Origin of the sequence: Variovorax sp. RO1 (assembly GCF_002849325.1) — a bacterium.
In the GTDB taxonomy this organism is placed as follows: Bacteria; Pseudomonadota; Gammaproteobacteria; order Burkholderiales; family Burkholderiaceae_C; genus Variovorax.
Genome location: NZ_PKMT01000009.1, coordinates 55,528 through 111,774 on the forward strand (window position 1 = coordinate 55,528; position 56,247 = coordinate 111,774).

53 protein-coding genes (2 of these 53 cut by a window edge) are annotated in these 56,247 nt (G+C 68.5%); 18 read left to right on the forward strand and 35 right to left on the reverse strand.

Annotated features, from left to right (window positions below):
* Positions 1-194: the 3' portion of a PAQR family membrane homeostasis protein TrhA gene (trhA, locus tag CY658_RS29910; RefSeq protein ID WP_099796540.1), read on the forward strand. Its footprint begins 430 nt before the window's first position; only the last 194 of its 624 coding nucleotides appear in the window; the start codon falls outside the window, past its left edge; its stop codon occupies positions 192-194.
* Positions 195-198: 4 nt separating this feature from the next.
* Here trhA and CY658_RS29915 read toward each other — a convergent pair whose 3' ends face one another.
* The 5 genes from CY658_RS29915 to bla form a co-directional block, all read right to left on the reverse strand.
* Positions 199-1,197, reverse strand: a complete 999-nt coding sequence (locus tag CY658_RS29915) for a tripartite tricarboxylate transporter substrate binding protein (protein WP_101493627.1) — start codon at positions 1,195-1,197, stop codon at positions 199-201.
* Positions 1,198-1,231: 34 nt separating this feature from the next.
* On the reverse strand, positions 1,232-2,470 hold the full coding sequence (locus CY658_RS29920) for an acyl-CoA dehydrogenase family protein (protein ID WP_101493628.1): 1,239 nt from the start codon (positions 2,468-2,470) through the stop codon (positions 1,232-1,234).
* An 11-nt stretch (positions 2,471-2,481) separates the two neighbouring features.
* The gene (locus CY658_RS29925) at positions 2,482-4,053 is read right to left on the reverse strand and encodes an AMP-binding protein (protein WP_101493629.1); all 1,572 of its coding nucleotides are present in this window, start codon (positions 4,051-4,053) and stop codon (positions 2,482-2,484) included.
* A gap of 135 nt (positions 4,054-4,188) precedes the next feature.
* Positions 4,189-5,184, reverse strand: coding sequence for a LysR family transcriptional regulator (locus CY658_RS29930; RefSeq protein ID WP_101493630.1), 996 nt, complete (start codon positions 5,182-5,184; stop codon positions 4,189-4,191).
* A gap of 39 nt (positions 5,185-5,223) precedes the next feature.
* Entirely contained in the window at positions 5,224-6,105 is an 882-nt protein-coding gene (gene bla, locus CY658_RS29935; protein ID WP_101493631.1) for a class A beta-lactamase, read from the reverse strand.
* Between the two features lie 174 nt (positions 6,106-6,279).
* On the opposite strand from bla, the gene CY658_RS29940 reads away from it, so the two are divergent.
* Together CY658_RS29940 and CY658_RS29945 are read left to right on the forward strand one after the other, a co-directional pair.
* Positions 6,280-6,639, forward strand: a complete 360-nt coding sequence (locus CY658_RS29940) for an ArsR/SmtB family transcription factor (RefSeq protein ID WP_101493632.1) — start codon at positions 6,280-6,282, stop codon at positions 6,637-6,639.
* A gap of 41 nt (positions 6,640-6,680) precedes the next feature.
* Positions 6,681-7,226 carry an SRPBCC family protein gene (locus tag CY658_RS29945; RefSeq protein WP_257885025.1) on the forward strand — a complete coding sequence of 182 codons (546 nt, stop codon included), beginning with the start codon at positions 6,681-6,683 and terminating at the stop codon, positions 7,224-7,226.
* 6 nt (positions 7,227-7,232) lie between these two features.
* Here the strand turns inward: CY658_RS29945 and CY658_RS29950 are convergent, their stop codons facing one another.
* From CY658_RS29950 to CY658_RS29960, 3 genes are all read right to left on the reverse strand, one after another.
* Entirely contained in the window at positions 7,233-9,428 is a 2,196-nt protein-coding gene (locus tag CY658_RS29950) for an Ig-like domain-containing protein (protein WP_101493633.1), read from the reverse strand.
* Between the two features lie 267 nt (positions 9,429-9,695).
* Positions 9,696-10,664: a Bug family tripartite tricarboxylate transporter substrate binding protein gene (locus CY658_RS29955; RefSeq protein ID WP_101493634.1), complete on the reverse strand. Its 969-nt coding sequence runs from the start codon at positions 10,662-10,664 to the stop codon at positions 9,696-9,698.
* A gap of 53 nt (positions 10,665-10,717) precedes the next feature.
* A complete protein-coding gene (locus CY658_RS29960; protein ID WP_101493635.1) occupies positions 10,718-11,872 on the reverse strand; it encodes a CaiB/BaiF CoA transferase family protein in 1,155 nt (384 codons plus the stop codon).
* 143 nt (positions 11,873-12,015) lie between these two features.
* On the opposite strand from CY658_RS29960, the gene CY658_RS29965 reads away from it, so the two are divergent.
* The 8 genes from CY658_RS29965 (at position 12,016) to CY658_RS30000 (ending at position 19,573) form a co-directional block, all read left to right on the forward strand.
* Complete coding sequence (locus tag CY658_RS29965; RefSeq protein ID WP_101493636.1) at positions 12,016-12,918, forward strand: LysR family transcriptional regulator; 903 nt, start codon at positions 12,016-12,018, stop codon at positions 12,916-12,918.
* 33 nt (positions 12,919-12,951) lie between these two features.
* Positions 12,952-13,707 (forward strand): glutamine amidotransferase, encoded by a 756-nt coding sequence (locus tag CY658_RS29970; protein WP_101493637.1) that lies wholly within the window; start codon positions 12,952-12,954, stop codon positions 13,705-13,707.
* 88 nt (positions 13,708-13,795) lie between these two features.
* Complete coding sequence (locus tag CY658_RS29975; RefSeq protein WP_101493638.1) at positions 13,796-14,434, forward strand: CDP-alcohol phosphatidyltransferase family protein; 639 nt, start codon at positions 13,796-13,798, stop codon at positions 14,432-14,434.
* Between the two features lie 36 nt (positions 14,435-14,470).
* A complete protein-coding gene (locus tag CY658_RS29980) occupies positions 14,471-15,052 on the forward strand; it encodes a glutathione S-transferase family protein (protein ID WP_101493639.1) in 582 nt (193 codons plus the stop codon).
* 106 nt (positions 15,053-15,158) lie between these two features.
* Positions 15,159-17,555 (forward strand): penicillin acylase family protein, encoded by a 2,397-nt coding sequence (locus CY658_RS29985; protein ID WP_101493640.1) that lies wholly within the window; start codon positions 15,159-15,161, stop codon positions 17,553-17,555.
* A gap of 20 nt (positions 17,556-17,575) precedes the next feature.
* A complete protein-coding gene (locus CY658_RS29990; RefSeq protein WP_101493641.1) occupies positions 17,576-18,232 on the forward strand; it encodes a histidine phosphatase family protein in 657 nt (218 codons plus the stop codon).
* 52 nt (positions 18,233-18,284) lie between these two features.
* On the forward strand, positions 18,285-19,247 hold the full coding sequence (locus tag CY658_RS29995; RefSeq protein ID WP_101493642.1) for a DnaJ C-terminal domain-containing protein: 963 nt from the start codon (positions 18,285-18,287) through the stop codon (positions 19,245-19,247).
* Between the two features lie 2 nt (positions 19,248-19,249).
* Positions 19,250-19,573, forward strand: a complete 324-nt coding sequence (locus CY658_RS30000; protein ID WP_101493643.1) for a chaperone modulator CbpM — start codon at positions 19,250-19,252, stop codon at positions 19,571-19,573.
* Positions 19,574-19,589: 16 nt separating this feature from the next.
* Here CY658_RS30000 and CY658_RS30005 read toward each other — a convergent pair whose 3' ends face one another.
* Positions 19,590-21,329: a dipeptidase gene (locus CY658_RS30005; protein WP_101493644.1), complete on the reverse strand. Its 1,740-nt coding sequence runs from the start codon at positions 21,327-21,329 to the stop codon at positions 19,590-19,592.
* Between the two features lie 48 nt (positions 21,330-21,377).
* On the opposite strand from CY658_RS30005, the gene CY658_RS30010 reads away from it, so the two are divergent.
* Positions 21,378-21,962, forward strand: a complete 585-nt coding sequence (locus CY658_RS30010) for a DNA-3-methyladenine glycosylase I (RefSeq protein ID WP_101493645.1) — start codon at positions 21,378-21,380, stop codon at positions 21,960-21,962.
* A gap of 98 nt (positions 21,963-22,060) precedes the next feature.
* Here CY658_RS30010 and CY658_RS30015 read toward each other — a convergent pair whose 3' ends face one another.
* The 3 genes from CY658_RS30015 to metE form a co-directional block, all read right to left on the reverse strand.
* Positions 22,061-22,405 (reverse strand): hypothetical protein, encoded by a 345-nt coding sequence (locus CY658_RS30015; RefSeq protein ID WP_056573774.1) that lies wholly within the window; start codon positions 22,403-22,405, stop codon positions 22,061-22,063.
* A 201-nt stretch (positions 22,406-22,606) separates the two neighbouring features.
* Positions 22,607-23,362: a hypothetical protein gene (locus CY658_RS30020; RefSeq protein WP_257885026.1), complete on the reverse strand. Its 756-nt coding sequence runs from the start codon at positions 23,360-23,362 to the stop codon at positions 22,607-22,609.
* Positions 23,363-23,496: 134 nt separating this feature from the next.
* Complete coding sequence (gene metE, locus CY658_RS30025; protein WP_101493647.1) at positions 23,497-25,833, reverse strand: 5-methyltetrahydropteroyltriglutamate--homocysteine S-methyltransferase; 2,337 nt, start codon at positions 25,831-25,833, stop codon at positions 23,497-23,499.
* 99 nt (positions 25,834-25,932) lie between these two features.
* On the opposite strand from metE, the gene CY658_RS30030 reads away from it, so the two are divergent.
* On the forward strand, positions 25,933-26,859 hold the full coding sequence (locus CY658_RS30030) for a LysR family transcriptional regulator (RefSeq protein WP_101493648.1): 927 nt from the start codon (positions 25,933-25,935) through the stop codon (positions 26,857-26,859).
* A gap of 95 nt (positions 26,860-26,954) precedes the next feature.
* Positions 26,955-28,220, forward strand: coding sequence for an MFS transporter (locus tag CY658_RS30035; protein WP_101493649.1), 1,266 nt, complete (start codon positions 26,955-26,957; stop codon positions 28,218-28,220).
* Here the strand turns inward: CY658_RS30035 and mmsB are convergent.
* Genes mmsB through CY658_RS30060 form a run of 5 tightly spaced genes read right to left on the reverse strand, consistent with a single transcriptional unit; the run spans position 28,205 to position 33,366 of the window.
* The gene (gene mmsB, locus CY658_RS30040) at positions 28,205-29,101 is read right to left on the reverse strand and encodes a 3-hydroxyisobutyrate dehydrogenase (RefSeq protein ID WP_101493650.1); all 897 of its coding nucleotides are present in this window, start codon (positions 29,099-29,101) and stop codon (positions 28,205-28,207) included. The two genes, CY658_RS30035 and mmsB, sit on opposite strands and share 16 nt — an antisense overlap.
* A 40-nt stretch (positions 29,102-29,141) precedes the next feature.
* Positions 29,142-30,260 carry an enoyl-CoA hydratase/isomerase family protein gene (locus CY658_RS30045; protein ID WP_101493651.1) on the reverse strand — a complete coding sequence of 373 codons (1,119 nt, stop codon included), beginning with the start codon at positions 30,258-30,260 and terminating at the stop codon, positions 29,142-29,144.
* Positions 30,261-30,296: 36 nt separating this feature from the next.
* Positions 30,297-31,451 carry an acyl-CoA dehydrogenase family protein gene (locus tag CY658_RS30050; RefSeq protein WP_099796512.1) on the reverse strand — a complete coding sequence of 385 codons (1,155 nt, stop codon included), beginning with the start codon at positions 31,449-31,451 and terminating at the stop codon, positions 30,297-30,299.
* A complete protein-coding gene (locus tag CY658_RS30055) occupies positions 31,448-31,837 on the reverse strand; it encodes a lysozyme inhibitor LprI family protein (RefSeq protein WP_101493773.1) in 390 nt (129 codons plus the stop codon). The genes CY658_RS30050 and CY658_RS30055 overlap by 4 nt, the downstream gene beginning before the upstream one ends.
* Positions 31,838-31,842: 5 nt before the next feature.
* Positions 31,843-33,366, reverse strand: coding sequence for a CoA-acylating methylmalonate-semialdehyde dehydrogenase (locus CY658_RS30060; RefSeq protein WP_101493652.1), 1,524 nt, complete (start codon positions 33,364-33,366; stop codon positions 31,843-31,845).
* Positions 33,367-33,527: 161 nt separating this feature from the next.
* On the opposite strand from CY658_RS30060, the gene CY658_RS30065 reads away from it, so the two are divergent.
* Complete coding sequence (locus CY658_RS30065) at positions 33,528-34,436, forward strand: LysR family transcriptional regulator (RefSeq protein ID WP_101493653.1); 909 nt, start codon at positions 33,528-33,530, stop codon at positions 34,434-34,436.
* Positions 34,437-34,511: 75 nt separating this feature from the next.
* Positions 34,512-35,522, forward strand: a complete 1,011-nt coding sequence (locus CY658_RS30070) for a virulence RhuM family protein (RefSeq protein ID WP_101493654.1) — start codon at positions 34,512-34,514, stop codon at positions 35,520-35,522.
* Positions 35,523-35,577: 55 nt separating this feature from the next.
* Here CY658_RS30070 and CY658_RS30075 read toward each other — a convergent pair whose 3' ends face one another.
* From CY658_RS30075 to CY658_RS30090, 4 genes are all read right to left on the reverse strand, one after another.
* Complete coding sequence (locus CY658_RS30075; RefSeq protein ID WP_101493655.1) at positions 35,578-36,639, reverse strand: DUF4241 domain-containing protein; 1,062 nt, start codon at positions 36,637-36,639, stop codon at positions 35,578-35,580.
* Positions 36,640-36,651: 12 nt separating this feature from the next.
* On the reverse strand, positions 36,652-38,049 hold the full coding sequence (locus CY658_RS30080; RefSeq protein ID WP_101493656.1) for a CoA transferase: 1,398 nt from the start codon (positions 38,047-38,049) through the stop codon (positions 36,652-36,654).
* Between the two features lie 98 nt (positions 38,050-38,147).
* On the reverse strand, positions 38,148-38,786 hold the full coding sequence (locus CY658_RS30085) for a 3-oxoacid CoA-transferase subunit B (RefSeq protein ID WP_095744909.1): 639 nt from the start codon (positions 38,784-38,786) through the stop codon (positions 38,148-38,150).
* 1 nt (position 38,787) lies between these two features.
* Entirely contained in the window at positions 38,788-39,591 is an 804-nt protein-coding gene (locus CY658_RS30090) for a CoA transferase subunit A (RefSeq protein WP_101493657.1), read from the reverse strand.
* 93 nt (positions 39,592-39,684) lie between these two features.
* Between CY658_RS30090 and CY658_RS30095 the strand changes: the two genes are divergently transcribed.
* Entirely contained in the window at positions 39,685-40,251 is a 567-nt protein-coding gene (locus CY658_RS30095) for a LuxR C-terminal-related transcriptional regulator (protein WP_062476432.1), read from the forward strand.
* 136 nt (positions 40,252-40,387) lie between these two features.
* On the opposite strand, the gene CY658_RS30100 is transcribed toward CY658_RS30095, so the two are convergent.
* Positions 40,388-40,849 (reverse strand): GNAT family N-acetyltransferase, encoded by a 462-nt coding sequence (locus tag CY658_RS30100; protein WP_180839084.1) that lies wholly within the window; start codon positions 40,847-40,849, stop codon positions 40,388-40,390.
* 204 nt (positions 40,850-41,053) lie between these two features.
* On the opposite strand from CY658_RS30100, the gene CY658_RS32855 reads away from it, so the two are divergent.
* A complete protein-coding gene (locus tag CY658_RS32855; protein ID WP_172438277.1) occupies positions 41,054-41,200 on the forward strand; it encodes a hypothetical protein in 147 nt (48 codons plus the stop codon).
* Between the two features lie 25 nt (positions 41,201-41,225).
* Here CY658_RS32855 and CY658_RS30105 read toward each other — a convergent pair whose 3' ends face one another.
* From CY658_RS30105 to CY658_RS30165, 13 genes are all read right to left on the reverse strand, one after another.
* Positions 41,226-42,191 (reverse strand): Bug family tripartite tricarboxylate transporter substrate binding protein, encoded by a 966-nt coding sequence (locus tag CY658_RS30105; protein ID WP_101493659.1) that lies wholly within the window; start codon positions 42,189-42,191, stop codon positions 41,226-41,228.
* Between the two features lie 47 nt (positions 42,192-42,238).
* Positions 42,239-42,619, reverse strand: coding sequence for a VOC family protein (locus CY658_RS30110; RefSeq protein ID WP_101493660.1), 381 nt, complete (start codon positions 42,617-42,619; stop codon positions 42,239-42,241).
* Complete coding sequence (locus CY658_RS30115) at positions 42,616-43,599, reverse strand: hydroxymethylglutaryl-CoA lyase (protein WP_101493661.1); 984 nt, start codon at positions 43,597-43,599, stop codon at positions 42,616-42,618. Before CY658_RS30115 ends, CY658_RS30110 begins: the two co-directional genes overlap by 4 nt.
* A complete protein-coding gene (locus CY658_RS30120; protein WP_101493662.1) occupies positions 43,596-44,768 on the reverse strand; it encodes a CaiB/BaiF CoA transferase family protein in 1,173 nt (390 codons plus the stop codon). Before CY658_RS30120 ends, CY658_RS30115 begins: the two co-directional genes overlap by 4 nt.
* Before the next feature lie 119 nt (positions 44,769-44,887).
* Positions 44,888-45,661, reverse strand: a complete 774-nt coding sequence (locus CY658_RS30125; protein ID WP_101493663.1) for a hypothetical protein — start codon at positions 45,659-45,661, stop codon at positions 44,888-44,890.
* A complete protein-coding gene (locus CY658_RS30130; protein WP_101493664.1) occupies positions 45,661-46,359 on the reverse strand; it encodes a phospholipase D-like domain-containing protein in 699 nt (232 codons plus the stop codon). The genes CY658_RS30125 and CY658_RS30130 overlap by 1 nt, the downstream gene beginning before the upstream one ends.
* The gene (locus tag CY658_RS30135) at positions 46,359-51,626 is read right to left on the reverse strand and encodes a DNA repair ATPase (RefSeq protein ID WP_101493665.1); all 5,268 of its coding nucleotides are present in this window, start codon (positions 51,624-51,626) and stop codon (positions 46,359-46,361) included. Before CY658_RS30135 ends, CY658_RS30130 begins: the two co-directional genes overlap by 1 nt.
* Before the next feature lie 12 nt (positions 51,627-51,638).
* The gene (locus CY658_RS30140; RefSeq protein WP_101493666.1) at positions 51,639-52,184 is read right to left on the reverse strand and encodes a zf-TFIIB domain-containing protein; all 546 of its coding nucleotides are present in this window, start codon (positions 52,182-52,184) and stop codon (positions 51,639-51,641) included.
* Positions 52,181-54,367 (reverse strand): hypothetical protein, encoded by a 2,187-nt coding sequence (locus CY658_RS30145; RefSeq protein ID WP_101493667.1) that lies wholly within the window; start codon positions 54,365-54,367, stop codon positions 52,181-52,183. Before CY658_RS30145 ends, CY658_RS30140 begins: the two co-directional genes overlap by 4 nt.
* Before the next feature lie 59 nt (positions 54,368-54,426).
* Positions 54,427-55,071 carry an OB-fold-containig protein gene (locus CY658_RS30150; protein WP_070059349.1) on the reverse strand — a complete coding sequence of 215 codons (645 nt, stop codon included), beginning with the start codon at positions 55,069-55,071 and terminating at the stop codon, positions 54,427-54,429.
* Between the two features lie 42 nt (positions 55,072-55,113).
* Entirely contained in the window at positions 55,114-55,473 is a 360-nt protein-coding gene (locus CY658_RS30155; protein WP_180839085.1) for a hypothetical protein, read from the reverse strand.
* A gap of 2 nt (positions 55,474-55,475) precedes the next feature.
* Complete coding sequence (locus CY658_RS30160) at positions 55,476-56,198, reverse strand: PspA/IM30 family protein (RefSeq protein WP_101493668.1); 723 nt, start codon at positions 56,196-56,198, stop codon at positions 55,476-55,478.
* A 12-nt stretch (positions 56,199-56,210) separates the two neighbouring features.
* A protein-coding gene (locus tag CY658_RS30165; RefSeq protein ID WP_101493669.1) for a YjfI family protein crosses the window boundary here: on the reverse strand, positions 56,211-56,247 show its 3' portion. Its footprint extends 380 nt past the window's final position; only the last 37 of its 417 coding nucleotides appear in the window; the start codon falls outside the window, past its right edge — the gene reads right to left on this strand; its stop codon occupies positions 56,211-56,213.

The window sequence follows — 56,247 nt, forward strand, 5'->3', positions numbered from 1 at the left end:
CCGCCGCGCCGCTGGCGGCCAAGCTGCACGCCACGGGCCTGGCCTGGCTGGTCGCGGGCGGCGTGCTCTACACGGTGGGCACGGTGTTCTATCGCAACCGGCTGGGGCTGCGCCACGCGCACGGCGCCTGGCACCTGTTCGTGCTGGCGGGCACCGCGAGCCACTACGTGGCCGTGGGCTGGTTCGTTCTTTGACGCCTTACATCGGCTGCAGCTTCGCCGTCTTCATCATCCGCTCGGTCAGCTCCATCTCGCTCGCGAAGCCCTGCACGTAGGCCTCGGTCGTCGACGGACTCACCTCGCTGCCCAGCTCCGTCAGCGCAGTGATCACCGACGGCTGCTTCAGCGCCTGGTTGAACACCTCGTAGATGCGCGCAGCGATGGCGTCGGGCGTGCCCGCCGGCACCGACACGCCGCCCCACGACGTGAGTTCGACACCGCGCAAGCCCAGCTCGGCCAGCGTCTGCACCTGCGGCAAGGCCGCGTTGCGCTTGGTGCCGGCCACGCCGAGCGCGCGCAACTTGCCGCCCTGCACGTGCGGCAGCGCCACCGAGAAGATCGGCATGCCGAAGTTCACCTGGTTGCCCAGCACTGCGTTGACGATTTCCGACGCGCCCTTGTACGGCACGTGCGTGGCCTGCACGCCCGCCGCCTGCAAGAACAGCTCCACGCCCAGGTGCGAGGGCGTGCCGACGCCGCCCGAGGCGTAGTCGAGCTTGCCGGGGTTGGCCCGCGCGCGCGCCACCAGCTCCTGCAGCGTCTGGATACCCGAGCCCGCGTTCACCACCAGCAGCACGTCAGAAGTGGTGAGCCGCATGATGTGGCGGAAGTCCTTCACGGCGTCGTAGCCCGGGTTCTGCTGCATGCGCATGTTGGCGGCCATGGGCGCGCTGGAGTAGATCCAGGTGTAGCCGTCGGGCGCGGCGCGCGCGACCTGGCGCGCGCCGATGTTGCCGGCCGCGCCGCCCCGGTTCTCGATGACGACCGGCTGCCCCAGCAAGGGGCCGAGCGCTTCCGCGAGGATGCGCGCGCCGTTGTCCGGACCGGTGCCGGCGAGATATGGCACGACCCACTTGACGGGGCGGGTCGGCCGCCAGGCGGCGGCGGTTGCACCGGCTGCGCGAGCAACGGCCGGCAGCAGCGCCGAGGCAGCGATCGCGCCGCACAGCGCGCGGCGATGGGCATTGATGAGCGTCATGGCTTGTCTTGTCTCCTATTTTTCTGGTGCGGTCTCAGGCCGCGTCGCCGATCAGTTCGCGCGCGATGATGTTCTTCTGGATCTCGCTGGTGCCCGTGAGCACGCGGTACATGCGCAGCATGCGGAACAGGAACTCCACGCGCCGCCCCTGCACGATGCCTTCGCCGCCGTGGATCTGCACCGCCGCGTCGGCCACGCGGAACGCGGCCTCCGAGCAGAACAGCTTGGCCATCGAGGCCTCGGCGCGCGGGTCGCCGCCGGCATCGATCTGCCGCGCGGTCGACAGCATCAGCGCGCGCGCCGCGCACAGCTGGGTCGCCATGTCGGCCAGCGAATGCTGGATCGCCTGGAACTGCGCGATGGCGCGGCCGAACTGGCGGCGGGTGCGCGCGTAGTCGCGCGCGTCCTTCAGCGCCACCGTCGCCAGCCCCACCATGCCCGGGCAATGCAGCAGCCGGTTGACCGTGATGCGCCCCAGCGCCAGCGCCAGCCCCTTGCCGGGTTCGCCGATGAGGTTCGCGGCCGGCACGCGGCAGCCGGTGAGCACGATGTCGCCCGTGGTCGACTGGCCCGCCATGGTCTTGTAGCCAGCCTGCACCTCGACACCCGGTTGCGTCAGGTCGACGAAGAAGGCCGTCACCTCGCGGCGCGCGGGGTCGTCCGAGGTGGACGCCATGAGCACCGCGAAGTCGGCGAACGGCGAGCCCGAGATGAAGCGCTTGCGCCCGTCGAGCACGTACACATCGCCCTCGCGCCGCGCCGTCGTCTGCACCGCGCCGGCATCGGAGCCGGCCTCGGCTTCGGTGAGCGCGAAGCAGATCGCCTTCTCAGCCTGCGCGACGGGCCGGATGAAGTTCGCCATCTGCTCCGGCGTCGCAAACTTGGCGAGAGCACCCACGCGCGGCGGACCGCTGAGTTCGCCGAACACATGCGGCGCGAGCGGCGAGCCGCTCGAATAGATCGACTCCTTCACCAGCACATGGTCGAGCAGCGACAGGCCCAGCCCGCCCATGGCCTGGGGCAGCGTCATGCCGTAGAAGCCCATCGCATGCGAGCGGCGCCAGACGTGGCGCAGCGTGTCCCGGTCGGGGCCGTGCTCGTGGTCGATGCCCTTCTCGCGCACCAGGTCGGCCAGCTCGCCGTTCAGGAAATCGCCGATGCGGGCGATCAGCTCGGCCGCGCGCGGCGAGCCCTCGAAGGGGCCGTCGAACAATGGCGCGCGAATGGCCGAGGCCTCGGTGGGGGCGGCGGAAGGTGTCAGCGTGGTGTCCATGTCGTTCTCTTTCAGTTGACGCGGCGCGCGTGGCCGGCCCAGTACGGCGTCTGGATCGCCTTGCGTGCGACCTTGCCGTTGGCGTTCTTCAGCAGCGAATCGACGAACTCGATGCGCCGCGGCCGCTTGAAGCCCGCGAGCCGTGCGGCGCAGAAGTCGTCGAGCCCGGCCGTGTCGGGCGAGGCGCCCGGCCTCAGCACGATGTGCGCGGCCACCGCCTCGCCCCACTTGTCGTCGGGCACGCTGAACACGCAGGCTTCGGCCACCGCCGCGTGCTGGTACAGCACGGCCTCGACCTCCGAGGGGTACACGTTGAAGCCGCCGCTGATGACCATGTCCTTCTTGCGATCGACGATGTAGATGTAGCCCTCGTCGTCGGCGCGCGCGAGGTCGCCCGTGTGATAACGCCCGTCTTTCAGCACCTCGGCCGTGAGCTCGGGCGCGCGCCAGTAGCCGGCGAAGATGTCCTCGCCGCCCACCACGATCTCACCCACCTCGCCGGGGGCGACCAGTTGGCCTTCGTCGTCGACGATCTCCACCACCGATTCGAGAAACGGCCGACCACACGAAGCCAGCCGGTCGGGCATGGCGGCGCGTGCGAACAGATGGTCTTCCACCGAGAGGCCGCACACGCCCGAGGTCGTCTCGCCCGCGCCGTAGCCTTGCGACAGCACGGGGCCGAACACGTCCATCGCCTGCATGATCCGCGCGGGCGCCATCGGCGCGGCGCCGTAGCCCAGGCGCTGCAGGTCGGGCAGCGGCCGGTAGCGGCCCTGCAGCTCGGCCAGCAGCATGTTGATCATGGTGGGCACCATGAAGGTGTGGGTCACGCGCTCTGTCTTCATGTCGCTCAGGAAGCGCGCGGGCTCGAAGCCGGTGAACAGGCGGATGGTCGCGCCGCTGCACAGCGCCGGCACGATCTGCATGCCCGAGGCGTGCGTGATCGGCCCCACCAGCCCCAGCAGGTCGCCGGGGCGCAGGCCTTCGCTGCGCGACAGGAACTTGCGCAGCTGGGCCAGCCGGTTGCCGAAGGTCTGCATCGCGGCCTTGAGCACACCGCTGGAGCCCGAGGTGTAGTGCAGCACGGCCAGCTCGTCGGCACGCACGCGCTCCGTGCTGAAGGCGTCGCTTGCGAGCGCCAATTGGCCTTCGTACGAAGCGGGCGTGCCTTCGGCCGCATCGAGCAGCAGCAGCTTCGGGGCCGCGCCTTTCAGCAGCGGCAAAAAGGTCTCGGCGCGCGCGGCGGTGGTGACGATCAGCGTGGCGTCGCTGTTCACGATGACCTCGGCCACTTCGATCGGCGCGAGCCGCGCGTTCATCGGTGCCTTCACCAGCGCGGCCTTGTAGCAGGCCAGCTCCAGCTCGACGATCTCTATGCAGTTGGGCAGGTACACGCCCACGCGGTCGCCGCGTTGCAGGCCGAGCCCGCGCAGGGCATTGGCCAGGCGGTTCGCGCGCCGGTCGAGCTGTTCGTAGGTGCAGGCGCGCTGCGGCGTGGTCACGGCGATCTGCCGGGCATGCAGGCGGGCGGCGCGGGATGCGAGTTCGCCGACGTTGGCGATCTCGGGCGAGAGTGAGGGCAAGTTGTCTCCTTGGGGCCGGTGCCTGTGCACCGTGGGGAGAACTTTCGCAGGCAACGGCGCGGGACAACAAATACCGATTGCTGATGCGCGGCCATCACAAAAGATGATGGCCCCGCCGCGCGATCCTTCTGCCCGCTATGGCTTGCCGTCGCCCAGGAACTGCGCGTCCCAGCGGCCCGAGGCGATCATCGATCGCGCCTCGTCGGCCAGCACCTGCATCACGACCTGCGTGGCCGCATCGGGCGCCTTGCCGGCCGGCGTGGCCAGGTGGTACGTGCGCAGCAACTCGGGCTCGACGATGCGCGCCACCAGCCAGTTCGGCTGTTCGCCCGGCCCGTCCGCGAGCGCGCAGGCAGGCGAGACCGTGAAGCCCGCGCCCGCCAGGTAGAGCGAGCGCAGCACGCGCGCCGAATCGTGCTCGTGCACGACGTTGAGTTCCACACCCACGGCCTCGGCCGCCGCCTCGACGCGCTGGCGGATGCTGAAGCGGCGCGACTGCAGCACCAGCGGCAGGCCCGCGGCGCGCGCGAAAGGCACCGTGGGGCGCACCGGCGCGCCCTTCTTCGCGCGCCCACCCTTCGCACTTTTTCCGAGCAACGCCGTCACCTCGCCGTTCGCATCGAAGCCGCAGAGGAACATGCCTTCGCGCACGAAGGGACGCACATCGAGCCCTTCAACGCTCGCGGTGTCGACCAGCAGGCCGATGTCGGCGCGGCGATCGACCATGGCCTTGCGCACCATCAGGCTCAGGTCGTCGATCACGAACACGCGGATGCGCGGATGCGATTGCTTCAGCCGCGCCAGCACCGGCCCGAGCAGCAGCGACGCCAGCAGGAACGGCACCGCCACCGTGACCGAGCCCTCGGGCCCGTCGGGCGTGCGCTGCAGCCGCTCGCGCATGGCCGCGGCATCCGACAGCAGGCGCCGCGCGTCCTGGTACAGCTGCAGCCCGGCGGCCGTCGGCGTGACGCCCACATGCGAGCGGTCGAACAGCTGCGTGCCGAGTTCGGCCTCGAGCTTCTTGATCTGCGCCGTCAGCGCGGGCTGCGCCACGTACAGCGAAGCCGCAGCGCGCGAGAGGCTGCCGGCTTCGAGCACCGCGATGAAATAGCGAAGAGACCTCAGGTCCATGGGGCGGCAGGGGAAAGATGGGGGCCGCCCATTGTGGCCTCAGCTTGCCAGGGCCTTCACCGCGATGCGCGTGGCCGAGGCGACCACATCGTTGCGGCCCTTCGCGTCCTTGTCGGGGAAGGTCAGGTAGACCGAGAGCACCAGCGGCGCACCCGACGGCGGCCACAGCACGCCGACGTCGTTGGTGGTGCCGTACGAGCCCGCGCCGGTCTTGTCGCCCACGCGCCAGCCGGCGGGCACGCCGGCCAGGAAGCGCTCGGTGCTGGTCGTGTTGCCGAGCAGCCATTCGCGCATCTGCTCACGCTGCGGGGCACCGAGCGCATCGCCCAGCGCCAGCCGCTGCACGGTGTCGCTCATGGCCGCGGGCGTGGTCGTGTCGCGCGGGTCGCCGGGGATGGCGGTGTTCAGCTCGGGCTCGGTGCGGTCGAGGCGGAAGGTGGTGTCGCCGATGCGCCGCGCGAACGCGGTGACGGCCGTCGGCCCACCCAACACCTTCAGCAGCAGGTTGGCGGCGGCGTTGTCGCTGTACTGCATGGTGGCGGCGCACATCTCGTTCACCGTCATGCCGGTGGCGAGGTGCTTCTCGGCGACCGGCGAGTGCGACACCAGGTCGCCCTTGCCGACGCTGACGCGGCGCCCGAGCAGGCTGGCGTCGGTCGTGCTGCGTTCGAGCACCGCGGCAGCGAGCATCAGCTTGAAGGTGCTGCACAGCGGAAAGCGCTCGTGCGCGCGGTGCTGCAGACGTGCGCCGCTGCCGGTGTGAAAGCCCGCCACGCCGAGGCGGCCACCGCAGGCGCGCTCGAGTTCGGCTAGCTGTGCTTCGGCCTGTGCGCCTTTCTGCGGCCAGGCACTGCAGGCGCCCGCGAGCGGGGTCGCGGCGACGGCGAGCAACAGGGTGCGGCGCTGGATCAGGGTGTTCATTGGTTGGTGTCTTTCGTTCGCGAGTGAATGGAATGAAAGGCATCGTAGGAGCGCAGCCGCCAAGCTTCCAGCGCCCGGTGCGCGCAGGGCGTCCCGGGTGTATCAGGTGTAACGCCGGGAAATCATTCAACCTTCGGGTTGAATTTTGTTTGGCATCGGCCTATATTCAACTTCATGGTTGAACTTGAAATCGAAGACGAACGGCTCGACGCCGTGTTCCACGCCCTGGCCGACAGCACGCGGCGCACCATGCTGCAGCTGCTCGCGCAGGGCGAATGCAGCGTGGGCGAACTGGGCGCGCCGTTTCGCATGTCGTTCGCGGGCGCCTCCAAGCACGTGAAGACGCTGGAGCGCGCGGGGCTGGTGTCGCGCACCGTGCAGGGCCGCGCGCACGTGTGCCGGCTCGAACCGGCGGCGCTCGCCACGGCCGATGCGTGGCTGCGCGCCTACGAAGTCTTCTGGAACCACCGCCTGGACGCATTGGCGCAAGCGCTGCAGCGCGAGGCCGGCGACAACGGCCGCGGCCGCGCGTGACCCCCTTCTCTCCTCTTCATCCACCCAAGGAGCACCGACCCATGACCATGACCCTGAAACACAGCCTGGGCACGCAGACCGAGCCCGGCACCCTGCGCATCGAGCGCACCCTGCCCGCGCCCGTCGAACGCGTGTGGACCTACCTCGTCGATCCCGAGAAGCGCCGCACCTGGCTGGCCGGCGGCACGATGGCGCAGGCAGCCGGCACAGTGTTCGAACTGCGCTTCCAGCACACCGAGCTGTCGGGCGAAGTCGCACCCGAGCGCTTCGCGGCCTACCGCAAGACCCACGTGCAGAACTCGCGCGTGCTGCGCATCGAAGCACCGACCCTGCTCGTCATCAGCTGGGGCAGCGAACACGAAGACGCGTCCGAGGTCACCTTCGAACTGTCGCCGCAGGGCGCGCACGCCACGCACCTGGTGCTCACGCACCGCCGGCTGCCCGATCGCAAGGAAACGCTGAGCGTGGCCAGCGGCTGGCACGCGCACCTCGGCGTGCTCGACGAGGTGCTGCACGGGCGCCAGCCACAAGGCTTCTGGACGCTGCTGGACGCCGCCGAGGCGGCCTACGCAACGCACATCCGCTGAACGTGGTCAGGCCCGGCGGGCCTGCTCCGAAGGTTCGCGGCAGGGCTGCACGCGCACTGCGCGGCTGGGCGCGCTGGTCTGGCCCACGGTGTTGGTGGCGGTCGCGGTGATGTCGTGCCGGCCGTCGGCCAGCGCGGTCTCGGGCGTGAGGCTCCACTTGCCCGTGGCGTCGGCCACGACCTGGCCCAGCAGCGCCGTGCCGTCGTACACCTTCACGGTGGCGCCGGCCTGCGCGGTGCCGATGATGGTCGGCTGGGCGTCGTCGGTGAGTTCACCCTTTTGCAGCATGCCCGTGCGCGGGCCCACGTCGTCCTGCACGTTCTGGATCACGGGCGCCGGCGGCGTCGCCAGGTCGACCGTCACGTCGTAGGGCGCGCTCGGCTCGGTCTTGTTGCCGGCCGGGTCCATTTCGACGGCGGTGAATTCGTTGGGGCCCGACAGCAGCGCCTTGTCGACCTGCAGCGACCAGTTGCCTTCTGCGTCGACGGTGGCGCGACCGATTTCGCGCTCGCCGGTGATGTCCTTGACGCTCACGATGATGGTGTCGCCGGCCGTGCCGGTGCCGCTGACCACGGGGTGGCTGTCGTCGGTGGTTCCGCCCGAGGCGATGTGCCCCTTGATGGCACCCACGTCATCGGCCACGCCGGTGATGGCCAGTTTGCTGGCGTCGGGCGGCGTGATGTCGACCACGAAGTCGAAGGGGTCGGAGGGCTTGCTCTCGTTGCCGGCCGGGTCGCGCTCGACGATGACGATGGAGTGTTCGCCTTCGTCCAGCGCTTCGGGCGGAATGAAGCTCCAGTTGCCGTCTTCGTCCACATCGACCGTGCCGATTTCGGTGCCGTTGTCTTCGATGACGATGGTGCCGCCAGGTTCGCCCTTGCCATGCAGTTCAGGCTGGCGGTCGTCGGTGACGCCGCCCGGGAGAATCTCGCCGGTGATCTCGCCGACGTTGTCGATGGCGCCGCCCACTTCGGGCCGCGTCGGCGCGCTCAGGTCCACGTCGAACTCGAACGGCTTCGACGGCTGGCTCTCGTTGCCCGCCGTGTCGGTCTCGGTGATGGTGATCGAGTGATCGCCTTCCTTCATGTCGGTCGGCGGCGTGAAGGTCCACGTGCCGTCTTCGCCCACCTGGACGCTGCCCAGCAGCGTCTCGTCGTCATAGACGTTGATGGTGTGGCCGGGGGTGCCTTCACCCTTGAACTCGGGACGCTGGTCGTCGGTGGCGCCGCCCGGAGGCACGCTGCCGGTGACGGAGCCGACGTTGTCGATCACGTCGCCGATGCCCTGGCCGTTCCAGCCCGGCGCGGGCGGAGCCTTGGTGTCGACTTCGAACACGAGCGGGTCGGAGGGCAGGCCTTCGCGGCCGCCGGCGTCGCTTTCGGTGATGGTGATCGAATGCTTGCCTTCACCCAGGTCCTTCGAGGGCGTGAGCGACCAATTGCCATTGCCGTCCACGACGACCTTGCCGATTTCCTTGCCGCCGTCGTAGATCGTGATGGTGTTGCCGGGCGTCGCGCCGGTGCCCGAGAAATCGGGACGCTTGTCGTCGGTCTTGCCGTTGTGCGGGATCGGGCCCTGCACCTTGCCGACGTCGTCGTAGGCGCTCAGGCTGTCGAAGCCGGGCTTGCCGGGAGGCTGCGGTTCGGGGGCTACGGGCCCGACGAATCCGGGATCGCCGTCGCTGCCGCTGCTGGCGGCGATCAGGCCCATGCCCAGCGCGGCCAGGCCGCCGGTGATCAGCAGCGGGAACAAGCCACCGAGGAAGTCGTTGCCGGCGCCGGCTTCGGCACCCGCCATGTACGGCACGCCGGAGCCGAGCGAATCGCCGCCCAGCGCCACGGCCGTCGACTGGCCTTCGGCCAGCGAGAAGACCTCGCTCGTGGCGTCGGTGCCGGTGTACGCATACAGCTGGCCGTCCTCGGCCACGCCGTACAGGCCCACGGGCTCGGACTGCGCGTAGTAGCCCTCGAGCACCAGGCTCGGGCTCGTCTCGCCTTCGAGCGTGACATGCAGGTCCTCACCCACGCGGGTGAGGGTCACGTTTTCCGGAGCAAAACCGTCTTCACCCTTGAGCAGGTACTTGGCACCCTTGCCGACCTTGATCTTGAGCGGTGCCTTGCCGCTCTCCGCCGCGTCCACCGTGTGATCGATGTTCCTGCCGTTGCTGTTGACTACGACCTTCGTCTTCTTCTTCGTTGCCATGGGTTTCCTGTGCTCGCTGGGTAAAAAATGGGACCGGATCGACGCGCACGCACGCAGCGCCAGATCACACGGTTCGGGGGATAGAGCACTCTAGGAAGAACACCCGGACGGGACCATCGGACGAGTCTGAAACCCAAAGCCGCACCACTAGGCCAAGGGCGAAACTGTGAACAAAGCCCCTTGCGGCGGGCACAGAAGTACGAAAGCCCCGGCGAGTCAGGGACTCGCCGGGGCCTGGAAAAAGAAAACAGCGCCGCAGCGCGCGGCTCACTCGGGCTCGATGCCCGCCGCACGGATCACGCGGCCCCACTTCTGCGATTCGGCGGCCTGGAACTGCGCCAGCGCCTCGGGCGTGCCGGTGGCGGCCTCGCCGCTGGAGATGGCCTGGTAGGCGACGATGGCGGGCGAGGCCGACACCTTGTTCAGCATCTCGTTGAGCTTGCGCGTGACGGCCGCGGGCGCGCCCGGCGGCAGGTAGACCGCCGTCCAGTACGACATGTCGTAGCCCTTCACGCCCGCCTCGGCCACGGTCGGCAGCGCGGGCACGGCGGCCAGGCGCTTGTCGCCGCTCACGGCCAGCGCGCGCAGCTTGCCGCTCTTGACGTGCGGCAGCGCCGTGGGCGCGTCGGCAAACATGAAGTCGACCTGCCCGCCCAGCAAATCGGTGATGGCCATCGGGTTGCTCTTGTAGGGCACGTTCACCATGTCGATGCCGGCCATCTGCTTGAGCAGCTCGCTCGCCACGCGGCTGGACGAACTGCCGCTGCCGAAGTTGAGCTTGCCCGGCGACTTCTTCGCCGCCGCCACGAGGTCGGCCACCGATTTGATCGGCGAATCGGCACCGACCAACAGCAGCATGTGGCCCTTGGACAGCAGGCCGACCGGCGTGAAGTCTTTCACCGGGTCGTAGGGCAGCTTCTTGTACAAGTGCTCGTTGGCGGCGTGCGTGGTGTTGGTGGTCATGAGCAGCGTGTAGCCATCAGGCGCGGCCTTGGCGACGTACTGCGCGGCCAGGAAGCCGCTGGCGCCGGCGCGGTTTTCCACGATCACCGGCACCTTGTATTCGACGGTCAGGGCCTGCGCGAAGCTGCGCGCCTGCTGGTCGGTGCCGCTGCCGGCGGCGAAGGGCACGACGACGGTGAGCGGCTTGGCGGGGTAGTCCTGCGCGTGGGCAGATGCTGCCGCCGTGACCGCGAAGGCCAGGACCGCGCCGAGGCGGAAGATGGAAGTGCGCATGAAGTTGTCTCCGGTGGTCTGTCGTTTTTAGAAAAGGAAATCGGTGCGGTCGCTCAAGCCCCGTCGCGCTGCGGCACCGGCGGCGCACCGAGCGCCGCGTTGTGCTCGCCCAACCGGGGCGCGACCGCGCGATGCGCGGGCCGCACGCCGTCGATGGACATCGGCAGCGCGGTCAGGCGGAAGTCTTCGCCCGGCACGGGCTGCAGCATGCCGAGCGCCTCGACCTGCGGATGCGCGACCGCTTCGGGCACGGTGTGCACCGGCGCGCAGGGCACGCCGGCCGCGGTGAAGCGCGCCATCCAGTCGGCGCGGGGGTGTGCGCGCAGCAGCGGGCCGATCTGTTCGAACAGCGCCGCCTTGTGCTGCAGCCGCTGGCGGTTGTTGGCAAAGCGCGCGTCGGTGGTCCAGTCGTCGCGCCCGAGTTCGTGCGCGAACTTGGCGAAGAGCCTGTCGTTGCCGCAGCAGATCAGGAGCGGCGCATCGGCGGTGTCGAAAGATTCGTAAGGCACGAAGCCCGGATGGCCCGAGCGATGGCGATCAGGCAGCCGGCCTTCGTTGACGTAGGCATCGGCCTTCTGCCCGGTCCAGACCAGCGCGGTCTCAAGCAGCGAGGTGCTCACCACGCCGCCGCGGCCCGTCAGGTGGCGACGCTGCAGCAGCGCCAGCGCGCCGATCACGGCCCACATGCCGGTGCCCTGGTCGCAGACCGAGGCGCCGGTGCGCATCGGCGGATCGTCGGGCCCGCCGTTGATGCTCGACAGCCCGCTGAAGGCCTGGATCAGCGGCTCGTAGCCCGGCTGCATGCGCAGCGGGCCGGTGTGGCCGAAGGCCGAGATTTCGCAGTAGATGAGCCGCGGATGGCGCGCGCACAGCGAGGGGCCATCGATGCCCATCGACTGCGTGACGCCCGGACGCAGGTTGTGGATGAGGATGTCGGCGCCGGCCGCGAGCACCTCGAAAGCCGCCATGCCTTCGTCGCTCTTGAGGTCGATGGCGACCGAGCGCTTGCCGCGGTTGAACACATGGAAGTTGAGCGCGTCGCCGTGGCGAAACGCCGGGCCCATGTGGCGCGCGTCGTCGCCGCCTTCGATGCGTTCGAGCTTCACCACGTCGGCGCCGAGGTCGGCCAGGATCGCGCCCGCGAAGGGCCCCGCCAGCACCTGCCCGAGTTCGAGCACCCGGATGCCTTCCAGAATTTTGGTGTCCATGTCGCAGGGGCTCGTGGGCCCCTTGTCTCCGTTGCGTTGAAGGCGCCAGTCTGGGCGCCGCGCATTGATCTGTGAAGAACAATATTCCTATATCTGTGATAACTTGAATGGATCAATCCACTGCCACCTGAGGAGCCGCGTTCGTGCGAGTCGACATCACGCTGCAGCAGCTCGAGGCCTTCGTCGAAGTCGCGAAGACCACCAACTTCCGCGCCGCCGCACAGGCGCTGCATGTGTCGCAGCCGGCGCTGAGCCGCACGGTGCGCATCGTCGAAGCGCTGGTGGGCGCTCGCCTGTTCGACCGCGACACGCGGCATGTGGAGCTCACGCCGGCCGGGCGCGAGCTGCTGCCGATTGCGCTGCGCATCCTGGAGAACTTCAACAGCTCGTTCAGCGAGCTGTCGCAGTTTCTCGAAGGCCGCAGCGGCCACCTGACCATTGCGACGCTGCCCTCGACCGGCGTGGCGTTGCTGCCCCACGCCATCGCCGAATTTCGCCAGCAGCATCCGCAGGTGGAGTTTTCGTTGATCGAAGGGCCGGCCGACGCGGTGCGCGCCGCGGTCGACGAAGGCCGCGCCGACTTCGGCCTCAGCGTGCGCCCCGGCCCGCACGAGCCCCTGCTCTACCGGCACCTGCGCGACGACCCCTTCGTGCTGCTGTGCCGGCGCGACGATCCGCTGGCCGCGCGTGTCTCGGTGTCGTGGTCGGTGTTCGCGACGCGGCCCTTCATTGCGAGCAGCTTCCAGAGCAGCATCCGGCCGATCACCGACGCCGCCTTTCTGCAGCGCGGCCTGCAGGTGCAGCCCGCGCTCGAATACCCGAGCGTGGCTGTGGCGGGTGCGCTGGTTGCGGCCGGGCTGGGGCTCACCGCCCTGCCCCGGCTCGCGCTGCAGCTGTCGCAGAACGACGAGCTCACCACCGTGCCGCTGCAGCGCCCGGTGATGTCGCGGCCCATCGGGCTGGTCACGCGTGCGGGGCGTTCGCCCTCGCCGGTCGGCCGCGCCTTCATGGACCTGCTGCACCGCCGGGAATCGTCCCCACGCTGACTTGGGCGCGCCGGCTGCGGCATCATCGACGCCATGCACAGCACGCCCCCGTATCCCCTGGTCATCGTCAAGGTCGGTGACACCCATGACGCGCTGCGCGAAGGCCGCGGCGACTTCGAGCACTGGATCGCCGACGGCCTCGGCACGCAGACCCTGCCCCTCGTCGTGGTCGACCCGCGCCGCGGCGACACGCTGCCCGCGCCCGGCCAGGTGGCCGGCGTGGTCGTCACCGGCTCGCACGCGATGGTGTCGCACCGCGAACCCTGGAGCGAAACCACCGCCGCCTGGCTCGCCGAACTGGTCACGCGCGACACGCCCGTGCTCGGCATCTGCTACGGCCACCAGCTGCTGGCGCACGCGCTCGGCGGCGAGGCCGGCCACCATCCGGGCGGCCCCGAGGTCGGCACGGTCACCGTGACGCTCGACGCGGCCGCCGCCGGCGACGCCCTGCTGGGTGACCTGCCCGCGCAGTTTCCGGCGCAGGCGATCCACTGGCAGAGCGCGCTGCGCCTGCCCGAAGGCGCCGTGCGGCTGGCCCACAGCGCGCATGAGCCCGTTCATGCCTTCCGCGTGGGCGCGCAGGCCTGGGGCCTGCAGTTCCACCCCGAGTTCGACGCCGAGACCATGGGCGGCTACATCGAACTGCTGGCCCGCGACCTCGCCGCGGACGGGCTCGATGCCGCGGCGCTGCGCGACGGCGTGCGACCCACGGGCGCGGCGGCGGGCCTGCTCGGGCGCTTCGCGCGGATCGTCGAGGCGAAGGCACAGGCGCAGCAACAAGGCGCCTGACACCGCCGACGAGGCGTCGGAGCGCGACTACAAAAAGCGGGCCGCGCTTGGGTTAAGGTGCGGTTCCTTTCGCAGCTTTCCCCGCCCCATGACCACGCCTTCGCCCACGCCGGCCCGCAAGCACTTCTCGATGATCCGCGGCTTTCACCTGGCCGATGTGTTCACGCTCGGCAACGCGGCCTGCGGCGTCGGGGCGGTGTTCTTCGCGATGGCCTTCATGCGCAGCCAGTCGCTCGCCCACTTCTACTGGGCCGCGGCCCTCGCCCCGGCGGCCTTCATCTTCGACGTGCTCGACGGCCGCATCGCGCGCTGGCGCCAGACCCAGTCGGCGCTCGGGCGCGAACTCGATTCACTGGCCGACGTGATCTCCTTCGGCGTGCTCCCCGCCGCACTCGGGTTCGCGGCCGGCCTGGACGGCGGCTGGGACTGCGCGGTGCTCATCTATTTCGTGGGCTGCGGCGTGAGCCGGCTCGCGCGCTACAACGTGACGGCCGAGGCGCTCTCGGCCGGCGCCGACAAGGTGAAGTATTTCGAAGGCACACCGATCCCGACCAGCGTGGTGCTCGTGGGCGTGCTGGCCTACGCGGCCTCGAAGGGCGCCCTCGGCGCCAATCTGTGGGGCGGCGCCTGGACGCTCGGCCCGTGGCAGCTGCATCCGCTGGTGCTGCTGTTCGCGCTCTCGGGCACGCTGATGATCAGCAAGACCTTGCGCATTCCGAAGTTCTGACTGTTTTGCTTCTCCAACGCACCAAGGAGACCTCGCATGACCATGAAGCTGTATTTCGACCCGCACAGCCGTGCGCAGGTCGCCAAGTGGATGCTCGACGAGGCCGGGGTCGACTACGAGATCGTGCCCACGCTCATCAGGGAGGGCGCCCACAAGCGCCCCGAGTTCCTGAAGATCAACCCCGCCGGCAAGCTGCCCGCGCTGGTCGACGGCCGCACGCGCATCTTCGAGAACGCGGCCATCTGCATGTACATCGCCGAGAAGTACCCCGGCAAGCGCCTGGCACCGGCCGTGGGCACGCCCGAGCGCGGGCGCTACCTGTCGCTCATGGTCTATTCGACCGCGCAGCTCGAGCCCGCAATGGGCGACAGCCTGTTGAAGATCAAGAGCAACAACAGCGCGCGCGGCTGGACCGATTTCGAGCACGCCAAGGACGCCGTCGAACGCGAACTCGGCGACGGCCCCTACCTGTTCGGCGCGCAGTTCACCGCGGCCGACGTGATGATCGGCGCGATGCTCATCTGGCACCGCGCCTTCGGCGGCCGCACGAACCGCCCGAAGCTCGACGCCTACATCCACCGGCTGCAGGCGCGGCCCCAGGGCATGAAGTTCGGCTAAGAAGGTGTGGGCGCCACGGCGTGCCGCGCTGGCGACAGTGCGCGGCGGAGGTTCATCCTCTAATCGGTCCCTCTTTTTCGACCCTTTTCCCCACCACGCCCGCCCCATGACATCGAACACCCCGCGCTCCCGGTTCTCGTTGACAGCCCTCTCGCTGGGGCTGGTCGCCCTGCTCACGGCCTGCGCCAGCGCGCCGCCGCCCGGCAGCCGCAGCGTGACGGTCGAACGCACCACCTTCGGCATCGCGCACATCACGGCGCCCGACTACGAAGGCCTGGCCTACGGCACCGCCTACGCGCATGCGCAGGACAACGTCTGCCAGACCGCCGAGCACCTGCTGACCCTGCGCGGCGACCGCGCACAGTTCCTCGGCGCGCAGAACACCGGCGACTTCGGCCTGGGCCGCATGCCCAACACGCAGATCGACCTGTTCGTGCGTTATCACATGGACGATGCGGCGCTCGCCCGCGCGGCGGCCACCACCAGCGCCGACGTGAAGGCCTCGCTGCGCGGCTACGTGGCGGGCTACAACCGCTACCTGCAGGACGCGGGCCCCAACGGCCTGCCCGAGGCCTGCCGCGGCAAGCCCTGGGTGCGCCCGATGACGGCCGCCGACCTGGCGCGCGCCACCGAGCAATCGATGATCCAGGGCGGCCTGGGCGCACTGGCCGGCGCCGTGCTGGCCGCCGTGCCGCCAGCCCCGGGCACGAAGACCGGGGCGGCGCCGGTCGTGCTGCAGGACGCCGTGGCCGAGATCGGCCGCCACAGCTTCAACGCCAACCCCGAAGGCGGCGAGCTGGGCTCCAACGGCTGGGCCTTCGGGCGCAACGCCACGCCCGACGGCAAGGGCCTGCTGCTGGGCAACCCGCATTTCCCCTGGAACGGCACCAACCGCTTCTGGCAGATGCACCTGACCATTCCCGGCCAGCTCGACGTGATGGGCGCCACCGGCGGCCTGAGCCCGGTGGTGTCGATCGGCTTCAACAAGGATGTGGCCTGGACCCACACCGTGTCGACCGGCAAGCGCTTCACGCTGTACGAACTCAAGCTCGACCCCAACGACCCGACCGTGTACTGGGTCGACGGCCAACCCCGCAAGATGGTCGCGCGCACCGTGGTGCTGCCGGCCGTCGCCACGCCGGGCGGCGCACCGGTGCAGCACACCTTCTATGCCACCGACTGGGGCCCCGTGGTTTCGCTGCCGCGCGCCGGCCTGGGCTGGACCGCCCAGAAGGCCTACGCGATCCGCGATGCCAACACGCTCAACGTGCGCTCGGCCGAGAGCTGGATGAAGATGGGCCTGGCCCGCAACGTCGGCGAGCTGCGCGCCGCCATGGGCAACCAGGGCATCCCGTGGATCAACACCCTCGCGGCCGACCGCGACGGCAACGCGATGTACGCCGACCTGTCGGTGGTGCCCGACGTGTCGGCCGAGATGCTCAAGGCCTGCGCGCCCTCGCCGGCCGCCGCCGCGCTGCTCAACGCGGCCGGCCTGCCCGTGCTCGACGGCTCGCGCAGCACCTGCGCCTGGCACCGCGACGCCAGCGCCGCCGCGCCCGGCATCATCGCGCCGGCCCGCATGCCGGTCGTGGTCACGCCGGACTGGGTGCAGAACAGCAACGACAGCTTCTGGCTCAGCAATCCGCGCGTGCCGCCGATGACCGGCGTCTCGCCGCTGGTCGGCCCCGTCGGCGTGCCGCAGCGGCTGCGCACGCGCAGCGGCATCCTGGAAATCGAAGGCCGGCTCGCCGGCACCGACGGCCTGCCGGGCAACCGCATGGGCGCGGCCGAGCTGCGCAGCGTGATCTTCCGCGACAGGAACCTCGCCGGCATGCTGGTGATGGACGACCTGCAAGCCGCCTGCACGGCCGCCGGCGCCACGCTGAATGCCGACCAGGCCCTCGGCTGCCGCGTGCTCTCCGCCTGGGACCGCACCAGCAACGCCGACGCCAAGGGCGCGGTGCTGTTCCGCGAGTTCTGGCGCAAGGCCAAGGACCTGCCCAAGGTGTGGCGCGTGCCGTTCGACCCGGCACAGCCGGTGACCACGCCGACCGGCCTGGACATGGCCACGGCCGCCACGCGCGACGCGGTGTTCAAGGCACTCGGCGACGCGGTCGGCATCGTCCGCACCGCGGGCTTCGCGGCCGACGTGGCGCTGGGCGTGCCGCAGTCGCGCACCGTGCGCGGCCAGAAGATCGCGCTGCACGGCGGCGACGAATTCGAGGGCGTGCTCAACAAGCTCGAATCGCAGGGCCAGCCGCTGATCGATCCGAAGGGCTACGCCGTCAACTACGGCAGCAGCTACATGCAGGTCGTGACCTTCGACGCACGCGGTCCGGTGGCGCAGGGCCTGCTCACCTACGGCCAGAGCAGCGACCTCGCCTCGCCGCGCGCCTACGACCAACTGCCGCTGTTCGCGGCCAAGCAATGGCACCCGCTGCCGTTCCACCCGGCCGACGTGCAGGCGCAGCGCGAAGGCCAACCGCTGCAACTGGCGTACTGAAGAACGAACCCCGAGGCCCCATGTCCGCGACCACCGTCCCCTTCCCCGCCCACGCCGCCACCGGCATCGACCTGCTGAACCGCCTGGCCGCCGAGCAGCTGCTCGCGCCGGCCTGCGATCACTTCTACTTTTTGCGCCACGGACAGACCGGCCGCAATGCGCTGCGCGTCTTCCAGGCGCCCGACGAGCCCCTGAGCGCGCTCGGCGAACAGCAGGCCGTGCAAGCGGCCGAGCTGCTGGCCGGCGAGCCGATCGGCGCCATCGTGTGCAGCGACGCGCGCCGCGCCTTCGACACCGCCCACACCGTGGCACGCGCGCTGCGCCTCGTGCCCACCGCGCACGAGAACCTGCGCGAGCGCAACTTCGGCGCGCTCATCGGCACCTCGTCGGCCAACATCGACTGGGCCTGCGAGCCCGAGGGCGGCGAGACGCTGGCGCAGTTCGTCGACCGCAAGCGCGAAGCGCTGGCCGCCGCGCTTGCCGCGCAGCCCGCGCCGGTGCTGGTGGTGGCGCACGGCGGCACGCTCTATGCGCTGGCCGCGCTGCTCGGTGTGGCGGTCGATGCAAGCATCTTCGGCAACGCCCAGCCGTTGCGTTTTTCACGTGCCGGCCCCACATGGGCCGTGACGCCGCTGCAACAGCGGCCAGCCGACGGCGGCGGGGCAGCCCTGGCCTGAGTCAGGCCCCAGCTGCTCTGTACGCCGTCCCCGAAAGGAATCACCACCCACCATGGAATTCAAGGACTACTACAGCGCACTGGGCGTCGAACGCACCGCGTCCGACGACGAGGTGCGCAAGGCCTATCGCAAGCTCGCCCGCAAGTACCACCCCGACGTCAGCAAGGAGCCCGACGCCGAGCAGCGCATGCGCGACATCAACGAGGCGAAGGACGTGCTCGGCGACAAGGAGAAGCGCGCCGCCTACGACGCGCTGGCCGATCGCGTGGCGCGCGGTGGCCGGCCCGACGGCAGCTTCCAGCCGCCGCCCGACTGGGACACCGGCTACGAGTTTCACCGCGGCCCGCGCCAGGGCCCGGCCGACCACGCCGACTTCAGCGAGTTCTTCTCGTCGATGTTCGGCGACGCCGAGCGGCGCGGGGCCGCGCGGCAGAACTACCGCGCACGCGGCGAAGACCACCACGCGGCCATCGAGATCACGCTCGAAGACGCGCTGAACGGCGCCGAGCGCGAACTCACGCTGCGCGCCCAGACGCTCGACGCGCAGGGCCGCCCGCAGTGGGAGAACCGCACGCTCGCTGTGAAGATCCCGCCCGGCGTGCACCCCGGCCAGTTCATCCGCCTCGCGGGGCAAGGCATGCCCGGCCACGGCGGCGAGCCGGCCGGTGACCTCTACCTAGAGGTGCGCATCGCGCCGCACAAGCTGTACCGCGTGGAAGAGCGCGACCTGTACATGACGCTGCCCATCACCCCCGCCGAAGCCGCGCTGGGCGCGCAGGTGGAGGTGCCGACGCCCACCGGCGGCGTGGTCGAAGTCACCGTGCCGCCCAACGCACGCGGCGGCATGAAGCTGCGGCTCAAGGGCCGCGGCTTCGCGGGCAAGACACCCGGCGACCTGTACCTGCTGCTCGAGATCGCGCTGCCGCCCGCCGACAGCGAGGCCGCGCGCAACGCCTACGCGCAACTCGCGCAGGCGACCTCCTCGTTCAACCCCCGCCAGCACCTGGGAGTCTGAGCATGGCGAACTTCTCTTCCGTCACCACCACCACGACGGCCGTCGGCGTCTCGCACCCGTTGGCCGCGAACGAACTGGCGCACGCCTGCGGCGCCGACACCGCCTGGGTCGTGCAACTGGTCGAGGTGGGCATCGTGCAGGTCACCACGACCGACGCACCGCCCGAGCGCTGGGCGTTTTCGAGCAACGACCTGCAGTGCGCGCTCGAAGCGCGCCGGCTCGAACGCGACTTCGGCGTGAACCTCGATGCCGCCGCGCTGATCCTCGATCTGCAGCACGAGGTGCGGCGGCTCAAGGCGGTGCTGCAGGCGCACAGCGTGGGCTGAAGCGCGGCGCCGGCCGCTACTGCATCTGCTGCAGATTCCCGATGCGCACCAGCATCTCGGTGAACATCTGCATGTCGGCGTCGAGGTCGGGCACTTCCTTGTATTCCTTGGCGTTGTGCGCCGTGTACTTCTTGCCGGGCATCGCGGGGCCGAAGTTGATGGCGTTGGGCATCAGCTTGGCCGTGGTGCTGCCGGCGGTGGGCACGGGCTTGGCCTCGAGGCCGGTGGTGTCGCCGAAGATGTTGAGCAGGGTCGAGAGCCATGCGCCCTTCGGGTCGCGCGCCATCCAGTTGCCCTGGTCGTAGGCCAGCTCGAGCTTCACCTGGCTGGCCGTGGCCCAGCCGTTCACCTTGGCCGCGACCTGCGCCTTCAGTTCGTCGGGCGTGCGGCCACGCGGCATGCGCACATTGGCCGTCACCTCGAGGCGACCGTCGGTGCCCATGCGCACCAGCGTGGGCGACATCGTGAGCGGGCCCATGAAGTCGTCCTGGTAGCCCAGCCCCATCTTCTCGCCGAGGTAACCGGTGCCGTAGAGCGCGTCGATGTAGTGCACGGCCCGCAGGTAGGGGTTGGCGGCAAGCGGCACGCCGGACTCCTTCAGGAACAGCGCCAGGCGCGGCACGGGGTTCACGCCCTCTTCGGGTCGCGAGCCGTGGGCCGAGGTGCCCGTGACCTTCAGCTCGACGGCTTCGGCGCCGCTTGCGATGTCGATCGCGAACTTGCCGCCCTGCCCCTCGTACTTGCGCACGAAGGCGGCCTTGGCGGCTTCGAGTTTCGCGGCCACAGCCGCGAGATCGCCGCCCTTGAGCGTGGCGGTCGCGGTCTGCGGAATGGCGTTGGCCGACGCAGCGCCGCTCATCGCGGTGATGGCCGTCGCAGCGGGGTCGACCGCTTCCGCGGGGAAGAACACCTTGAGCGCGCCCGAGCCCTTCTCGGCCACGACTGCGGGGTACTTGCTGTCGAGCACGATGTTGTAGGCCGGCAGCGGCGTCTTGTTGCGGTAGTACTGCATCGCGTCGCCGCCGGTTTCTTCGGTGGTCTCGATCATCAAACGCACGCCGCGCTCGACCGGCAGGCCGCTGTCCTTCACGGCCTTCATGGCATAGAGCACGGCGGCGATGGAGCCCTTGTCGTCGATGGTGCCGCGCCCGTAGAGGAAGTCGCCCACGCGCGTCATCGCGAAGGGGTCGAGGCGCGTGCCGTCGTCGAGCACCCATTCGGACAGCACGGCCGGCACCACGTCGGCGTGCGTGAGGATGCCGAACTCCTCGCTGCTGCGGCCCTTGAGGCTCACTTCGAAGATGCGGCCGTCGACGTTGCGGTAGCCGAGCCCGAAGTCTTTCGCCATCTTCTCGACCAGCTGGCCGAACGCGACCATCGGCGGGCTCTCGTGCGGCGGCACCTGCACGTTGCGCACCGTGGGCAGCGCCACCATCGTGCCGATGCTGGCGATCACGGCCTGCTGGTTCTGCAGCCGGTTGTACAGGCCGAGCAGGCGCGCGATGTTGACGAGGTCGTCGCCCGCCAGCGCCTTGCCGCCGGTGTAGGCCGCCACGTTGGGCTGCAGCGCGGGCTGGGCCTGCGCCGCCTGCGCCAAGAAGGCCTTGAAATCGGGCGCCGTGCGACCGCCCTTCCAGGCGGCGGCGAGCTGGTCAAGCGCGGGCTTCTTGAGGGTCTCGGCACCGACCGGAACACCAACGGCGAGCGCCGCGAGGGCCAGCGAAAGCGCCGACAATGAAAAACGAAACTGCTGCATCAGGGTCACCCCCTCATTCCGAAAACATCTCCCGACGATAGCCGAGCCATGCCCCACGACGACAGCCATTCTTCGACCCAGCGATGCGCCTGGGCCCGCACCGATCCGCTGCTGGCCAGCTACCACGACGCCGAATGGGGCGTGCCCGAACGCGACAGCCGCGCGCTGTGGGAAAAACTGATGCTCGACGGTTTCCAGGCCGGCCTGTCGTGGCTCACCATCCTGCGCAAGCGCGATGCTTTCCGCGCGGCCTTCGAGGGTTTCGTGCCCGAGACGGTGGCGCGCTTCACGCCGGCCGACGTCGAGCGCCTCATGCAGGACGCGGGCATCGTGCGCTCGCGCGCAAAGATCGAAGCGGCCATCGGCAATGCCAAGGCCTACCTGGCCATGCAGGCGGCGGGCGAAGATTTTTCCGAGTTCGTCTGGGGCATCGCGGGCGGCCAGCCGGTCGTCAACACCACGGGCACCGTGCCCACGCAGACGCCGCTGTCCGAAGCGATGTCGAAGGCGCTGAAGCAGCGCGGCTTCAAGTTCGTCGGCCCGGTGATCGTCTATGCCTGGATGCAGGCCACGGGCATCGTCGACGACCACGCGCCCGACTGCCACTGCCACCGCAGCAACCACCGCGCCTGAAGACAGCACAGACGTGAAAAAACCGGACGGTGCGTTCGCACGGTCCGGTCTTTTCGGGTGGTGGTCTTTCTCACCGAGGCGGCTTGCGCCGCCATCGATCACAGGCCGGCTTGACGCGTGAAGCTGCGGGCTTGCGAAGGGATCACGCTGCCAGCGAAGGATTCGCGGCGCAGGTTCTGGCCCGGGGCGTGGGCAGCTGCCACGGCTTCGTTGCGGACGGTGGCGCGGTCCACCGACGAGGCCAGCACGGGGGCCACGCTGGCCGACACGGCGTCGCTGTATTCGTTGCCGGCACGGGCGGCGGCCACGGCTTGCGGTGCCACGTCGGCACGGCTGTAGCCGGAGGTCACGGCGTGAACGCCTTCGTAGGTCTCTGCGTGGGCGGCGCCAGCGGCGGCGAGCAGGGAGAGAGCGGCGGCGGCGAGGATGTTCGAGGTCTTCATTTCAATTCCTTCTTGTGTGTTCAGGCTTTGGATGCCCTGAAGTGTGCGCCAGATTGCTAGGGTAAACCCCAGTCATTCTGAATCGCAGTGTTCACGGAATTGAAACAATCACGGGGAACTTTCCGACATGCCGGGTCCGCGTGAAACTTTTTCGTACAAAACTCGGAGATTCTGCAAACTTTGGCGCTCTTTCGTCAAGCCTCAGGGCCGGCCCCAGGTGCGCACCAGCGTACGGATCGCGACCGCGCCGCTGCCCTTGACCTCGGCGCGGTAGCTGCCGAGCAGCGCCTCACGCTCGGCAGCGGCCTGCGGTTCGTTGCGCCAGGCGAGCAAGGCGGCCACGTCGGCATCGGGCAGCGCGAGGAGCAGTGCCTGCGTGACCAGCTTTTCGAACTCGCGCGCCACGGTCATCAGGTTGCGCGGACGCGGCGAGGTCACACCGCGCGACCACAGCGAATCGAGCGCGGTATCGAGCGTGCGATCGGGCAGCGAGCTGAACTGTGCGGCGTTGCCACGCGCCAGCTGCTTGACCACCGCGCTCATGAGCAGCTGGCTCGAAAAATCGACCTCGCGCGCCTCGGCCACCGTCATGCGCGACAGCAGTTCGACGCGCGCCGGGTCGGCCGGCCGCGCGTGCTGCTGATGGAAGAAGGTCACCTTGGCCGGCTCGTCCATCGCGGCGTAGTCGGCGCGCAGCTTCGCGAGGCGCGCCACGGCCTCCAGCACGGGGGGCGTCGGTGCAGCGGCGCCCTGCCCGGCCGCCGCCACATCCTGCCGGATCGCGGCCACCGAGGCGTTCACATCGAAGGCACGACCGGCCGCCAGGTCGAGCGACTGCAGGGCCTTGTCGGCGATGGCCAGGTCCGGCGGCTCCAGCAGCTCGCGCGCACCGCGCGACACCGCGCCGGGGCCGTAGGCGTTCTGGTAGCGCGCCTGCACGCCCTCGAACTGGAGCAAGGTTTGCGCGCGGTCCTGTGCCCACCCCGTCAAGGGGGCAAGAAGCAACGACAGCAACAAGAGGCAACGGGGCGACGACAGGCGGGGGAACAACAACATGGCGCCATTATTGGCCTGCCGCCCTCCTCGCTTTTTCAGGCCTGCGCCAGCTCCTCGCGCAGCAGCTTCGCAGCCGCCACCATGTTCGACAGTGCCGCCTCGGTCTCGGGCCAGCCGCGGGTCTTGAGGCCGCAGTCGGGGTTGATCCAGAGGTTCTCGCCCGGCACCACCTGCGCGGCCTTGCGCATGAGGCGCACCATCTCGTCGACCGAGGGCACACGCGGCGAGTGGATGTCGTACACGCCGGGGCCGATCTCGTTCGGGTAGCGGAAGCCACCCTCCCCGCCGAAGCCGCGCAGCAGTTCCATGTCCGAACGGCTGGTCTCGATGGTGATCACGTCGGCGTCCATCGCCGCGATCTCCGGCAGGATGTCGTTGAATTCCGAATAGCACATGTGCGTGTGGATCTGCGTCTGGTCGCGCACGCCCGAGGCGCTGATGCGGAAGGCGCGCGTGGCCGCCTTCAGGTACGCCGGCCAGCCCGCGCGGCGCAGCGGCAGGCCTTCGCGGATCGCGGGCTCGTCGATCTGGATGATGCCGATGCCCGCGCCCTCGAGGTCGTTCACCTCGTCGCGGATCGCCCACGCGATCTGCTCGCAGGTGGTGGCGCGCGGCTGGTCGTCGCGCACGAAGGACCACTGCAGGATCGTGACCGGGCCGGTCAGCATGCCCTTCATCGGCAGCGTCGTGAGGCTCTGCGCGTAAGCAGTCCATTCGACCGTCATCGGCGCCGGGCGCGCCACGTCGCCGAAGATCACCGGCGGCTTCACGCAGCGCGAGCCGTACGACTGCACCCAGCCGTTGGCGGTGAAGGCGAAGCCGTCGAGCTGCTCGCCGAAGTACTCGACCATGTCGTTGCGCTCGGCCTCGCCATGCACCAGCACGTCGATGCCGAGTTCTTCCTGCTTGCGCACGGCGAGTGCGATCTCCGCGCGCATCTTCTCGCGGTAGCCGGCCGCATCGAGTTCGCCGCGCTTGAAGGCAGCGCGGGCCGCGCGAATGTCCGCCGTCTGCGGGAACGAGCCGATGGTGGTGGTCGGCAGCGCGGGCAATGCGAAGCGCGTGCGCTGCAGCTGCTGGCGCAGCGGGAAAGCGGACACGCGGCGGTCGTCGCCAGTCACGCTGCGCGCCAGGCGCAGCGCCACGTCGGCACGGTGCACGCGCGGGCTGGCGCGGCGCGCGGCCACGGCAGCACGCGCGGCTGTGAGTTCGGCGGCCACCGAGACCTCGTCGCCATCGACAGCGGCGCGCAGCACGCGCAGCTCATCGAGCTTCTCGATCGCGAAGGCGAGCCACGACTTCAGTTCGGTGTCGAGCTTCGTCTCGGCCGCGAGGCTGAACGGCACGTGCAGCAGCGCGCACGACGGCGCGATCCACAGTTCGCCCTGGTGCTTCTCGGCCACGGGCTTGAGCTTGGCCAGCGCCACATCGACGTCGGTGCGCCAGATGTTGCGACCATCGACCACGCCGACCGACAACACCTTGTGCGCCGGCAGCCAGTCGGCCACGCCGGTCAGCTCCTGCGGCGCGCGCACGGCATCGACGTGCAGGCCGGCCACCGGCAGCTGGCAGGCCAGGCGCAGGTTCTCGGACAGCGGCGAGAAGTACGTGGCCAGCATCAGCTTGGGCGCGCTGCGGGCCAGTTGCCAGTAGGCACGCTCGAAGGCGTTGCGCCAGGCCTCGGGCAGGTCGAGGCCGAGGATGGGCTCGTCGATCTGCACCCATTCCACGCCCTGCTGCTTCAGGCGGTTCAGCACCTGCTCGTACACGGGCAGCAGCGCGTCGAGCAGCGAGAAGCGGTCGAAGCCGGCGGTCTTCTCCTTGCCCAGGTACAGGAAGCTCAGCGGCCCCAGCAGCACGGCCTTGACCGCATGGCCGGCCTGCTGCGCCTGCGCGACCTCGTCGAACAGGCGCGTCGATGCGAGCTTGAACTGCGTGTCGGCCTTGAACTCGGGCACGAGGTAGTGGTAGTTGGTGTCGAACCACTTGGTCATCTCGAGCGCGAAGGTGCCTTCGGCGCCGTGGCTGCAGCTGTCGTCGTGCACGTGGCCCGCTTCGTCTTCCACGCCGCGCGCCATCTTGAAATAGCGCGACAGCTCGGGCTCGTCGCCACTGAAGTCGAAACGCGCCGGCTCGCAGCCGAGCAGCTGGATGTGGTTGGCCACGTGGTCGTAGAAGGCGAAGTCGCCCACCGTCACGAAGTCGAGCCCCGCATCGCGCTGCGCCTGCCAGTGGCGCGCACGCAAGGTGTCGCCGACGGCTTCGAGCGCCGCATGGTCGGTCTCGCCGCGCCAGTGCTTCTCGAGGGCGAACTTGAGTTCCCGGTGGGCGCCCATGCGCGGAAAGCCGAGGATGTGGGTACGGGTGGTCATGCAGGTGGTCCGGTCGCTGATCTTGGAAACCGGTGATGGTCGGCGTTTGGCGCATATGATTCAAACGAAACCTTTTGCCCATTCGCTTGAATCATTTTCATGATGCAGTCCATCCTCGAGATCCGCCACCTGCGCACGCTGGCCGCGCTGCGCGACACCGGCAGCCTGGTGCGCGCGGCGCAGTTGCTCAATCTCACGCAGTCGGCGCTGTCGCACCAGATCAAGCTGCTCGAAGACCGCTACGGCGCGCAGCTGTTCGAGCGCAAGTCGGTGCCGCCGCAGTTCAGCACCACGGGGCTGCGGCTGCTGCAACTGGCCGACACCGCGCTGCCGCTCATCGAAGAGGCCGAGCGCGACGTGGCGCGGCTCGCGCTGGGCCGCAGCGGGCAACTGCGCATCGTGGTCGAGTGCCACACCTGCTTCGACTGGCTGATGCCCGCGATGGACGCCTTTCGCCAGCGCTGGCCCGAGATCGAACTCGACATCGTCTCGGGCTTTCACCCCGACCCGATCGCGCTCGTGATGCAGAACCGCGCCGAGGTGGCGATCGTCTCCGAGGAAGACCCCGATGAAACGGTCGACTACCACGCGCTGTTCCGTTTCGAGATCGTGGCGCTGCTCGCCAACGACCATGCGCTGACGGCCAAGGCGCACCTCACGGCCCGCCACTTTGCCGACCAGACGCTCATCACCTACCCGGTGCCCGACGAGATGCTCGACATCGTGCGGCAGGTGCTGGCGCCCGCCGGCGTCGAGCCCGCGCACCGGCGCACGACCGAGCTCACGGTGGCGATGCTGCAGCTGGTGGCCAGCGGGCGCGGCGTGGCAACCTTGCCGCTGTGGGCGGTGCAGAATTACCTCGACCGCGGCTACGTCACGGCACGCCGCGTGGGCGCCAAGGGCCTGACGGGGCGGCTCTACATGGCCTGCACGCAGGCGACCTCGGCGCGGCCCTGGCTGGACGACTTCGTGCGCGTCACGCGCGAGAGTTGCTTCAAGAGCCTGCCGGGGATCGAATTGCTGTGAGCCCTGTGAGTCCGAGGGCGGGAGGATCACGTCCGAATCCGGCCAGTGCGTGGTGGTGCACGGCCTGAAGATCGACCACCACCACGGACCGCCCCATGACATCTCCGAAGACGCTCGACACCCCTGCCATTCCGCGCCCCCGCTTCTTCCACGGCTGGCTCGTGGTCGCCGGCGCTTTCGCCGTGATGTTCGTGGGCTTCGGCTGCGCCTACACCTTCAGCGCGTTTCTCGATGCGCTGCAGCGCGACTTCGGCGCGTCGCGCGGCGAGGTGTCGCTGGTGTTCTCGCTCGCGGGTTTCCTGTACTTCGGGCTCGGTGTGTTCAGCGGCCCGCTTGCCGACCGCTGGGGCGCGCGGCGGCTGGCGGTTGCGGGCATGGTGCTGGTCGGCCTCGGGCTGGCGCTCGCGAGCCAGGCGCGCAGCCTGACGCAGATCTTCTGGGCGTATGGACTCGGTGTCGGTCTCGGCGTGGGCGCCTCGTACGTGCCGGTGCTGGGCGCGGTGCAGCGCTGGTTCGTGCGCCAGCGCGGCTTCGCCTCGGGGCTCGCTGTGAGCGGCATCGGCGTGGGCACGCTGGCGATGCCGCCGCTGGCCTCGTGGCTCATCGACACGCTGGGCTGGCGCGATGCCTACCTGGCGCTCGGCGTGCTCGCGGCCGTGGTCGGCGTGGGCCTGGCGCTGCTGGTCGAGAACGACCCGCGCGCACGCGGCCTCGGCCCTGACGGCGATCCACCGAAGGCGCAGGCCTCCACCGCGTTGCCGCCCGGCGCCTCGGTGCGCGAGGCCATCAGCTCAGGCCGCTTCGCCGGACTGTACGCGGCCTGCCTCATCAGCTCGTTCGGCTTGTTCGTGCCCTTCGTGCACCTGGTGCCGTACGCGCTCGACCACGGCGTGGCTGCGTCATCGGCGGTGCTGCTGCTCGGTGCGATCGGCGTCGGCAGCACGGCGGGCCGCTTCTTCCTCGGCGGACTGGCCGACCGCATGGGCCGGCACTACGCGCTGCCGCTGATGTCGGCGGGCATGGCGCTGTCGCTGGTGGTGTGGGCCGTGTCGGGCGGGTTCTGGGGGCTTGCCCTGTTCGCCTTTGCCTACGGCGTGTTCTACGGCGGCTTCGTGGCGCTGCTGCCCGCGCTGGTGATGGACTGGTTCGGCGGGCGCCACATCGGCGCGATCATCGGCATCCTGTACACCAGCGTGGCGATCGGCACGCTGATCGGGCCGAGCGCCGCGGGCTTCGCCTTCGACCTCACGCGCAGCTACCTGCTGCCGATCCTCGTGGCGATCGGCGCCAACCTCGTGGCGGCCGGCCTGCTGCTCGCGATGGCGCGGCGCGGCCGGCGCGCCGCTCAGCCGGCCTTCTGAACCAGCTTCAGCACGCTCGAGAAATCGAGCGCGCCGTGGCCCGCGAGGCTGTGCGCCGCGTACAGGCTGCGTGCCAGGCCGCCCAGCGGCGTGGAAGCACGCACCGCGCTCGCGTTTTCCTGGGCCAGCCCCAGGTCCTTGAGCATGAGGTCAGTGCCGAAGCCACCCGCGTAGTTCTTCGAGGCGGGCGACGTCTCCATCACGCCCGGCATCGGGTTGTACTTCTCGAGCGCCCAGTTGCCGCCCGAGCTGCGGCGCATGATTTCCGACAGCACCTTCGGGTCGAGCCCGTTGGCCACGCCCAGTGCGAGCGCTTCCGAGGTGCCGATCATCAAAATGCCGAGCAGCATGTTGTTGCAGATCTTGGCGGTCTGGCCCGCACCGGCCGCGCCGGCGTGGAAGATGTTGGCGCCCATCTTCTCGAGCACCGGACGCGCGCGCTCCAGGTCTGCCGTTTCGCCACCGACCATGAAGGTCAGCGTGCCGGCAATCGCGCCGCCGGTGCCGCCCGACACGGGCGCATCGATCATCGCGACGCCCTTGGCAGCGGCGGCCTCGGCCACCTTGCGCGAGGTGGCGGCAGCGATGGTGCTGCTGTCGATCACGAGCGTGCCGGCCTGGATGCTGTCGAGCAAACCGGGCTTGCCGGCGCCGCCGAGGAACAGGCCCTCGACGTGCGCGCTGGCGGGCAGCATGCTGATGACGACTTCGGCGCCGGCCACCGTCTCGGCGGCCGACGTGGCGATCGGCAGGCCTTCGGCGCCGAACTTCTTACAGGCGTCGGCCGAGAGGTCGAAGGCGCTGAGCGTGTGGCCGGCCTTGTGCAGGTTCAGGGCCATCGGGCCGCCCATGTTGCCCAGGCCGATGAATGCGATCTTCATGTGTCTTGTCTCCGTTGTTCTGTGCAGGGAATAGAGCCGATCAGGTCAGCGATGCCAGTTCCGCCGGCATCTCGCCGCGCGGGCGCAGGTGGTCGTCGACGAAAGCGGGCGTGATCTCTTCGAGCGTGGCGGGGTTCCAACGCGGGTTGCGGTCCTTGTCGACCAGCACGGCGCGGATGCCTTCGGCGAAATCCTTGTTCGCGCAGAAGCCCAGCGAGGCCCAGTACTCGAGGCGGAACACCTCGGCCAGCGACATGCGCAGCACGCGCTGCCAGAGCTCGAAGCTCAGCGCGATGGAGCTCGGCGCGCCCTTGGCGAAAGTCTTCGACGCGGTCTGCAGCCAGGCGTCGTCGCTTTGCACGTCGCGCAGGCGCCTGGCGATGTCGAGCAGGTCGTCGCCGGCCATCAGCGCGTTGATGGTGTCGTAGTGCTCGCGCACCTTCGACGCGGGCATCTCGGTGCCCTCGCCCGCCTTGGCAAGGATGCGCGACAGCGTGGCGCGGTCGGCCCGGGCGTCGCCGCCGGCCCACTGCGTGGACGCGATGGCGGCGAGCACGTCGGCCTTGCGCTCCTGCGGTACCAGCACGTCGGCCAGGCCGCAGAAGATGGTGTCGTGCGCGTTGATGTTGGCGGCCGTGAGCGCCAGGAACAGGCCGGTGCGGCCCGGCGTGCGGCGCAGGAACCAGCTGCCGCCCACGTCGGGGTACAGGCCGATGTTGATCTCGGGCATGGCGATGCGGCTTTGCAGCGTCATCACGCGGTGCGAGGCGCCCGCCAGCAGGCCCACGCCGCCACCCATCACGATGCCGTGGCCCCAGCACAGGAAGGGCTTGGGGAAGGTGTGGATCAGGTGGTCGAGCTCGTACTCTTCGCGGAAGAAGTCTTCGGCGTAGGTGTTGCGCTCGGGGCCGCAGTCGAGCAGCGTCTGATACAGCTGGCGCAGGTCGCCGCCGGCGCAGAAGGCTTTTTCGCCCGCCGCGTCGAGCAGCACGCCGACGATGCCGGCGTCGGCCGCCCATTCGCGCAGCTTGGGCGTGAGCAGGCGCACCATCGCCACCGAGAGCGAGTTGAGCGACGCCGGCGAGTTGAGCGTGGCCACGCCGAAGCGCTGGCCGCCGGCGGTCTTGATTTCGTTGAAGAGAACTACGTTGTCGGTCATTGTTTTCAGGTCCTGGAGAGCGGGTTCACGGCGCGTTCAGCGGATGTCGCTGTCGCCTTCCAGCAATTTTCGCGCAACGATGACGCGCATGATTTCGTTGGTGCCTTCAAGAATCTGGTGCACGCGCGTGTCGCGCACCAGACGCTCGAGCGGGAACTCGCTCAGGTAGCCGTAGCCGCCGTGCAGTTGCAGCGCGTCGTTGCAGACATTGAAGCCCGCATCGGTCGCGAAGCGCTTGGCCATGGCGCAATAGGTGCTCGCATCCACATGGCCCGCGTCGAGCTTGCTGGCGGCCAGCCGCACCATCTGCCGTGCGGCGACCAGCTCGGTCGCCATGTCGGCCAGCTTGAACTGCAGCGCCTGGAAGCTCGCGATCGGCTTGCCGAACTGCTGGCGCTCGTGCAGGTAGCGGCGCGCTGCGTCGAGTGCACCCTGCGCCGCGCCCACCGAGCAGGTCGCGATGTTGATGCGCCCGCCGTCCAGGCCCTTCATGGCGATGCGAAAGCCCTCGCCTTCCTTGCCCAGCAGGTTCTGCGCGGGCACGCGCACGTTGTCGAAGTTGATGGTGCGCGTGGGCTGGCTGTTCCAGCCCATCTTGTGCTCCTTCTTGCCGTAGCTGACGCCCGGTGCGTCGGCCGGCACCGCGAAGGCCGAGATGCCGCTGGCGCCCGCGCCGCCGGTGCGGGCCATGAGCACCAGCACGTCGGTCGAGCCGGCGCCGGAGATGAAGGCCTTGTTGCCGTTGATGACGTACTCGGCACCTTGCAGTTCGGCGCGCGTCTTCAGCGAGCCCGCGTCGGAGCCCGCGCCCGGTTCGGTCAGGCAGTACGACGCCAGTTTGCGCCCGCTCGTGAGGTCTTCGCCCCACTGCTGGGCCACCGCGTCGGTGGCCCAGGTGCCGAGCATCCACGTCGCCATGTTGTGGATCGTGATGAAGGCCGTGGTCGAGGGATCGACCGCGGCCATTTCCTCGAACACCAGCGCCGAGTCGAGCCGCGGCAGGCCGAGGCCGCCGATGCGCTCGGGCGCGTACAGGCCGCAGAAGCCCAGCTCGCCCGCCTTGGCGATGGCTTCCTTCGGGAAGATGGCTTCCGCGTCCCATTGCGCGGCGTGCGGCGCGAACTCGGCCTGTGCGAAATCGCGCGCGGTCTGCGCAAAGGCGTTCTGTTCTTCGGACAGTTCGAAATTCATTGGGAGCGACCCTTCCAGAGATCGAGCTTGGCGGTGCGTTTGCGCGTCGATTGTTCGAGGCAGCCGTAGAACTCCAACGGCCAGATCGAGCCGCCTTCGCTGTCCTTGGCGGCGGTCTTGCACCCCGGATCGCGGCCCTTGAGCCAGGCGCGCTGTTCGGTGCGCAAGGCGGTGCGCTGCTGCGGCGACAGCGATTTCATCACCTCGCCGTAGCGGATGTTGAGCGCCGCGTCGGCGGCGCGAAAGTCGCGCACCGCGCAGGCGTTCATCTGCTGCTGGTTGCCGTCGGGCTTGCAGTCCAGCGGACTCGCTTCATCGGCCGCCTGCGCGTCAAAGGCGAGCAGCAGCACGGCCGATGCCGCGACAGCGCGGAGCGCGCACCTCACGCACTTCACTTGAGGCTGATCGTCGTGTTGACGCCCTGGCTCACGGTGCTGTCGTCGAACCAGCGTGCCGTCACGGTCTTGGTCTGCGTGTAGAACATGATGACCTGCTTGCCGTACGGGCCCAGGTCGCCGAGCTTCGAGGCGCGCGAACCAGTGAACGAGAACATCGGAACCGGCACCGGGATCGGCACGTTGATGCCGACCTGGCCCACGTCGATGTCTTCCTGGAAGCGGCGCGCCGCTGCGCCCGACTGCGTGAAGATCGCCGTGCCGTTGCCGTTCGGGTTGCTGTTGATCAGCTCGATGGCTTCGTCGATGGTCTCGGCGTCGGCAATGCACAGCACGGGGCCGAACACTTCCTGGTCATAAATCGTCATGCCGGGCTTCACGCCGGTGAAGATCGTCGGGCCGACGAAGTTGCCCTTCTCGTAGCCGGGCACAGTCGGCTTGCGACCGTCGAGCACCAGCTTGGCGCCGTCGGCTTCACCGCGTTCGATGAGGCTGTTCACGCGGTCGAAGGCGGCGCACGACACCAGCGGCCCCACGTCCACGCCCTTTTCAGTGCCCGCGCCGATCTTCAGCGTCTTGGCCTTGGCAATCAACTCGGGCACCCAGTTGCGCGCCTCGCCCACCAGCACCGCGACCGACACCGCCATGCAGCGTTGGCCGGCTGCACCGAAGCTTGCGCCGGCCAGTGCGTTGAGCGTTTGCTCCTTGTTGGCGTCGGGCATCACGATGGCGTGGTTCTTCGCGCCCATCATGCATTGCGCGCGCTTGCCGGCCAGCGTGGCGCGGTTGTAGACGTGCGTGCCGACCTTGGTCGAGCCGACGAAGCTGATCGCCTTGATGTCGGCGTGGTCGCAGATGCCGTTGACGATGGCTTCACCGCCATGAATCACGTTCAGCACGCCCGGCGGCACGCCAGCTTCGAGCGCCAGTTCGCACAGGCGCATCGTGACCATCGGGTCTTGCTCGGAGGGCTTGAGCACGAAGGTGTTGCCGGTGACGATGGCCATCGGGAACATCCACAGCGGGATCATGGCGGGGAAGTTGAACGGCGTGATGCCGGCGCACACGCCCAGCGGCTGCAGCAGCGTGTAGGTGTCGACGCCGTTGGCCACGTTGTTGGCCAGCTCGCCCAGTTGCAGGTTGCCGATGTTCGAGGCGTGCTCGACCACTTCGAGGCCGCGGAACACGTCGCCTTCGGCGTCCGGCAGCGTCTTGCCCTGCTCGGCCGTGAGGATCGCGGCCAGCTCGCCCATGTTTTCGCGGATGAGCTGCTGCAGCTTCAGGAAGATGCGGGCGCGCGCGCCCAGCGGCGTCTTGCGCCAGGTCTTGAAGGCTTCCTTGGCGGAGGCCACGGCGGCGTCGAGTTCGGCCTGAGTGGCGAACGGCACGCGGGCCAGCACCTGCTGCGTGGCCGGGTTGACGACGTCGCGCCATTCGGTGGTCTTCGATTCGACGAACTTGCCGCCGATCAGCAGCTTGACGGTGGCGACTTGCGTCGAGGGGGTGGTGGTGGCGTCCATGGGGTTTTGTCTCCTGTGATCCTGTGAAATTCGGTACCGGATTGAGCCGGTGCAGCCCGCATCCTAGCTTTGCAGATTTGCCATGACAATAGACAAATATGCGTCATCGCTTTGCAAAAATGCAAAGCACCGCATCCCACCGCACACGAGGCCGGACGCACATGGACTGGGACAACCTGCGCTACTTTCTCGAACTCGCCCGCTCGGGCACGCTGATGAGCGCGGCGCGCCGGCTGGAGGTCGACCACACCACTGTCGCGCGGCGCATTCAGGCGCTCGAAAAGGAGGTCGGCGCGCCCCTGTTTTCGCGCGAATCCGGCGGCCACCGGCTCACCGAAGCGGGCCGCCGGCTGCAGCCGCAGGTCGAGGCGATGGAGAGCGCCTTCCAGGCCGTGGAGAGCACCGCACCGGCCTCGCAGGAAGGCCTGTCAGGCCTGGTGCGCATCGGCGCCACCGAGGGCTTCGGCACGGTGGTGCTCGCGCCGCAGCTCGCGCTGTTCGCGGTGCAGCACCCGAAGCTCACCATCGACCTGCTCGCAATGCCGCGGCTGGTGCACCTGTCGCGGCGCGAGGCCGACATCGTCATCTCGCTCGAACGGCCGGCGCGCGGGCCGGTGGTCGTCACCAAGCTCACCGACTACACGCTGCGGCTCTACGCCTCCAAGCCCTACCTGGCCGCGCACAAGCCCATCAAGACCCGCGAAGACCTGCGCGGCCACACCTTCATCAGCTACGTGGACGACCTGCTGTTCAGCAAGGAGCTGCAGTACCTCGATGAACTGCACCGCCCCGACAGCTTTGCGCTGCGCAGCACCAGCGTGCTGGCGCAGCACCGGGCGGTGGCGGCGGGTGCGGGGATTGCGGTGTTGCCGGCGTTCATTGCCGAGAGCGACAAGGGGTTGCGCACGGTGCTCCCCGCGCAAGCTAATTTCACACGGACTTTCTGGATGTCGATGCCCGCAGAAACCAAGCATTTGGCACGCATGCGGGTTGTGTGGGACTTCCTGCGCGAAACTGCCACGGCGCAGCAGCCGTTCCTCTTGCCTGACGGCCCGCTGGACACAAAATGACCGCCTCGCCCGCACGCAGCATCTGCTGCGCGTCCATCAAGAACTCGAATCCTTAGTGCAGAAAGAACTCACGGCATGCGCAGTGAACTGATCCTCTATCAGACCGACGACGGACTGGCCCGAATTCAGCTGCGCGCACTTGATGGCAACGTGTGGCTTTCGCAGGTGGAGATTGCCGAACTCTTTGCCATCACGAAGCAGAACGTCAGCCTCCACGCAAAGAACATCCTCGCGGAACAGGAATTGGCGATGGAAGCAACAGTCAAGGAATCCTTGACAGTTCAAAACGAAGGGGCGCGCCAAGTCCGCCGCAGCACCCTTCTCTACAGCCTGCCGATGATTCTGGCAATTGGCTATCGGGTGCGCTCCCCGCGCGGCACCCAGTTTCGGCAATGGGCGACGTCGCATCTGAGTGAATACCTCGTCAAGGGCTTCGTCATGGACGACGATCGCTTGAAGAACCCCGGCGGCTGGGATCATTTCGACGAGCTTCTGGCGCGCATCCGGGAGATTCGGGCATCAGAAAAGCGCTTCTACCAAAAGGTACGTGATCTTTTTGCGCTCAGTGCCGACTACCGCGCCAGTGACAACACGGCGCAGGTTTTCTTCGCCGAGGTGCAGAACAAGCTGCTCTATGCCGTCACCCGAAAAACCGCGGCCGAGATCGTGGTCGCCCGGGCCGATGCCAACTCACCCAACATGGCGCTCTCTACCTGGAGCGGCTCGCGTGTGCGCAAGCACGATGTGATCGTTGCCAAGAACTACCTTGGCGCAGACGAGGTCGATACGCTCAATCGCCTGGTCGTCATCTTTCTGGAACAAGCCGAACTCAGGGTCAAGGAGCGAAAAGAGCTGACCTTGGACTATTGGCGCAGCAATGTGGACCGCCTGCTCGACTTCAACGATCGTCCTGTCCTCAAGCACAACGGGAACATCAGCAATGAAGAAATGAAGGCCATTGCTCAAGATCGCTATGACGCCTTCGATGCGCGCCGCCGCCATGCGGAGGCCATCGACTCGGATGCCGAAGATCTGAAAATGATCGAAGCCATCGAGGCTCAGGCGAAGCGAGATAGAAAGTCCTGACGAGCTGCGAGCCGGACAGGCCTCACGCCTGCCGGACGCCTGAGCGTTCGCGCGTTCAGGAGAAAAGGCGCTTCAGAAATCCAGGCTTGGCCGTCGGCGTCGCCGCGCTCTCCAGCAGCTCGATCAGCCCGTCCACACGCGGCTTCTTGAGCCGGCGCGCGTAGTCGATGTAGCTCTCTTCCGTGTCCATGCGATAGAACTGCGGCGGCATCGGCAGCGGGCCTGGCACCGCCGCGAGCAGCACGCGCAGCGCGTCGAGCTGGTTCATGCGGATGGCGCTCATGATCGCGGTCTCGCCGAGCGAGGGAATGATCTCGTTGGGCTGCGCGAGCCCGCCATCGAGCAGGGGCTGGATCGCCGCCGCATCGCCTGCGACCGCCGCCGCGCCCAGCGCCTCGAGCGCCGCCAGCTTCTCGGGCGAGAGACTGGCCAGGTAGGCGTCGCTTCGCTTGTCGTCCTCGTCGCGCGCGTCGCCGCCCTGCATGACCATGAAGTCGGTCACGAGCGCCACGGGTTCGCCGGCCGCGTCGAGCGCCCAGAAGCTCGGATAGCTGCCGTCGCCCCAGCCGGCGCTGAAGATCAGCACGTTGTTCGCGCTGCCCTCGCCCAACGGGTAGTGGTCGGCGATGTCGGCCGAGGCGAGGTCGGCGCCGAGCACGTCGTCGTAGTAGCTGACGTACTCGGGGTTGGTGGCGGACTCGCGCGCCTCGCGCTCGGCCATGGCCTTGGCGCCGTCGGCGTCCATGAAGCAGCCGACGCCCGCGTCGACGGGGTAGCCATAGAACTCGTCGCTGCCGAGTTCGTCCTGCGATTGCCCTTCGAGCAGCGCCGCCTCCCAGCGCAGGTCGCTCGCCTGCAGGCTGCCGCGCTCGCGCAGCCACAGCACGGCCAGCGCATGGCGGCCGCCGCCTTGCAGCACCTCGACGGGGAATGCGCCCCGCCCGCTCACGCTGCGAACGAAAGGCTCGCGCTCGGGCTGCACCAGCGGATCGCAGGCCACGATGCGGCCGCTCGTGAGATGCAAAGCGCCACAAGGCTGGCGCTGCAGATGCCGCGCGCGCAGCGCCTCGTCGTCAAGAAAAATGCTCTGGAGGTTGTCGATGTCTAGGTAAGCCATGCGCCCAGTTTCTCATTCCCCGGCAATGGCGGGCCACACCGGCGGATGGCTGCCTGGCGGCATCGAAGGGCGCGGCCAGGCGGCCGGCGTGCGCGACAGCTGCGCGCTGTGGCGCACCGCCGTCAGTTCGCCGAAGCCCGAGGCCGACGTCTCGACATACGGCTCGACATCGGCCCGCGCAATCGACAGCCCGTCGGCCACGCGCCCCAGCCCGCGCAGCCACTGCCCGGTCTGCGCCAGCGACACCTGCACATGCCAGCTGCCGCCCTCCTGCTGCTGGCGCCACAGCGCCGCGGCGGCACCGAGGGCGATCAGGTAGCCGCTGGCCTCATCGAGGATCTGCATGGGCATCGGACGTGGCTTGCCGTCACCCACCGCCTCGCCTTCGGCGTGGTTGAAGCCCATGGCGGTCTGCACCAGCGAATCGAAGCCGCGCCGATCGGCCCACGGCCCCTGCGTGCCATAGGCCGTGAGCGAGACGCAGACGATGCCCGGCCGCTCGCGCGCCAGCGCCTCGGGGCCGAAGCCCAGCGCCGCGATGCCGCCGGGACGGTAGCCCTGCACGAAGACATGCGCATCGGCCACGAGGCGGTGCAGCACGGCGCGGCCTGCGTCGGTGCACAGGTCGACATGCGTCGAGAGCTTGCCGCGGCTGGTGTCGGCGATGGATTCGATGTTCGGCAGGTTCGGCGAATTGACCAGCATCACGTCGGCGCCGTAGGCCGCCAGCGCGCGCCCACCGACCGGCCCCGCGAGGATGCGCGTGAGGTCGAGCACGCGCAGGCCTTCGAGCGGGCGTTGATGGTCGCGCAACGGCGGCAGCGCGCGCGGCGGCGCGTCGCCAATGCGCTCGATGGTGAAGAGCGGCTGCGCTGCGATCGCCTGCCCGTGCGGCGTGGCGTCCCATTCATCGAAGCGGCGCAGCGCGGTGGCCACCAGGCCCTGTGCGGCGGCGGCCGATTCGAAATCGACCGCGCGCCAGCCGGCCATTGCGGCCTCGGCGTCGGCGCGCGTGGCGATGGCCGGGTCGAGCTTCATGAGGCGCAGCGCGCCTTCGCGGTGATGCTTGAAGTTGGCGTGGATGCGCACCCACCCGTCGGCGCAGCGGTACACGCCCGAGAAGGTGTCCCACAGATCGGGCACGCGGCCGTCGAGGCTGAACCAGCCCGTGCAGTCGAGCGCGGCGTGCAGCGTGTCGACCGCCACTTCTTGTCGCGCCACGCCGCGCCGGTGCCCCAGCTCGCAGGCCGCGAGCGCCGCGGCCGCGATGCTGGCCTGCGCCGCGAGGCCGACCGCGAAGGACGACGGCAGCACCGGGTCGGCGCCCGTGAGCCGCGCGAAGGCCAGCGCTTCGGCGGGCAGCCCCGCCAGTTGCCAGAGACCCGCCAGGACTTCTTCACTCGTTGCCATGCGTCAACCCTTCAGGGAAAGAAGAAATGAAAAAGGCAGGGTCCGCTTGCGCGGCCCTGCCCTTGTTGTCGTTGCGTTCGCGACCTTGTGCGGATGGCTTACTGGATCAGCTTCGCACCGGTCTTGGCCTGCAGCGCGTCGAAGCTCACGCCCGGCGCCAGCTCGACCACCTTGAGGCCTTCGGGCACGACGTCCATCACGGCCAGGTCGGTGATGATGCGGTCGACCACGCCCACGCCGGTCAGCGGCAGCGAGCACTGCTCGAGGATCTTCAGGTCTTCGGTGCCGTCCTTCTTCTTGGCCACGTGTTCCATCAGCACGATCACGCGCTTCACGCCGGCCACGAGGTCCATGGCGCCGCCCATGCCCTTGACCATCTTGCCGGGGATCATCCAGTTGGCAAGGTCGCCCTTGGCGCTGACCTGCATCGCACCGAGGATCGACAGGTTGATCTTGCCGCCGCGGATCATCGCGAAGCTGTCATGGCTGCCGAAGATGGCCGAGCCGGGCAGCGTGGTCACGGTCTGCTTGCCGGCGTTGATGAGGTCGGCGTCGACGTTGTCTTCGGTCGGGAACGGGCCGATGCCGAGCATGCCGTTTTCGCTCTGCAGCCACACTTCCTTGGTGCCGGTGTGGTTGGCCACCAGGGTCGGAATGCCGATGCCGAGGTTGACGTAGAAGCCGTCTTCGAGTTCTTGCGCGGCACGGGCCGCCATCTGGTCTTGGGTCCAGGGCATCTCAGGCTCCTTCTTTCTTGTTGACGGCCTTCACGGGCGATTCGCTGCCTGTTGCTGCGGCCTGGGCGATGGCGGTCTGGGCCTCGACCTTGGCGGCGGCGGCATCGACCGACGCGCTCAGGGTGCGCTTCTCGATGCGCTTCTCGGGCGTGGCGTTGAGCACCAGGCGGTGCACGTAGATGCCCGGCAGGTGGATGTCGTCGGGGGCCAGTTCGCCCACTTCGACGATCTTCTCGACCTCGACGATGCAGACCTTGCCGGCCATGGCGGCGGCCGGATTGAAGTTGCGTGCCGTGAGACGGAAGCGCAGGTTGCCGGCCTTGTCGGCCACGTCGGCCTTGACCAGCGCGACGTCGGGCACCAGCGAGTGCTCCATGACGTAGGTCTCGCCGTTGAACTCGCGCAGTTCCTTGCCTTCGGCCACTTGCGTGCCCACGCCGGTCTTCGTGAAGAAGGCCGGAATGCCCGCGCCGCCGGCGCGCAGCTTCTCGGCCAGCGTGCCCTGGGGCGTGAACTCGAGGGCCAGCTCACCCGCCAGGTACTGGCGCTCGAACTCCTTGTTCTCGCCCACGTACGACGCGATCATCTTCTTGATCTGGCGCGTCTCGAGGAGCTTGCCGAGGCCGAAACCGTCGACGCCCGCGTTGTTCGAGATGACGGTGAGGTTCTGCACGCCGGAATCCTTCAGCGCGTCGATCAGCGCTTCGGGAATGCCGCACAGGCCGAAGCCGCCGACCGCGAGCGTCTGCCCGTCGGCCACGACCCCCTTGAGTGCCGCTTCTGCGGAGGGAAAAATCTTGTTCACTCGGGCTCCTTGATGGGTGGTGGAGAGTGGGTGGGAAAGGCGTCAACGATACTACCTACTCGTATACGTAGTATTTCGTAATGGTGACACCTGATGCCTGAGATCGATTACCGGTTGGCTTTTGAGCATGCGCCCGTCGGCATGGTGGTGTCGAGCAACCGCACCATCGTCGCCTGCAACCAGCGCGTGTGCGAGATCTTCGGCGCGGAGCCCTCTGCGCTGGTCGGGCATTCGTTCAGCATCCTGTACCCGAGCGTGGCCGAGTTCGAGCGCATCGGCAAGCGCATGGAACCCTTTCTGAACGCCAGCGGCCACTACGCCGACAACCGCATGATGAAGCGGCTGGGCGGGCTGCACGGCGCGCTGGCTGGCGAGACCTTCTGGTGCCACGTCACGGGGCACGCGATGAACCGCGCGGCGCCGCACGAGGCCGGCATCTGGACCTTTGAAGACCTGGGCTCGCGCCGCGCGGTGAAGGCCGAGCTCACGCCGCGCGAGCGCGAGGTGGCGGCGCAGGTGATGCGCGGGCTGACTTCCAAAGAGATCGGCAAAGCGCTTGGGATCAGCCATCGAACGGTGGAATTGCATCGGGCGCGGTTGATGCGCAAGTACGCGGCGGCTACGACTGCGGAGTTGGTGCAGAAGCTGATCGCGGGGTGATTCTTTTCGGGGCGCGTGCACAGGCCACCGGGTACTTCCCTCCGCGAATGTCCCCCGCCTTCGGCTCCTCCTTGATTTCGCTGCGGGAAGCACCCAGTGTCCTGTGCCCGCTGAGCGCTGTCGTGGTGCGGGGCGATCAGCCCGAGGCGCGCGTCAGCACCATCTCCATCCGAACCAGGTCCCGCAGCGGGATGCCGTTCTGCTTCGTCGCCTTGCCCCAGCGGCGCACGAAGTAGTCGACGTCGACACCGACGATGCGAAAGCCGAAGCGCTGGTAGAAGGCCAGCTCGCGCAGGCTGCTGTTGCCCGTACCGACTTCGAGGCGGTGCGCGCCGCGCTGCGTGGCGAGCAGCTTCGCCTTTTTCAGCATCGCGGTGCCGATGCCCTGACCCTTGTGCGACTCGGCCACGGCGATGTTCATGATCTCCCAGGTGTCGACGCGCGTGGCCATGAGCACCATCTGGCCGACGGCTTCGCCGGCCTGTTCGGCCAGCCATTGCTCGCCGCGCAGCAGGTACTTTTCAATCTCGGGGCGCGGGCCGTCCGCGTCGAACAGGAGTGTCCAGGGCACCGCATCGGCCGGGGTGGCCCGGCGCATCTTCAAACCCGTCGTGTGTGTGTTGCGTGCATTCCTTTGCATGACCCTATTCTGAGTTCTGAGCAGAAGTTCCCTGCCAGAGCCGCCGGATCGTTGCGAAAACGGAAACGCCGTGTCGACAAAACCTGTGCGTCATCGCACGGTGAGAGGCCTATCGTGGAACCCACGCGAACACATCGTTCGCCCCACACAGGAGCAGACACCATGTCCACACCCCTTCATTCGGAAAAGAACCTCCTTCAGCAGACGAAGCTGTCCGTGGCCCAAGCCCGCGCGCTGGCCGGGCACCAGGTGCCCGTGGCGCTCGGCCTCGCGGCGGTGATCCTCTCGGTGCTGGGCGTCAAGCCCTGAGGCTGATTGCCGCGTCGGGCCGGGCTCACTCCGGCTTGATGTCGGCGCCCTTGATCACCTTCGACCAGGCCGCGAGTTCCTGGTCGACGAACTTGCCGAGCGTCGCCGGGTCCATGTAGGTCGCGAAGGCGCCCTGGTCGTCCACCTTCTTGCGGAAGGCCTCGCTCTCGACGATCTTCTTGATCTCGGCGCTGAGCTTGCTGACCACCTCGGGCGGCGTCTTCGCCGGCGCAAACACCGCGAACCACGACTCGACCTCGTAGCCCGGCAACCCGGCTTCGGCCGAAGTCGGCACGTTCGGCATCGACGCATGCCGCTTGCTGCCCGTGTACGCCAGCGGCTTGATGCGCCCGCCCGCGAAGTGGCCGATGACCGAGGGCGGCGTGGTGATGAAGATGTCGACATTGCCCGCCACCAGGTCGTTGATGGCCGGCCCTGAGCCCTTGTAGGGCACGTGCGTGGCCGGCTGCTTCGTCTGGCGCGACAGCAGCTCGCCTGCGATGTGCTGGATCGAGCCGTTGCCCGACGAGGCGTAGAACAAACCGCCCTCCTTCTTTTTGCCGTACTCGATGAGTTCCTTCATCGAAGTCACCGGCAGCTTGCCGCTCACCGCGACCACGTGCGGCGCGCGCATCACCATCGCCACCGGCACGAAGTCTTTCGTCGGGCTCCAGCGCAGGTTCGGGTACAGCGACGGGTTGCCGACGTGGTAGCCCGAGTACTGCATCAGCAGCGTGTAGCCGTCGGGCGCGGCGCGGGCCACGAACTCGGTGCCGATGTTGCCGCTGGCGCCGGGCTTGTTGTCGATGACAACCGGCTGGCCCAGCGCGCGCTGCAGCGGGTCGGCGACCAGCCGGGCCATGATGTCGGTGGAGCCTGCAGGCGCGGTCGGTACCACGAAGGTCAGGGGTTTGGCAGGCCAGGTGTCGGCATGCGAGGCAGTGGCGGCCAGCGCGAGGCCGACCGCGAGCAGGCGGTGAACGGGTTTCATGGGTTTGTCTCCGGTGGTTTTTGTGGACTGTCTTCGGGCTGCATGTCTCAGGGTGCCAGCTCCGACATCTCGATGAGATTCAGGTCGGGGTCGCGCACGTAGACCGAGCGGATGCGCGACGTGGCACCCGTGCGCATCACGGGGCCTTCGATGATCGGCACGCCCTGCGCGATCAACCGCTCAATGACTTCTTCGAGCGGCCCGCTGGCGATGAAGCACAGGTCAAGCGACCCGGGCGTGGGCACGTCGGCCTTCGGCTCGAACTCGTGCCCCTTCACGTGCAAGTTGATCTTCTGGTGACCAAAGCGAAAGGCCTTACGCCCCGCGCCAAACGTCTCCAGCGTCATGCCCATCGTCTCCACGTAGAAGCGCACGCAGGCGTCTTCGTTCGCGGTCGTGAGCACCAGGTGATCCAGGTGGTCGATCATGCGTTCTCCTTCTGGGCTGGGCGTGCCTTCGCGCGCTCGACGATCTCGTTGAAATCGGCCGGCGGCGCATGCCGCGTGAGCCGGTGACCGGCGCGCGAGACCTGGGCGGGCAGCGCGTGCTGCACGAGCGATTCGAGTTCTGCCGCAGCGCCGATCAGCCCGTGGAGGTCCATGCCGGCGTCGTAGCCCATGCATTGCAGCATATGGACCACGTCCTCGGTCGCGACATTGCCCGTCGCGCCCGGCGCATAGGGACAACCACCGATGCCGCCGAGCGACATGTCGAGCCGCTCGATGCCCGCCTCGACCGCAGCAATGGTGTTCGCCAAGCCCATGCCCCTTGTGTTGTGAAAGTGCGCCGTCCATTCCAGCGCCGGGTGCCGCGCACGCACGGCCTCGCACACGGCCTGCACCTGCGTGGGATGGGCCATGCCGGTGGTGTCGCACAGCGTGATGCCCTGTACGCCCAGCGCAGCGAAGCGATCGATCCAGCCCTCCACCGTCTCGAGCGGCACTTCGCCTTCCATCGGGCAACCGAACACGCAGGAGAGCGACACGTTCACCGGCACCCTCGCCTGCTTCGCCAACGCGATCACGTCGGTCAGCTGCGCAAACGACTGCTCGCGCGTCATCCGCAGGTTGCTGAGGTTGTGCGTCTCGCTGACCGACATGACGATGTTGAACTCGTCGATGCGGCTTTCCAGCGCGCGCTCGGCACCGCGCACATTGGGCACGAGCGCGGTGTAGACCACGCCCGGCCGGCGGACGATGCGCTGCATCACCTCTTCGCCATCGCGCAGTGCGGGAATCGCCTTGGCCGAGGTGAACGAGGTCACCTCGATCTTGGCGTAGCCGAGCGTGCTGAGCCGGTCGATCAGCGCGACCTTGTCGTCGGTGGGAATGAAGCGGCTTTCCATCTGGAAGCCGTCGCGCGTGGCGACTTCGTTGATGAACAGTCGGGTGCCGTTGCCGGTTTTCATACAGCCTCGCTTTCGGCGCCACGCACCGGCCAGCCCGCGCCCTGCAGGTCTGCCGTGTGTTCGCCCAGTCGCGGCGCCGCGTGCGCGATGCGCCCCGGCGTGGCACTAAGCTTGGGCACCACGCCCGGCACCTTGAGCAGCGCCCCGTCGGAGCCGCGCGCCTCGACGATCATCTCGCGCGCCAGGTACTGCGGATCGGTCGCGATGTCGGCCACCGTGTAGATGCGCCCGACCGGCACGCCCGCCGCATCGAGCACGGCCAGCACCTCGTCGCGGCTGCGCTGCAGGGTCCAGGCCTCGATGGCGGCATCGATCTCTTCCACGCGCAGCACACGGCCGTCGTTGTGCACGAGGCCGGGGTCGTTCTCCAGGTCCGCGCGGTCGATGGCGCGCATCAGCCGGCGGAAGATGCTGTCGCCGTTGCCCGCCACCAGCACGTAGTGGCCGTCGCTGCAGCGGTAGGCGTTGGTCGGCGCGATGCCGGGCAATGCGCTGCCGGCCCGCTCGCGCACCGCGCCGAAGGCGTCGTACTCGGGCAGCAGGCTTTCCATCACGTTGAAGACCGATTCGTAGAGCGCCACGTCGATGAACTGCCCCTCGCCGCCGTGCGCCGTGCGGTGGTGCAGCGCCGTGAGCACGCCGATCACGCCGTGCAATGCGGCCAGCGTGTCCCCGAGCGAGACGCCCACGCGCACTGGCACCCGGCCCGGCTCGCCGCTGAGGTAGCGCAGCCCGCCCATCGATTCGCCGAGCACGCCGAAACCCGGCTTGTCGCGGTAGGGGCCGGTCTGCCCGTAGCCCGAGATGCGCAGCATGATGAGCCGCGGGTTCAGCGCGTGCAGCTGCTCCCAGCCCAGGCCCCAGCCTTCGAGCGTGCCGGGCTTGAAGTTTTCGATCAGCACATCGGCCTCGAGCGCCAGCGCGCGAACGGCCTCCTGCCCTTCGGCGCTGCGCAGATCGAGGCACACCGAGCGCTTGTTGCGCGACTGCACCTCCCACCACACCGAGGTGCCGTCGCGCAGCAGCCGCCACTTGCGCAGCGGGTCACCGACGCCGGCGGGCTCGACCTTGATCACGTCGGCGCCGAACTCGGCGAGCGTCTTGCCGGCGAAGGGGCCGGCGATGAGCTGGCCGAGCTCCAGCACCTTCAGGCCTTCGAGTGCGTTCATGTCTTTCTCTGTCTCCAAGTGGGTTGCCCCTACTCTAGAAACAGATGGCGATGAACGGAATTGCTCTGATGGCAGCAGGCCTTCGCGAAACGCGAAGGCCATGCAATGCGCCCTGCTCGCTACCTCTTCTTCAGCGTGGACGCAGGCTTGGCAACCACCGGCGGCGCGGCCGGCGTCTTCACCCAGCCGCGCAGCATCACGCCCAGGCAGATGCCGGCCGCGAAGATGAGCCAGTACACCCACGACGGCAGGTTCTCCACGCCGCTGTGCAGGTTCATGCCGAAGGCCGCGCCGACGGCCATCAGCGGAAAGGTCAGCGCGGCGATGGTGTTGAGCTTGTGCTGCGCACGGCTCATCTCGATGGCGGAGCCCGCCTGCGCCTCGGCGGCGCGTGCGAGCCGGTAGTCGAGCGACATGCGCGTGTCGGCCAGCAGCAGCTCGAAGCCGCGTGCAATTTCCACCGCAAGGTCGCGCTGGTCGATGAGCATCAGATCGCCCTTCACGGCATCGCGCGCGGCCTGCAGGGCGTCCTGCATGTTCCGCGCGGCGCGGGTGAGCGGAATCAGCGGGCCGAGGATCTGGAACAGGTCTTCCGAGGTCTCGGCGGCCTGATGGCGGATCTCGAAGGTGCTGAACGCGGCGCGGTAGCTGTCGAGCAGCTTGGCGAGCGCGCGCTCGCCGGGGTTGTTGCCCTTGTGCAGCCACGCGCCGTCGGGCTTGCGCAGGAACACCACGGGCTTGCGCTCGGCGCCGGTGCCCGAGGGCGGCTCGTGCAGGATCACCATCAGGTGCTCCTGCTCGTGGATGATGCGCTGCGCGCCGTAGGTGCTGCCGCCCAGCCGCTGCTGCATGGCGGCGGGCAGTTCCCAGTCGTAGTCGATTCGTCTTGCCATCAGGGGGCCTGCAGTTCTTTCCACAAGGTGTCGAATTCGTCCGCGAAGCGGCGCACCAGCGGCGGGTCGTTGCTCAGCACCAGGTTCTCTTCGTTGAACTCGCAGGCGCTGCGCGTCCAGTTGTAGCTGCCGTTGAGCAGCCGCGCGCCGTCGAAGAGCGCGAACTTGTGGTGCATGTGGGCCTCGGTACGGTCCACCGCCACCGGAATGCCCGCCGCGCGCAGCTGGCCGACGTCGCTGCCACGGTCGAACTCCTTGTCGTTGTCGGTGACGAAGCGCACCGTCACGCCGCGCCGGTGCGCAGCCAGCACTTCGGCGGTGATGCGGTCGTCCGACAGCGTGAACACGCACAGGTCGACCGCACGCTTCGCCGTTCTGAGTTGTTGGTTGATCGCCTGCAGGCAGGCGGTGCCCGGGCTGAAGTAGGCCTGCGAGCGCACGGTGACGCTGTCGGGCGAGCGGCCGGTGTCGATCGCGCGCACCACGCCTTCGAGCCACTTGAGCAGCGACAGCTGCTCGGGGTCGGCGGTGCGCGAGCGCACGAGATCGAAGGCGCGGTTGCGCAGCTGGCGCAGGCCGTCCTCGGGGGGCGAGGCTTCGCGCAGGGTGTGGACCAGCACGCGGCGCTCGTCGTCGCTCAGGCGCGCGTCGGCCATCGTGGCGTCGAGCTGGGCCAGCAGTTCGGGCAATGCGGACATCAGTGATCCTTGTCGGCTTTGGGTGGGGCTGGAGGCGGAGGCGCGCGCTTGGGCGCCGCCCGCGAGGCCTGCACCTCGGCGGCGAGGCGCTCCATGTCCTGCTTGATCGAGCGGTCGAGTTCGAGCCGGCGCTCGGTGGCCGTCACCAGCGGCAGGATCAGTTCGCGGTAGGTCACGGCGATCTGCAGCATGGCGTCGGCCAGGCGCTGGCCTTCGCTCGGGCCTTCAACCGGCGGCGTGGGCTCGGGCTTGAGTGCATCGACCGCACGCGCCACGTCGAGCATGCTGCTCGCGATGCGCTGGCTGCCGTCGACGTCGGCGCCGCCGAGCTTGCGCTGGCGCACGAACTCGTCGCAGATGGCCGTCCAGCGCGCGCTTTCCTCGGGCGTCGGGCTGCCGAGCAGTTGCGCGAGGCGCAGCAGGTTTTCCTCGGCGCCGGTGGTCAGCGTCTGGGCCTCGCCGCGGTAGTGGTCACGCAGCAGCGCGTCTAGTTCGTCGTCGCGCATCAGCGGCGTGATCTTGCCCGCGAGCTTGGTCATGTTGCGGTAGCTGCCCTGCAGCTTGAACGGCGGCGCGGTGCGGTAGTTCTCCTGCTGCGCGGCCGATGCGATGTAGGCCAGATTGACCTTCAGCAGCAGGTCGCGCGCACGGAACAGGCGCTGCAGCAGCGCCTTGATCTCTTCCAGCTCGACCGAGCTGTAGGCATGCGACAGCGCGCTGCTCGGCACGTCGTGGCCCTGCGCCATCTTCACCAGCAGCTGCACGTCCTTCGGGTCGCGCGAGGCCAGCGGCATCAGCGTGGGGTTGGAGGTCAGGCTGTTTTCGATGTACGAGAGCGCGAACGCCGCCTCGCGGCCCGAGAGCACGTCGCCCAGGTTGTAGATGTCGGCACGGTTGGCCAGCATGTCCGGGATCTTGAACACGTCGCCCGACTCGGTGTACGGGTTGCCCGCCATCACGATCGCAAAGCGTTTGCCGCGCATGTCGTAGCTGCGTGGTTCGCCGTTCCACACACCCTCGATGCGGCGCGTGCCGTCGGCCAGCGCGATGAACTTCTGCAAAAACTCGGGGCTGGTGTGCTGGATGTCGTCGAGGTACAGCATCACGTTGCTGCCCATCGCCAGGCCGAGATTCAGCTTCTCCAGCTCCTGCCGCGCCGCGCTGTTGGGCGCGTTGGCCGGGTCGATGGCCGTGACGCCATGGCCCAGTGCCGGGCAGTTGATGCGCACGAAGATCAGGCCGAGGCGGTCCGCCACGTACTCCATCAGCGTCGTCTTGCCGTAGCCGGGTGGCGAAATCAGCAGCAGCAGGCCCATGCGGTCGGTGCGGCTGCCCTCGCCTGCCGAGCCGATCTGCTTGGCAAGGTTGTCGCCGATGATCGGCAGATACAGCTCGTCGATCAGCTGGTTGCGCACGAAGGTCGACAGTGGCTTGGCCTGGAACTGGCTGAGCTTGAGCCGCGCCTTCTCGCGTTCGAGCAGTTCGTGGCGCAGGCTGTGCAGCGCCTCGTAGCCCGGCACCGCGTGCAGCGTGTGGAACAGGAAGCGGCGCCAGAAGTCGTTGAGGTTCAGCGTGAGCCGGCCCTCGACCACGCGCGGGTGCTCGCCACGCAGGCCTTCGACGGTGCGGTCGAGCGCCGCGTTGACGCGGGTTCGCTGCAACGGCATCGCCAGCACGCTGGCCGCGTCGTCGATCCAGTCGATCGATTGCGGTGCCTGGTGCGTCGCGTAGGCGCGCACCCAGTCGCGCGCCAGGCGCCAGCGTTCGGCCGGCGGCGCGGCGTCGAGGTCGTGCTGCCATGCGTCGCGCCGGCCACCACGCTCCAGCTCGCGCAGCAGCGCGGCCGCAAGGTCTTCGCCCGCGCCGGACACGGCCCAGGTGTCGCCGCCATGTTCGCTGGCCAGTTCGCGCACGAGGTACGCAGCGGCCTGATCGCACAGCGTGGTCACGCGGCCGTCGTGCGCGTCGCGTGTTTCATCGCTCGCGGTGTCGGCCACAGGCAGCAGGTCGGGCACCACGTCGCGGGCGAAGTGGTTCAGGGCACGCGCGATGTCGGCTTCGAGCTGCTCCAGCGCATCGCGCCGGCCGAAGAGCGCCAGCATCTGCATCGCGGCGCGCGCGCGGCGCAGCATCGATTCGCGGTGGGCGATCAGGTGGCCGTGCTGCCAGTAGAGCAAGGCCAGCGCGCGTTCGGTCGGGCCCCAGGCGAGCAGGCCCGCCTGGTCCTGCATGCCGACGAGCGCGCCCAGCAGGCGCATCGCGTCGTCGTCGTGAATGCCCTTCTGGTAGCCCTCTTGGTACCGCGCCGCGGCAAAGCGGCGGACCATTTCGAGCAGCTGCGGGTGCAGCGGGTCTTCGGCCAGCAAGGTGAGAACCTCGGCCCAGCTGCGCTCGGTCTTGCCGTCGAGCAAGGCTTCCAGCAACCGGCCGGCCAGGTACTCGGCGCGCGACAACTCGGGCGTTTCGGACACCAGCGACTGGTTCCAGTAACGCTGCAGCGGCAGCAGCCGCGGCTCATCGACCGGGCTCTGGTAGTCGGTGCCCGTGACCTGGTAGGCCATACCCTCGTCGCGGGCCACGAGTGTCAGGTCGACCGGCTGGCGGTGCACGGTGAAGGCGTGGCGACCCAGGCGCAGCGTGTCGCCGCCTTCGCTCACCAGCTCGCGCTTGTCGCGGATGGAGCGCAGCGCCTGGTCGCGCGCGGTCTTCAGGCGCGTGTCGAGTTCGTCGGCCTGCACCGCGGCGCCCAGCGTGCGCAGGTCGGCGATCAGCGTGTGCAGCTTGCCGATCATCGGATCGGCCGCGAAGTAGCTGTGGACCTGCGTCAGATCGCCGAACTGCGCGATGCGGCGCGGAATGCCGTCGAGGATGCGCCCTGCCGCATCGACCACGCCCTGCGCGCGGCGCTGACGCGCTTCCACCAGGCTCTGGCGGCGCGCGGACAGCGCTTCGTACACGGTCTCGCGCTTCTCGGCGATGTCGGCCAGGAAGTCTTCCTGCTCGGCGAAGCGGCCTTCGATTTCTTCGAGCTGGGCCAGCAGGCGCGTGAGCGCGTCGTCGCACTTCTCGGGCGTGTCGGCGAACTCCAGCGCGTTTTCGACCGCCTGGCTGAAGAGCTTGAACTGCGCGCCGAACTCGGCCCGCGCTTCGGTCGCGCCCAGCGACTTGCGCCGCATGCGCGCGTCGGCGCGCATGCGGTTGATGTCGGCGTAGATCAGCGAGATGCGGTCCAGGATCGAGGTGCGGATCACCGCATCGCCGCCCGGCAGGCTGCCGAGCTGCTCGGTCAGCAGGTCGAGGCCGGCCGCTTGCTCATCGAGCGTGACCAGCATCTGGCCGAGCGCGGGCGACGTGGCGAGGTTGGGCAGTTCGAGCGCGAGCTTGTCCAGCGCCTGGCGCTGGCCGTTGAAGGCGGTGTCGGCCGCCAGGAACTGCATGGCGCGCTCGCCGATGCGTTGCTGCTCGGCCTCGAGCGCGGCGTCCATGGCGGCGATGCGCGGCAGGTCGGCGTAGCGCAGCTCCTTGAGCATCTGCAGCGCGCCGCGCCGTTCGCGCAGGCGACCCAGCGCCTTCACGAAATCGTCGGGGGCGCGCCAGAGCGTGCTGGCAATGTCGACCATCAGCGCGTGCTGCTCGTCTTCCGCACGGGCCAGCGCGCGCGCGGTTTCGCGGCGGATGGTGTCGACCTTTTCGAACTCGGCCAGCGTGCTGCGCGCCACCTCGGCGATGCTGCGCAGCTCGCCCATGAGGCCTGCGGCCTCGGGCGCGTCGAGCCAGAAGTAGGCGTCGCTCACGCGCGTGCACTGGCGGATCAGGTCGTCGTAGGCCGCGCGCGTGGGCGCCTGCTCGCGCACCGCGCGGGCGATGCCCATGAGGTCGCTCACGCCGCGCACCAGCTCGGCATTGCCGATCTTTCCGAAGAAGCCGGTGGCGGGCGGCTGCGCGCTCACGTGCTCTTCGCTGGCGAAGGGCGTCTGCCACAGCTGCATCGGGTGCACGCGCGTGGGCTCGCCGTTGTCGCCGTTGAACACCAGGATGCGGCCGTCGGCAAAGCGCGCGTAGCCGTTGGCGATGATCGGCGTGGCGAGCTTCTTGTCGATCAGGTTGTAGTTGAAGAGCGCGTAGCGCCCCGGCTTGCGGTCGTAGAACACATAGGCCACGTCTTCGCCGTTGGGCGAGCGCAGCATGCGCTTGAAGCGCAGGCTTTCGACCACCTCGGCCGGCAGATCGAAGCGCTTGTGCTCGCCCGACTGCAGGTAGTAGCCGCCGGGAAAGATGATGCCGTGGTCTTCGGGCAGCTGCACGCAGGAGCCGCCGATGGCGTCGATGCGCTCGACCTGCTGCGTGCGGATGTTGAACACCAGGTAACGCGTGGTCTGCTCGCGGTAGGGCTTCACGCGCAAGAGGATCAGCATGCCGAGCTTGGCCCAGGCGATCTCCGCATCGGTGAGCGACTGGCTCTTGTCTTCCACGGGCTCGCTGTAGATGCCCAGGCCGGTCTCGGTGTTGTTCTCGATCTTGATCGTGAGGTCGCCGCCCAGCGTCTCGACGAACACGGTGTCGAGCACATTCACGTGCGGGTGCTTGCCGCCCACATGGTCTTCGCGCGTGGCCACGGTCCACTCGAAGTCGTGACTCGCGGGCAGCGCAATGTCGCGCTCGCCGCGGTTGTCGACGTAGTGGATGCTGCCGTCGCGCTCGATGGCCCAGCGGAACACGCGCACGTCGCTCAGCTGCTGGCCGATCTGGAACGAGGCGAGCAGCTTGTCCTGCGTGACGCGCAGCTGCAGCAGCGTGGCCTGCTTGTAGTAGGCGTAGAGCTCGCGGAAGTCGGAGACGAAGCGCGTGTCTTCCAGGAAGGTGCCGGCCAGCGGCACGGGCTGCAGTTCGTCGTTCTCGGTGGCGGCTTCGCCCGGCGACGCGAGGCGGTACAGGCCGAACACGTCGCCCACGGCCGTTTCCTTGCGCAGGCCGATGAAGACGTTGTAGCCGAACAGCAGCAGGTCGCCGATGCGCACGATGTCGCGCGCCACGGCGTTGTTCTCGGTGCGCGCGCGGGTGCGCAAGATGAGCGTCTGGTCGGAGCGGCCGAACTCGGCGAGCCGCTGCTCGTTGAGCGCCTGCGTCTTCTTGAGCAGGCCTTCGCCCTGGGTCTCGAGCCGCTTCTTCAGCAGGTCGTAGCTGCCGCTGCCGGAGACCAGCGCTTCGGTGGCGTCGATGGGAGCCTGGGCGCCGGGCGGCGCGCCGGTGTCGTCATTGGGTTGCATGGATCGGCGCGGTCAGTCCGCGCGCAGCAGTGCGAGCAATTCGTCGCGGTGAGGCTGGGTGTCGAGCCAGGTGCGGATGCGGTCCAGCTCGTCGATGCAGTCGTCGCCGTAGCGGCGGCGCAGCGCGGCAAGGCGCGCCTCGCGCACCTCCTCGGTCTGCAGCCGGCGCTGCCAGCCGTCGGACAGCAGCTCGTCGAGCCGGCCGGCCAGGCCGCGACTCACGAGGGCGCGCCATTCGCCCTGGTCGAACCAGAGGTTCTGGCAGGCCACGCAGCGGTCGATGCGGAAGTCAGGCCCGGCGCTCACGCGCAGGCGCTGCATCAGCCGCTCGCACTCGGGGCAGTGGCGCACGGCGGCGAGGTCGAACACCTCGATCACTTCGTCGTCGACCTCGTGCGGCACGCGCTTCGGGTCGGCGGCTTTCCAGGCGCGCCAGTCGTCCATGCCCATCACCATGCCTTGGCAATCGCCGCATTGCACGCCCAGCAGCGCTTCGGCCAGCGCCACCGGCTGCATCGACGCGTGGCCGGCGCAGCTGCACTTCAGGTTCGGATTCACTGCGCGTTTCCGTTCAAGGGGCGGAAGGTGGAGATCAGGTTCTGCAGCGCCGACTTCTGGCTCTCGGTGCCGTCGTTGGCGATCTTGCTCATCAACGAGGCAACGCTGAGGTTCTGGATTTCGCCCGACGAGTTGCCCAGCGCGCCGACGATGTCGCGCAGGTCTTTCACCACGTCGCGCTCGCCCGAGAGCTGCTCCTTGAAAGCGACCTGCACCGCCTGGCTCTTTGAAATGACGCCGTCGATGCCCTTGCCCACGGAGAGCGAGCGCACGAAGCTGTCGAAGTAGTCGCCCGAGCCGCCCACGATGTCGATCTTGGCGTTGGCGAGCGCGGTGCCCAGCACGTCGGCCTGTTCCTTGGCAATGGACGTTTGCGCGTCGATGCCCTTCATGGTTTCGATGTGCGACTTTTCCAGGCGCATGCGGAACTCTTCGTGGTCGCGCGTTTCGGGGCTCATGGACTTCATGGCCTCGAACTTCTCGTGCAGGCCCTTCGCCTCGGCGTTGAAGCGCGCTTCGATCACCTGCGCATCGGCCTGGCCCGACTTGAGCGTGGCTTCGGCATCGGCCGTGCGCACGTTCACATCGGCAAGGCCGAGCTTTTCCTTGCCCGAGGCTTCGGCGTCGAACTTGGCGCGCATGCCGGCCGCTTCGGCCTGCGAGCGCGCTTCGATGACCTGCGCGTCGGCCTGGCCGGCCTTGAGGATCGCGTCGGCATCGGCCTGGCGCACATGCACGTCGGCCAGGCCCAGCTTTTCCTTGCCCGAGGCTTCGGCCTCGAAGGTGGCCAGGCGCGCCTGCGCGGTGGCGATCTCGACCTTGGCGGCGGCGAGGCCCGGCGCGGCGGAGATGGCTTCCATGCCCTCGGCTTCGCGCTTCTTCGATTCGGCGTCGCGCTCGGCCACCTTCAGCTTGGCATCGGCCAGCGTGAGTTCTTCGGCCGCCTTGTGGCGCGCGCGCTTTTCCTGGGTTTCGGCCGCCTTCACGTCGATCACCATCTTCTCGTCGGCCTGGCCCTCGGCCATGATCACGACCGACTTCTTGGTGCGCTCGGCTTCGGCGACCACGCGCAGTTCCTTGATGGCTTCTTCCTGCTCGGCGACCGTGCGCTCGACCACGATGCGCTCGCGGATCACGTCGGCAATGGCCTTCTTCTGCACTTCGACGGCCTTGTCCTTCTCGATGCGCTGCAGGGTCACTTCCTTCTCGCGATCGACAATTTCGAGGTCGCGGGCACGCGTGACCTTTTCTTCCTCGACGGCCACCGCGCGCTTGCGGTTGTTCTCGGCCACTTCCTTCTCGCGCTGCACGTTCTCCTGCTGCACGGCGACGGTCTGCTCCGAGAGCAGGCGCGCGGTTTCTGACTTGGTGCGCTCCTCGGACTGGATCTTGGAAGTTTCGGCTTCCTCGCGGGCACGCACGCTGGCAATTTCGCGGTGCTGGCGCGAGGTGGCGTCGGCCTGCTGGCGCTCGAGTTCGAGCAATGCTTCCTGCGTTTCGACGTTCTTTTTCTTGATCTGCATTTCCTCGTTGCGGCGCAGCTCGTTGGTGCGCACGTGCTCGACCGCCGTCAGCTCGGTGATCTTCTTGATGCCCTGCGCATCGAGGATGTTGTTGGCGTCGAGCTCCGACAGCGGCGTCTGCTCGAGGTAGTCGATGGCGGCGTCTTCGAGCACGTAGCCCGAGAGGTCGTTGCCGATCTGGCTGATGATCTGGTCACGGAAGCCGTCGCGCGCCTGGTACAGGTCGACGAAGTCCATCGACTTGCCGACCGTCTTGAGCGCTTCGGAGAACTTGGCCGAGAACAGCTCTTCGAGCGTCTCGTGGTTGGAGGCCCGCGCGCAACCGATGCCCTGCGCCACCTTCAGCACGTCGTCGGCGGTCTTGTTGACGCGCACGAAAAACTTCACCTTGATGTCCGCACGGATGTTGTCGCGGCAGATCAGGCCTTCGTTGCCGGAGCGGTCGATTTCGATGGTCTTGACCGAGATGTCCATCAGCTCGGCCTTGTGGATGATCGGGTAGACCATGCGGCCGGTGAAGGTCACCTCGGGCTCGGCGCGCAGCGTGTTCACGATGAGTGCGTGGCCCTGTTCGATCTTTCGATAGAACTTGGCGAACATCGCGAACAGGCCGAGGATGACGACGGCCAGTATGACCACGGCAAAGATGATGGGCTCCATTTTTTCTCCAGATGCTTTTTAAGAGCGAGCGAACGAACTTGGGTGAGGAAGGTGTGCGGTCAGACGATGTCTTCGTGCGCCGCGATGAGGTAGCGCGCGGCCACCTCGTCGTATTCGAGGATGAGCGCGTGCGAGCCGCGCTTGAGGGCGTTGGGCGTGGGCGCCCAGACGCGGATGTTGAGGCTGGCGCCGCGGCGTGCCACTTCGGCGCGGCCGTCTTTCTCGTTCACCACGCCGGTGACGACGCGGCAGACCTGGCCCACCAGCGCCGCATTGCTCACGGCCGTGTGGCTCACGAAGAGACCCTTGAGCGGACGGATGGCCACCGCCGTCACCGGAATGGCGAGCGCCGCGCTGACCACCAGCAGCACCGTGCCGGCCACCAGCTTGAGCACCATCGTCGGCACCAGCGGCAGCAGCCACTCGCCACCCAGGCACGAGAGCGTCCAGGCCACGAGCACCAGCAGGCTCACGGCCACCGAGAACGGCACGCCGTTCAGGCCGAAGGCGACCACGTAACTCGCGATCTGGCCCATGTCGCTGGTGTCGCCGTCGGCATGCGTCTGCAGGTCGACGTCGATCCCGCTGCTCTCGAAGTCGACCATGCCGACCACCGCGAGCACCCAATAGATCACCACGACGCCGAGCAGCACCGTGTAGATCGCGGTGGGGTACCCCGTCACCGCTCCCATGAAATCGCCCATTGATCCTCCCGCGTGCGGGTTGGTTGTTGTTCTCTTTTCTTCTTACCTGCCGCCCGGCTTCTTTGTGCCGGTGTTCTTCTTGTTCGCCTTGCCCGCAAAGGCAATCAGTTCGCGCGTGGCCTTCTCCTTGATGGCCAGGCGGTCGTCGGGTGCCAGACCATAACGCGCCGCCAGAAATTCGTAGTCGGCCGTGTTCAACGACACCGTGAGGCGCGGCCGCTTCGGCTTCGAGGTGGTCGCCAGGCCCAGCACCTGCCGGATCTGGTCGGGCGTGGACACATGCTGCTCGAACGCCGCGGTGCGCACCGCCTCGAGCACGGCCTCTTCCACGTCGAAGGCCACCTGGACCGCGCGGATCGCCTCGTCCGAGCCTTGCCAGCGAACCGGCTTGACCCGCACCATGGTCACTCCTGAGCCGGTTCGGACGGTCCGGACGGCGTGGCCTGCCGGGCGCGGATGCGCTCCATGACCTTGCCGGTGCGGTCGGCGTCGTTGCCGATGCCCGCCGCGGCCAGCTTCTTTTCGAGCGCACTGTGGCCGAACTCGTCTTCGAGCTGCTGGCCCGCCGTCATGCGGTCGGAGAGGTCTTCATGGCGCGAGCGGATGCGCTCCAGCGACTCGCGCGCGCTGGCCAGGCGCGAGCCGCCGCTGCCGATGTTCTCGGAGATCGACTGCGTGGCGCGGTAGACGCTCTCGGTGGTCTTGGCGATGCCGATCTCGCGCTCGTGCTCGCGGATGCGCGCCTCGGCCGACTTGATCAGGTCCTTGAGCCGCGACACCTGCAGCGCGTAGGAAGCATGGGCCTTGGCCTGCTCCTCGAGTTCCTGTTCGAGCGTGCCGACCTTGGACGCCACGTCGAGCGCCAGGCCTTCCTGGGTCTTGTTGAGCGCTTCGAGCGCCAGGCCTTCGTAGCGCGTGACCTCGACCTTCAGGCGTTCGATTTCGCGGGCCGACTGCATCTCCTTGGCCATCACGCCCGTGAGGTCGCCCTTGGCCTTCTCGATGCTGTGCTTGGCGTCGAGGATTTCCTGCTCGTAGATGCGCGTGGCATTGCTGTCGATCACGCTCTCGCCGATTTCGCGGGCGCTGCCGCGCAGCAAGGTGACCAGCTTCTTGATGACTGTCATGGTGATCTCCGCTTAGTTCAGGAATTCGGACAAGGCGTCGAGTGCATCG

Bases quoted from the DNA above. Each gene is read 5' to 3' on its own strand.
- CY658_RS29915 (WP_101493627.1), bottom strand. From the start codon at position 1,197: ATGACGCTCATCAATGCCCATCGCCGCGCGCTGTGCGGCGCGATCGCT.
- CY658_RS29920 (WP_101493628.1), bottom strand. From the start codon at position 2,470: ATGGACACCACGCTGACACCTTCCGCCGCCCCCACCGAGGCCTCGGCC.
- CY658_RS29930 (WP_101493630.1), bottom strand. From the start codon at position 5,184: ATGGACCTGAGGTCTCTTCGCTATTTCATCGCGGTGCTCGAAGCCGGC.
- bla (WP_101493631.1), bottom strand. From the start codon at position 6,105: ATGAACACCCTGATCCAGCGCCGCACCCTGTTGCTCGCCGTCGCCGCG.
- CY658_RS29940 (WP_101493632.1), top strand. From the start codon at position 6,280: ATGGTTGAACTTGAAATCGAAGACGAACGGCTCGACGCCGTGTTCCAC.
- CY658_RS29945 (WP_257885025.1), top strand. From the start codon at position 6,681: ATGACCATGACCCTGAAACACAGCCTGGGCACGCAGACCGAGCCCGGC.
- CY658_RS29950 (WP_101493633.1), bottom strand. From the start codon at position 9,428: ATGGCAACGAAGAAGAAGACGAAGGTCGTAGTCAACAGCAACGGCAGG.
- CY658_RS29955 (WP_101493634.1), bottom strand. From the start codon at position 10,664: ATGCGCACTTCCATCTTCCGCCTCGGCGCGGTCCTGGCCTTCGCGGTC.
- CY658_RS29960 (WP_101493635.1), bottom strand. From the start codon at position 11,872: ATGGACACCAAAATTCTGGAAGGCATCCGGGTGCTCGAACTCGGGCAG.
- CY658_RS29970 (WP_101493637.1), top strand. From the start codon at position 12,952: ATGCACAGCACGCCCCCGTATCCCCTGGTCATCGTCAAGGTCGGTGAC.
- CY658_RS29975 (WP_101493638.1), top strand. From the start codon at position 13,796: ATGACCACGCCTTCGCCCACGCCGGCCCGCAAGCACTTCTCGATGATC.
- CY658_RS29980 (WP_101493639.1), top strand. From the start codon at position 14,471: ATGACCATGAAGCTGTATTTCGACCCGCACAGCCGTGCGCAGGTCGCC.
- CY658_RS29985 (WP_101493640.1), top strand. From the start codon at position 15,159: ATGACATCGAACACCCCGCGCTCCCGGTTCTCGTTGACAGCCCTCTCG.
- CY658_RS29990 (WP_101493641.1), top strand. From the start codon at position 17,576: ATGTCCGCGACCACCGTCCCCTTCCCCGCCCACGCCGCCACCGGCATC.
- CY658_RS29995 (WP_101493642.1), top strand. From the start codon at position 18,285: ATGGAATTCAAGGACTACTACAGCGCACTGGGCGTCGAACGCACCGCG.
- CY658_RS30000 (WP_101493643.1), top strand. From the start codon at position 19,250: ATGGCGAACTTCTCTTCCGTCACCACCACCACGACGGCCGTCGGCGTC.
- CY658_RS30005 (WP_101493644.1), bottom strand. From the start codon at position 21,329: ATGCAGCAGTTTCGTTTTTCATTGTCGGCGCTTTCGCTGGCCCTCGCG.
- CY658_RS30010 (WP_101493645.1), top strand. From the start codon at position 21,378: ATGCCCCACGACGACAGCCATTCTTCGACCCAGCGATGCGCCTGGGCC.
- CY658_RS30015 (WP_056573774.1), bottom strand. From the start codon at position 22,405: ATGAAGACCTCGAACATCCTCGCCGCCGCCGCTCTCTCCCTGCTCGCC.
- metE (WP_101493647.1), bottom strand. From the start codon at position 25,833: ATGACCACCCGTACCCACATCCTCGGCTTTCCGCGCATGGGCGCCCAC.
- CY658_RS30030 (WP_101493648.1), top strand. From the start codon at position 25,933: ATGATGCAGTCCATCCTCGAGATCCGCCACCTGCGCACGCTGGCCGCG.
- CY658_RS30035 (WP_101493649.1), top strand. From the start codon at position 26,955: ATGACATCTCCGAAGACGCTCGACACCCCTGCCATTCCGCGCCCCCGC.
- mmsB (WP_101493650.1), bottom strand. From the start codon at position 29,101: ATGAAGATCGCATTCATCGGCCTGGGCAACATGGGCGGCCCGATGGCC.
- CY658_RS30045 (WP_101493651.1), bottom strand. From the start codon at position 30,260: ATGACCGACAACGTAGTTCTCTTCAACGAAATCAAGACCGCCGGCGGC.
- CY658_RS30050 (WP_099796512.1), bottom strand. From the start codon at position 31,451: ATGAATTTCGAACTGTCCGAAGAACAGAACGCCTTTGCGCAGACCGCG.
- CY658_RS30060 (WP_101493652.1), bottom strand. From the start codon at position 33,366: ATGGACGCCACCACCACCCCCTCGACGCAAGTCGCCACCGTCAAGCTG.
- CY658_RS30065 (WP_101493653.1), top strand. From the start codon at position 33,528: ATGGACTGGGACAACCTGCGCTACTTTCTCGAACTCGCCCGCTCGGGC.
- CY658_RS30070 (WP_101493654.1), top strand. From the start codon at position 34,512: ATGCGCAGTGAACTGATCCTCTATCAGACCGACGACGGACTGGCCCGA.
- CY658_RS30075 (WP_101493655.1), bottom strand. From the start codon at position 36,639: ATGGCTTACCTAGACATCGACAACCTCCAGAGCATTTTTCTTGACGAC.
- CY658_RS30080 (WP_101493656.1), bottom strand. From the start codon at position 38,049: ATGGCAACGAGTGAAGAAGTCCTGGCGGGTCTCTGGCAACTGGCGGGG.
- CY658_RS30085 (WP_095744909.1), bottom strand. From the start codon at position 38,786: ATGCCCTGGACCCAAGACCAGATGGCGGCCCGTGCCGCGCAAGAACTC.
- CY658_RS30095 (WP_062476432.1), top strand. From the start codon at position 39,685: ATGCCTGAGATCGATTACCGGTTGGCTTTTGAGCATGCGCCCGTCGGC.
- CY658_RS30100 (WP_180839084.1), bottom strand. From the start codon at position 40,849: ATGCGCCGGGCCACCCCGGCCGATGCGGTGCCCTGGACACTCCTGTTC.
- CY658_RS32855 (WP_172438277.1), top strand. From the start codon at position 41,054: ATGTCCACACCCCTTCATTCGGAAAAGAACCTCCTTCAGCAGACGAAG.
- CY658_RS30105 (WP_101493659.1), bottom strand. From the start codon at position 42,191: ATGAAACCCGTTCACCGCCTGCTCGCGGTCGGCCTCGCGCTGGCCGCC.
- CY658_RS30110 (WP_101493660.1), bottom strand. From the start codon at position 42,619: ATGATCGACCACCTGGATCACCTGGTGCTCACGACCGCGAACGAAGAC.
- CY658_RS30115 (WP_101493661.1), bottom strand. From the start codon at position 43,599: ATGAAAACCGGCAACGGCACCCGACTGTTCATCAACGAAGTCGCCACG.
- CY658_RS30120 (WP_101493662.1), bottom strand. From the start codon at position 44,768: ATGAACGCACTCGAAGGCCTGAAGGTGCTGGAGCTCGGCCAGCTCATC.
- CY658_RS30125 (WP_101493663.1), bottom strand. From the start codon at position 45,661: ATGGCAAGACGAATCGACTACGACTGGGAACTGCCCGCCGCCATGCAG.
- CY658_RS30130 (WP_101493664.1), bottom strand. From the start codon at position 46,359: ATGTCCGCATTGCCCGAACTGCTGGCCCAGCTCGACGCCACGATGGCC.
- CY658_RS30135 (WP_101493665.1), bottom strand. From the start codon at position 51,626: ATGCAACCCAATGACGACACCGGCGCGCCGCCCGGCGCCCAGGCTCCC.
- CY658_RS30145 (WP_101493667.1), bottom strand. From the start codon at position 54,367: ATGGAGCCCATCATCTTTGCCGTGGTCATACTGGCCGTCGTCATCCTC.
- CY658_RS30150 (WP_070059349.1), bottom strand. From the start codon at position 55,071: ATGGGCGATTTCATGGGAGCGGTGACGGGGTACCCCACCGCGATCTAC.
- CY658_RS30155 (WP_180839085.1), bottom strand. From the start codon at position 55,473: ATGGTGCGGGTCAAGCCGGTTCGCTGGCAAGGCTCGGACGAGGCGATC.
- CY658_RS30160 (WP_101493668.1), bottom strand. From the start codon at position 56,198: ATGACAGTCATCAAGAAGCTGGTCACCTTGCTGCGCGGCAGCGCCCGC.